Genomic DNA, 57,313 nt, shown 5'->3' with positions numbered 1-57,313 from the left:
ATGACCAGGACACGGTCGGCGACCGCCAGAAGGCCGGGCTTGTGCGTCACCACGATGACCGAGCGAGCGGCCTGCTTGAGAAGCCGGATCGCGTCCACGAGCGCCTGGTCGCCCTCCCCGTCGAGGTTGGAGTTCGGCTCGTCGAGTACGATCACGGCCGGATCGCCATAGACGGCGCGCGCCAGACCGACGCGCTGCCGCTGGCCGCCCGACAGCGCGACCCCGTCCTCCCCAACGGCGGTCTGATACCCGGCTGGAAGCCGCTGGATCAGGCCATGCGCGCAGGCCATCTCGGCCGCCGCCACCACCTTGGCGTCGTCCAGCGGGCCGAAACGGGCAATGTTCTGGGCGACCGTGCCGGCGAAGAGCTCGATATCCTGGGGTAAGTAACCCAACGCCAAGCCGATCTGGTCGGGATCGAAGTGATCCAGTCTGTTGCCGTCATAGCGGATGGTGCCGCCGGTGGCCGGCCATGCGCCCACCAGCGCCCGGGCGAGGGACGACTTGCCCGACCCCGTAGGTCCCACGATGGCGACCACCTCGCCCGGCGTAACCTTGAAGGAGACGCCCGCGACCATAGGCTGCCGCCCGCCGGGCGCGCAGACATAAAGGCTCTCGACCGCCACCTCGCCGGTGGGAGACGGCAGGCGAAGCGGCCGGGCCTGCGCCGGCGCTTGCGCGAAACCACGGGCGAGACGCTCATAGGCGCTCCTCGCGCCAACAAAGGAGCGCCACTGTGCCACGGCCTGCTCCACGGGCGCGAGCGCGCGCCCCATGATCAACGACGAAGCGAACATCACCCCGCCGGAAACTTCCTGGCGGATCACCAGCCAGGCACCTAGGCCCAGGATACACACCTGCATTACGGCGCGGAGAAACTTGGACAGGGACAAGATCAGGCCGCCAAGATCGTTCGCCTGCACTGACCGGGACAGGCTTTCGACATGCTGCGCCTCCCAGAGGCCGCGGATGGAAGGAGCCATGCCGAGGCCGCGAATGGCCTCCGCGTTGCGCAGGGTCGAGGACAGATTTGCATAAGAGGCCGCGCCGTGCATCGCAGCCTGCACGAGCAGACCCTTGGTGAGCTTCTCGTTCCACCACGCCAAGCCGAACAAGGCGACGGCCCCCGAGAGCGCCACCAGCCCCACCAGGGGGTGCAGCAGGAAGCACACGGCCAGGAAAACGGGCGCCCAGGGCACGTCCAGCAAACTGACGAGCGCCGAGCCGCTGACGAATTCGCGAACCGTGTCCACGTCGCGGACCATCTGGGCATGCTGCCCGCCGCGGTTGCGCAGCGCGCTTTGCAGCGCGGCGTCGAACGCGTCCCTCGACAGGAGAGCATCGAGCCTGAGGCCGGCTCTCACCAACACCATTGAACGAATCTTCTCCAGCGCCGCATAGGACAAGAGCAGCGCCGCCGCGATAATCGACAGCATTGTAAGGGTAGTCTCATTGCGCGAACTCAGGACGCGGTCATAGACCTGCATCATGTAGATCGGCGACACGAAAACCAGAACGTTGGCGAAAAACGAAAAGACCGCTACGCCGATGATGGCGGGGCGGATCGCCCGCATGGCCCTGTCGAGCGGAGCGGATTGCGGCTCTTCGGCTCGCATGCGCAAAGAAACTCCCGATGAAGTAATCCTCGTCAGTCGGCCCTAAAACGCTTGACGATGAGTTAAGCTAGCATGTCCGCGCAGGTTCTAATCGTAACCGCGATCTGACCGTGAGGCCCTGAAGCGAAACGTATCGAACATGGGGCGCAGCTGTCCCCCTCGGCTCGCCTCAGCTCGTCAATAATCTAGCCATTATAGGCGGCCGATTTGCGGCCTCCCCGCGCGTGAACCGGATGTTGGGGGCCGGCATGACGGCCCTGCCGCCCTCTGCCCAACTTGAGCAAAGTTACTGTTTGAAATGCCCGCGCTAATCTCGATTCGCGGTTAGCCCGATCTCCGCACCTCCAGCGGTCCCTGCGGCCGGGGCCAACGACCGTTGCGAGCGGACCGCCTTACGTAATTTACCGTATGGCAGTTTATTTGGTTTCAAAAGCGTTGATTTCGCGTTAAGTGGTGCGGCTGCGGGAAATGGGGGGGGTGATTTGTCAAATAATCTGACAGATGACATGCTCGCAGATGAAAATTTTCCGACAAACTGCACCCGCAGGCTGCTCGCTGAAAAAGACGACGGAGTCGAGAGTAACACGAAGCCAGAACCTGCAATCTTCGCCCGGGGAAAATACCAGCCGTCTCTGGATGGCATGCGCGGCGTCGCGGTGCTTGTTGTCGTTGCCGTACACGCTCGGCCCGATTACCTGCCCGGCGGGTGGATTGGCGTGGATGTATTCTTCGTCCTGAGCGGCTATCTGATCACCGGGTTGCTCGCTGCTGAGCTGGCGCAGAGCGGACGGGTGGACGTGCCCCGCTTCTATTTCAGCCGATCTCTTAGACTCGTTCCCGCCCTCTGGGCCATGCTGGCTGCCCTTCTAGCTTTCAGTCTGGTGTCCAGCGCCGCCGATCAGCCGACCCTCAAGGACACGGGCGTCGCCTTTGCGTACCTGATGAACTTCGCCCTCGCATATGGCGATTATCCAAAAAATGGGTTGGCCCACACATGGTCGCTGGCTGTCGAGCAGCAGTTTTACCTTATTTGGCCGCTGCTCCTCTCCCTCCTGATCGGCAGACGACCGACGCGCTGGATCGGCGCCGCCATTTGTTTGTGCGCCGCCTGGCGATGGTATCTCGTTGCTAGCGGCGCCCCGGCGGACCGTGTCTATTTCGGGCTCGACACCCACATCGAGCCGATCCTGATCGGGTCATGGCTGGCGCTTGTTCGCCTTCCCGTAGGATTCCGGAAGCTGCTGATTGGAGCGCCTTTCGTGCCTCTGGTGGCACTTTGCATCATGCTGTTCGCGAGCAGAAACACGTCACCCCACGCCCTCACCCTTGGAATTTCCGTTGCCGGACTGGCGACAGCCTGGCTGATTGTCGTTGTCTCAGAGCGTAACCAAACGAGTTCTGCACTGAGTTTCGGCCCCCTGGTCTGGCTGGGCAAGATCTCATACGGCTTCTATCTTTGGCACCTTCCCGTCATTCTGCTTGGGCACGGGATATTACCCAGATGGAGCAATGCGGTCTCGATCCTTGCCTGTATAGCGCTGGCAGGTCTGTCCCACCGGTATATCGAAGCTCCTTTCCTCCGCCTTAAGGCCACTCTCAGGTCATCCAACAGGCCTGCACGGCCTTGGCATGTCGAAAGTCTAGCCGCCCAGCTGCCTGGCTCTCTGCGATGAATTGTGAATCGTCGGTGCGGGTCAGCTGCTGATCCACCCTTAACATTGGGTTCTGAAGCACCATGGGGAACCACCCGCCCCTCTTTGAGCCGAGATTGCGGTGGGGTGGCGACTAACGGCCTCGTTGGGCCACGCCCGACGTGCGCTTGATTCGTCGGTGTCATAATGGAGACAAAGTGGAAGCGACATTAACGCCTGCAACTGCCACGTCCACCGCCGTCGAGTCCCGTGTCGGAACCCTGACCCCACCCAAGAAGGACAGATTCGCCACCATCCAGGCCGGCAGAGCCATGGCGGCGTTCTTGGTCGTGATGACGCATGCCGGCTCCATCCTAGGCGAGCCCCGCTATTACGCGCAGGAGCCGCTCGGAGGCTGGCTGAGGGGCTTCCGGGTGGGGGTCGATTTCTTCTTCGTGGTGAGCGGCTTCATTATCGCCTACATCCACTGGAACGACCTCGGAAATCCGGGCAGGTTGCGCTCCTATATGGCGAGCCGCTTCAGCCGCGTGTATCCGCCTTATTGGATCATCCTGATTCCCCTGTTCTTGCTCTACCTGGCCTTTCCCAATGCGGGCCAACCCAGCCAGCGCGACCCGCTGAACTTCGTCTTTTCCGTCCTCCTGATGCCATTTCCCGTGCATCCGGTGCTGGGCGTAGCCTGGACGTTGGTGCACGAAATGTTCTTTTATTCCGTGTTCGCCCTGCTGATCGTCACGCAGTTCTCACCCAAGCGAGTGTTGCTGGGTTGGGCGCTTGTGATCATCGTTCTGAACCTCAGCTTCTCTCCATTGGCGTTTCCGCTGTCCATCTTTTTCAATCCCTTCAATCTAGAGTTTATCGTCGGCGTCGGATCAGCGGTTTGGCTCATGCGCCACCGCGCTCCGGCGCCCCTGTGCATGGCGGTGGCAGGGCTAGCGACCTTCGCGGGATTCCTGTTCTTCGGGCAGTACGTCCTGGAAACGCCGCTTCTGGCCAGAACGGTGTTCGGCTTATCGACGGTAGTGTCCATTATCGGCTTCGTTGAGCTCGATCGGCAGGGCCGCGTTCAAGTGCCGGCTTGGCTGCAGCTATTGGGCGCAGCGTCATATTCGATGTATCTGGTGCACGGGATCGCTCAATCGGCGACGCTGCTGGCGCTGTTCAAATCAGGGTGGGGCTCGCTTCCCATGCTCGTTGCGGTTCCGCTCCTTGCCGCTGTGAGCGTCTTGGCCGGGGTCCTGTACCATTTGTTAGTCGAGCAGCGAATCATCCGTATCGCTCGTCGCGCACTCGCCTAGCGCTCCGATCCGCTGGCCCGATCACCAAATTGGAATCGCGTTTTCGCAGAAGCCGTCAGGCTCTGTCCGCCTGCGCGAGCTCTCTGGCCCTATTGGGGTTGGGTTCTTCCCGCTTGCCGTAATGCCCCCCGAACTCGAGCAGCAGCTTCGGATTGCGCAGCCCCAAATTGGCGAGGTACTCGAGTTCTTCACGGAATCGGGCGGCCACGACCGCATCCATGCCGTAGTCGAAACCCGAATCGATGACCTGCCTGATAGTCATTTGCACGAGGTGCTGTGGCTCTGTATTGAGATGGTCGAAGGCAAACCAGATTACTCGGCGCTGAGCTTCTACCAGCGCAGTCAGGTTATTCACCCTCTTGACGAGATCGAGCATGATCATCGTCTGCCGCTCGACAAGCTGACGCATACTATCCTCGTCCATTCAGTGACCTCTTGGTTGGTCCGCTCTCATGCTGGCCCGCGTCGAGAGAAGAGGTGCCCCAGGGTGCGACCGCCTGTCCGCCGCAAGACCGGGTCCGATACAATCCCGATTATTGCAAGAACCGTTCCGGCCGCGACGGACCAGACCAGGCTCAGAATGTTTGAAACGGGGATGATCCACGCGCAGAAGCAGCAGGCGACGAGGCAGGCCGCCGGTATGCCCAGGGTCAAGAGGGTGGGCCACTTTGCCTTGGCCGCCCACATCAGGAGCGCGGCGTCAAGGGCGACCCGGAACACCCACGCCAGAGCCGCGCCGATTAGCCCGAAATGACTGGTCAAGAACCAGAGGATGAGCAGGAAGGGCAAGACTTCAAGCAGGTGGAATTTCGCGGTCAGGTCAGGCCGGCCCCGTGCCTGAAGCAGGCTGAAGGGAACGAACGCGAGGCCGTTGATCCACGCGCCGAGCATCAATAGGGCGGCGATCGGGCCAGCGGTGTCAGCGAAGGCCGGGCTGATCCAGAGCGCGATGAACGGCTTAGCGAGGAAGATCGCCGGCCCGCAGATCACCGCATAGCTGAAGCCGAGCGTCAGTGTCGCTTTCTCGAACACGCGCTGCGCTTCAGCCGCTTCAAGGCGGGACAAGCGCGGGAACAAGGCGCGGGATAGGGCGACGGCGAAGAACTGGCTGCGCGTCACTAGGGACATCGGGATGGCGTAATAGGTGACGGCAGACACCCCGAGCGTGGACCCAATCACGAACTGGTCGATGGACTGCAATAGCGGGCTCACGAGGCTCGAAACGGTGACCCAGCCTCCGTATTTAAACAGGCCCACCAGGGCCTCGGCCTGCACCACAAACGATCCCCAGGGCCCCTCCTTCAGCACCACGAAGGCGAGGATCAGCAGGACGCCTGCCGCTCGCGCAATCACGGCGATCGGAACGACGACGTCCAGCGTCGGCGAAATCAGGATCGCTGCAACGACCGGCGCGACCTGCCCTAGGACGGCGCCGAATGTCTGGAGCGCGTTCACGGCCGTGAAACGTTCGCTTGCCTCGAGGATCCCAACCGCCACGCCGGATACGAGGGCAAGTGGCAGAAAGGCGGCCACCCAGGGCAGCGCGAACGCGATCTCGGGCTTGATGGCCTCCGGGACCGTAATGAACCAGGTCATCAGCGCCATGCCGGCCAAATAGAGGGCGACGGCGCCCGCGCAGCCGATCACTAAATTGGCCAGCAGCGAAGCGACGATGAGGCTGGTGCGATCGCTTGTTGACGATGCCTGCAGGCGAGCCAGCGCGTTAGTGGACGCGCGGCTAAGGCCGAGATCGAGAAAACCGAAATAGCCGAGCAGCAGCCACACGATGGAGAGCACGCCATAGCGCGCCTCCCCGATACGGTGAACAAAAATCGGAACCGTGAGAATGGACACCGCGATGGTGACGAGAGTCCCCGTCGCGTTCGCCAGAAAGTTGACGCTGATGCTTCTCGTCTTCATGAGGCGGGGTTCGCCCCTTGCTCACGCCCGCCCAGGAAATCGCCGGTTTCACGCGGCTGAACGAACAGCTGGGAACTGAGGTTCGCCCGGAGAACCGCTTGCGGTAGATCAGCGTACTTGGGCATGCAATGGCCTCGCCTCTCCGCCTCGCAGAAACAGCACTTCACTGCGGCCAGGCTCGAATCGCTCGCGGCTCCCATCCCGTCCAAAAGGAAAGGTTGGAACGGCTGCGGCCACTGCGTACAGCCGTGTGCGACAGGTAGGTGACGATCACGTAGAAAATGAGCCCGCAGGTAACTCCGAGAGCCATGAAGAGCATCGGCCGGGGGAAATTGGGACTTCCGGGCACCGTGGCGCTCTGGATAACCTGGGCCGTCGAAAATGCCTCGTTAGACCGCCACGCGTCATTAATTCGCGCTTCGCCAGCTCGTTTCGCAAGATTTTCGATGTAGCCGCTGGCCTGGGTCACCCGTCGCTGCAAATCCTCGAAGGTGGCCTCGTTCGCCGCCAACTGATCGAGCTGAGCCTCGATGCGCGACATTTCGTTCGACCTGAGGGACGCCGTCGCCCTGAGCCCAGCCAAATCGGCGTTCATCGCGACCAGCCGGGCGGCGGACTCCTGATAGATCTTGACGTTGAGCAACGGCGGATCGTTGGACAAAGCCTCGTCGCGCTTGGGCCCCCTTGGCGCCAGGTTCGACTCGCCGAAGATCTCCACCGGAAGCGTAATGTTCTTCCGAAGTGAGCTAAGCTGGTACTTGAGTGAGTTGAGTTCGCTCTCTGCGCGCGCGACCTGGGTGGCGTTGTCGTCTAATTCCTTGGCGGCCGCGGCGCGGGCCTGGAGCAACAACCGGCGCTGCTCCGATATCGAATAAATCCGCTTTTCCCGGCTGAACACATCGAGGGCCGCCGCAGCCGCGTGCAGGTCGTCGTTGAATCGCTTCTCTTGCTCCCTGAAGAAATCGACGTCGCCTTGGTTGCGATAAAGAGCCGTTCGGCGAGCCAGGTACTCGCTTGCAAGTTGGTTGGCAAACCTCGCGGCCATTGCGGGGTCGCCGTGCCTGAATGCGATCTTTAAAATGAACGTGTTCGGCTCGACGGTGAAAATCGAATTCGCCTTCGCTACCGCGAACGCGGCCGCAGTCACGTCGGAATCAGGCGCGAAATCTTGCGTGGCCAGGAGGCGGCCTGGGCCGACGGCAGCAACCGCCTTGCGGATCACGTCCTCACTGCCCGCGATGCTCAGCTGCGTCTTCAGGACCTGATCGTAAGTGATAACTTCGTTGCCGCCTCGCCGGTCTTCCGAACCGACGAGCGCCACCGATCCGCGCGACCCATCCAGAAGAATGAGAGTGCTGGCCTCGAAGCGCTTCGCCGGCAGGTAGGACAGCGCGGCCGCAAGCGCAATCGGAAGCGACAGGGCCAACACGCCCAATGTGTTCCAGCCGGCGCCAGCAGGCAGAATGCGTCGGATCGAAGTCATGCCTGAATTCCTTGCGTCTACGCTGAGCTCGCCCCAGCCGACATTGAACGCCGGCGAAATTATCGTTAACGTCAAGTTTGACGATTTTGCATAAGGCGAGTATAGCGAACTCTCTCGCAGCGCACAACACGCCGCGCTGGTTGTGAGTTCGATTGCGAACTGCTAATCAGACCACCCTTGGCGGGTTATGGCCCTGCATCGTTGAATAACCTTCAGGATCGCTATCTTAACGATGCCCACAAGTACGATGCCCACTTCATCGTCGCGATGGTCGAAGGTGCCTCCACCGTTGTCTCAGCACTCGGGATCTGGCCCGTCGTGATGAGATCACAGCATTCCTCCGGGACGGGTTCGCTCCGGGAGCGAGCACGCATGATTCTAGCACCCGAAACACCCAGGGCCATGATGGCGAAGCACGATGCTGCGGGGTACTCCTCTCCCTGCTCCAGCCAGTTCTCGCCCGAAGAGATGCACGCGAAGCTGCATCATGAGAATAACTTCGACTATATCCGTCTGTTCGCAGCACTACAGGTTTTGATCTTTCATTCGATCTATCACTTGGGAATCGAAAGCCCATTCTGGACGAACATCCTGAGTCCCTTTGCGGGTGTTCCGATCTTTTTTGTGACCAGCGGCTTCCTCATCACGGCGTCCTACGAGCGCAAGCCAACTCTATTGTCCTATGCGCACAATCGGGTCTTACGCATTTTCCCTGGCCTCTGGGCTTGCCTCGCGGTCACGGCCGCGGTCGTTCTATATCTCGGATACGAGGTCTGGAGCGTTGCGGGGGTGCAGTGGTTCGTACTCCAGCTTTGTGCGGTAATCTATACACCGAAATTCCTGTCTGGCTTCGGATTTGGCTCATATAACGGCAGCCTGTGGACGATTCCGGTAGAGCTCCAATTCTACGCCACGGTACCAGTTCTCTCCTATGTTGTTGCGCGCACGCGCCGCAAAGATCTGACGCTCGCCGTTGCGCTCGTATTCTTCCTGGGTCTCGCGGTCATCATCCGGGGCATCGCTCCTTCGGTCATGGGTATCTACGACACCACGGAAACCCTCGCCGGGAAGCTCCTCCGTTATTGTTTTTTTTCACATTATTATCTTTTTCTGATCGGCGCTTTATGCTGGTATCTACGGCTGGAGACGACGAAGATATTGGCTGGCGCGGCCTGGGCCTGGTTAATCGTTCTGGCCGCCACGCATGTTGTTTTCCGTGATGCGACTCCCATAGCGGTCGTCGTTAGGCAGGGGGTCCTTGCGATGTTCACCCTTGCGGTGGCTCACAGCTATGTCCGCGTCAACCTTCTTCGGGGCCAGGACATTTCGTACGGGGTCTATCTCTATCACGGTCTCATTCTGAACCTCGTCATCGAGTTCGGCGGCGGGGGCGATGCTCGTTGGCTCTATGGCGTGCTGGGAGCTTCCTTGGTCGCAGGCTGGCTATCTTGGGCGCTGGTCGAAAAAAGAATGCGGAGCCGAAAATTTCGGGAGGGCTTTCGTCATGCCTGAATTCTAGAGCGGATGTGACAGGGCTCGAACCCGCGGCCTCCGGCGTGACAGGCCGGGCAATTCGCGAGGCGGGTCAAGGCCTTTTCGCTCCTGCTTCTTCAGTCTAACAGGTCGTCAGTTTAAACCAGAGCCAGCGAGCAGCGACCAGCCGTTTACATCGCCCGGCGCAGTCAGGCGAGAGTGACACCATGGGAATGCGCGACAGGAGAATGCCAGTTGACCTCGGCCGCAACCTATAGCCGTCATCTCGCTCCCCCTCTGGCGATCCACCGCATCGTTCTACACTTGCTTATCATTGCCGAGCTTGTCTTCAGCTCACGACTTTACCTCGCATTTCTACCAAGCTTCGCACAACGATTAATTCTCGCATTAATCTTGCTCACTTCAGCTGGTTATACGGCACTGGCCCTGGCCCGAGGGTATTTTGCGGCGGCGTTTGTTCAGTTGGTCTGCCTTGCCTTGATTATCACGCAGATGCTGGTGTTTGAAGGCAATACAAGTCTGCCTGTTGAATGGAATGGCATAGGTCAATACCTAACGATTTCGCTTTTTGTTCCCATATTTATGCTCTGCAATTATGGCCTTGCTGACAGATTCATGGATGTGTTCGGTCGCTACACGACCATCTATGCGTTGCTGTACGTCCCCTTTGTTCTGCTTCACAATTTCAACCTAATACCGATGCAAATCGTGCAGCCGATTCTGTCCAACGACGTCGAGCGCGGTGATCGCCTTTTCGCGCATTCAGGCGCATTGCTGTACGCTTGGTTTCTGATCCTAGGACGTTTGCGGTTCGGATTCACGTTCGGACGAGCGATCATCGTTCCGATGTGCCTGCTCGCCTTGTTACTGACAGTCTCACGTGTCTACCTCACATGTGCGGGTGTAATCACGGTCTTTTTTTTAGCTCGAGTTCCCTATTCGTTGACGCGCGTCATCTGCCTGCTCGCCTTGGGCACCGCTTCCGCCGTGCTCCTGTATGGCGCACTTGATCCAACCTGGAATCCTTTTGCGGGATATTTAGACTCAGACACATCTGGCCGCGGGCGCATGCTTGAATATCAAGTTGCGCAGGTGTTGGTTCAGAGGAGTCCGATCTTTGGGTACGGGCTTCCCTCTTCGGGTGATCAGGCCGGCTTCGTCACTGGCCTGACATTTTTCGCGGGCAACGACCTTGGAGCGTTCGGCGTGTATATGGACCTTGGAATAATTGGGCTAGTCCTCTATTTTGCCGCAAGCGTCTTGGCGACACAGCGTTTGGAATTGCCAAGTGAGCCGTTCCGATCTGCGCTCTTCTATGCCGGCTGCACCCTGGCGCTTGATGGATGTTTATCGCCGATGTTGTTTATTCCCGGCGGCACAATCATCTTCGCTGTGATCCTGGGTGTATGGCTTGCACAAAAAGCTCAAAGTTGAGCGGGCGTGTCTGGCTACCGGGATCCTCTTCGGTACGGAGTACTGATCACTTCCTCAGGGGCTGACTGCTGTCCTGGACCCTCGTTAAGGAAGGAACGCGAGGTAGGAAAGTCGCGCGATACGCAATATAGGCATCCATCTGCTCACACCTCGTCGCTCAAAGGCCTCTTTATTCGATACGCAGTAGCAATGATCTCGCACGGTCCATTTGGTTGGTAGGTGCGTTAACGCCATACGATCAGCTTGGTGAACGTGAATGAATCCGATGCAACCTTCCTCCTTGGTGGCTAGAGTAATTCCGCCGCAGATTCACCTGACGCTTGTAGCGATTCTCCTATTTGCCGAAATCGTGTACAGCTCACGCCTGCACATGCTTTTCCCTTATCTTAACTCTCAGCCGCTTGTTCTTGGTCTTATCTTCGCAATCAGCGGAATTTACGCAGCTTTAACCTGGATAGATGGGTTCGCGTCGCAGATAATTTCGTTTTTGATCGCGACCTCAGTTGTCGCCGGAGCGGTATACAATTCAGAGCAAGTTACCAATCTTCCTAACAAATTGAGTACAGCCTTTCAATTTGCTCCTCTCTTCACATTTGGAGTCTTTTTCGCACTTGAACGAGTCGCTCTCGCCGAGGCAACGATGAGGATGGTTGTGATCTCAACAACGATATATGTGTGTAGCTACTTGATTGTCGTGTTATTGTTTATGAGCGAATTGATGCCGGCCTTATATTTGAGACCTATCCTCCTCACAGATGTTGAGCGTGGAGATCGGATTTTCGTCTATGCTGGCGCGGCGGCATTTGCCTGGTATTATTGGTTCGGCCGCGCGCTGCAGGAGCGCACTCTTTGGTCCATGATTCTTGCGACGTTCTGCGGAGTGGCGATTTTGCTGACTCTTTCGCGCTTGTTCATATCATGCGTTGTACTGATGACCGCCCTTTTTGTGTTGCGGTTCTCGACTTCAGCAATCCGTAAGATTGCACTCATGATACTTGGATCTTCAACACTTCTTTATACCTTTGGCTTTATTGATGTTAGCTTCAATCCGTTCTCCGCCTTTTCCGCCGATTCGTCGGGCGGCGCCCGTGCCATTGAATATGATTTAGCAAGGCACCTCCTGTTTAACAGCCCGCTACTAGGCATCGGTGTTCATCAGTCGAGTTACGAACTGGGATTTGTCACTGGCAACTACTTCTTTGCGTCTGCTGACCTCGGACCTTTGGGAGTTTGGTTAGATTTCGGAGCTCTAGGGCTGTGTCTTTTCTTCGCTGCATCGTATGTGAGCTGCCAGCCAATCATGTCGATACCGCAACGCTTCGGCTGGCCGTTGTTCCTTACAGGAAGCATGTTGACCGCTTATGGCTGCATCGCACCGAATCTGTTTTCGCAAGGTGGCGCCTTGTATTTTGCGATGATATTTGGCTTTTCCGCCGCAAGAACAGGCACCAAATAATCCAGCGCCACGGCCGGTTTTCGGATTGCAACGGCATGAGGCCGCCATGGCTCAGTCGAGGGCATCGAACAAAACACGCCTAGCGCTAACACGCGACCGATATCGACAATTCGAGACATCAAGCTAACGCAAACCTATGCCGGCACTGCGATAACTGCGCGCAGAGCAACAGGGGCTGCTGATGAACCTCGGCATCAATATCAACGGTTCGGATTGGAACCTCTACCCAACCCAGGATGAAATTGACTATTTCGCCGCGAAAGGCTTCCACAGCATTCGTGTCCCGTTCGAATGGAGCCTCGTGCAGTCGTCCGAATTTGGGGACCTTAATCCCTATCCTGTCGATAAGCTGGAGGAGATAGTCCGCTACGCCGCCCATGCGGGGATCAATGTAATTCTCGATCTTCACAGCTACGGGTATGGTCCCGGCGATCATAGCTACGACCATGGCCCTGGTGGACTAATAGGCGCTGAAACGTCGGTGCCTGCATTTGCGGATCTTTGGGGCAAGCTCGCCAGCGTCTTCGCAAACGACGGTAATGTCGTGTTCGGGCTTATGAACGAGCCTCAGGTGAGCTCGTCTTCTACTTGGCTAGCGGCAGTCAACGCCGCAATAGCGGCAATCCGGGAGGCAGGCGCAAGTCAGCCGGTCTTGGTACCGGGGCTTAACTGGGACAGCGCAGCGACGTGGACAGTCACGGATAACGCGAGTGTGCTCGGCGCTCCGGGCGCCATAGTCGACCCGGCCCACAATTTCGCGTTCGAGGTGCATCAATACCTTGACGCCGATATGTCAGGGCAGTCTGCCTCCGTTGTATCATCGACTATCGGCGTGGAGCGTCTCGAAGCGGTCACGCACTGGGCGGAGACGACCGGCGCCAAGCTCTTTCTTGGCGAGTTCGGCGTAGCCAACGACACCACTTCGCTTCAGGCGCTCGACGGCATGCTGGGCTTTATGCAGGCCCACCCGAGCGTTTGGCTTGGCGGCACATATTGGGCCGCGGGCGAGAGCTGGCATGACTACATGTACTCGGTGGAACCGGCACTGGGCATCATCGACGCGGCCCAGATGGATGTCCTGGAGGCGCACACCGGCGCAACGCTCACCCGCGCCGTTCTCGACAACGGCGATGTCCAATACACAACCTATGTCCCGGGCCGCATGCAACCGACTATCATCGACATCCTCGATGCCGGAGGCGCGTTGAAGTCGCGCGCCTTGTTCGACATCGACGGGCACTTGTCGAAGACTCTCGACGTCGCTGTAGACGGATTCTACTCGTTGACGGGCTATGCGGCTTCCGGCCACGCCGACAGCAGCAAGGTCTATGACAGCGGCCAGCATCTCCTGAGCTCGACCACGGTCGCGGACTCGGGCATCCGGGAGACGCAGCTGTTCCATTCCGGGGATTATTCGCCCTACCAGATTGACACTTACGGGGCGGACGGCGTTCTCGCCAACCGCCTCGTCACCGAATCTGACGGTGGGCACATCGATTACCTCTATAGCGACGGAAAAATCTCTTGCGTCCAAAAATTTGACGCCGGTTGGCAGCTCACCTCGCAGGCGGAGTATTGCGCCAATGGCGCGCTCAGCCGATTCACCACCACGGACGACCACGGCAACCATGCGGTCCAACAGTTCGACTCCATCGGCTCGATGGTCGTGAACCTCACGGTCTACACCCCCGATTGGTTAAACGTGGTTTCGAGCACGACCTACGAGGCCAATGGTATGGCGCGTTGCGTCAGTTTCGAGAGGATCGACCCCTCCTCCGAATGGCGGGCGTCCACCATCGACACGATCCAGGCGGATGGAGCCATCTTCGAGCGCGCCACCCTGAACCCGAATGGCACGGTGGCGTCACTCGACCACGTCAACCCCGACCAGACGCACACCGTCAGCGTGCTCTCGGCGGACGGGACGACGCTTCAATCCTGGGAGACCTATGATGCTGACTGGCACCTGGAGAGCCGCGTCTCCTTCACGCCCGCCGGCCAAGTCAGCTCGGTGCAGCATGACACATCCAGCGGAGGCCATTACGTCGCGTCCTACACAGCCGGCGCGGGGCAGCCCGCGAGCATCGACGCCTATGACGCCGCCTGGCAGTGGCAGAGCCGCACGAGTTTCGACTTCGCGGGGCACGTGGCGACTGATAGCTTGACGCAAGATGGCGGACACGCCGTCATCAGCTACGGCGCGGATGGCGATGTATTGTCCCAGGAGCTGTATTCGAGCGCCTGGCAGCTGCAGAGCAGGGTCAGCTATGAGAATGGCCACGTCGCCTCCATTCAGATCGACACCTCCGCCGGCGCTCATGTTGTAGCCACGTTCGATCAAGCGGGAGCCGCGGCCAGCAACATCCAGCTGTTCGACGCCGAGTGGGCCATGTTGGATAGCTTCCACTTCGACACGCTGGCCAACGCCTACCGCGCGGACGGGCCTGAGGGCATCGGCGGCCCTATCACCCTCGCCCCAGAGCTGGGGGCCGCCGTAACCGGACTGGCGGCTACCCCCTTCCCCGCCGCGGCCCACGACTATCACGGAGAACTCGACTTCCTGGCTCAGACGCTTCACACCGCTCAAGACGCTCTCGCGCACTGGCACTGAAGGGCAGCCCTCGCCTAATCGCGCGCGCGGATCGGCTACGCTAGGGCGGTGTGGCGGGGGCCTCACGTCAGGCGTGTCGACTGGCCCGGTTTGCATCTGCAGGCGCGTTATGGGCCGCGCTAGGCTGCGCCTCACCGCCGATTGAGCGGAACTGCGTTGGAGAGATCACTCGCCCGGCATAGAGGTGCCACCCAATGACGGCCCAACAGAGAACGCGGAACCTGTTCCAATCCCCAGCCCAGACGGTGCGGCCCAACTGCCGCGCCACATCAGCAGCCACGAAAGGCAGGGCACAACGTGAATATTTTCTACAAAATCGAATCCTATTTCGCAGCATGTAAAATTCAGCAAGCAATGATTGCTTTCCGATGTCTTCGGTGCCGATCGATGCCCCAACCCGGTGCCGCACGATCGAATTTTGTGCAAACCCCAGTTTGAACCTCCCTTTTGCCCGAAATGCCCACTCGACTTCCTCCCAAAACAAAAAATAACTTTCCTCCATTAAACCTACTGCATCGATCATCTCGCGAGAGACCAACATGGAAGCTCCGCTGACATAGCTGAGTTGTCGCTCCACATTCGCACGATCACAGGGGGACGAAGAGAGGGATCCCATGCCGATGGCGAAGCTACGGCCCTTGAGGGGGCTGTAACAGCCTCCCGCCAGATTTTGGACGCGATCGGGACGGTCATAATAGACAAGCTTGGAACCGCACATGCCGATGCGGGAATCCTCGTCGAACCGCGCCTGCAAGTGTGCGAGCGCATCCGGGGCGACCTCTGTGTCGTTATTTAGAACCCAGAAATATGCGAATGGGCCAGCCCATGCATAGCGGATTCCGCAATTGTTGCCGTGCGCATAGCCAAGATTGACGTTAAGCCCAAGGAGATGGATCTCATGCAGCTCGGGCGTCGGCAAGGCGTCGGGAGCCAGCAACTCGGGACCTGCCTCGATGAACCGCACCTCAGGACGGCCGTTTTGACGCCGCTCCGCATTCAAGACACACAGCCGCTCCCGGCCCCAGCGTTGCAGAACAGGTATCGAGTCATCCGGCGAAAAGTTGTCGACAACGATGATGCTGACCGGCCCGATAAGCTGCAGGCAAGACTCGATGCAGCTAATCGTATCCGTCACACCTTTATAGTTCAGAATGACGATGGCTGTTGCTTTCAGGGTAGAATCATGCAGATTTTCGACTTTCATGTCGAGCGCGCCTCGGATAGTACTACACAGAATGCGATGAATGATAGGAACTTGAACGTGAGTCGGATCGTCCTCATGTCAAAGGTCTGGCGATCAGGCACGGGCTGGTACGCACAGAGCTTAGCCAATGCGATTGCGCAAATCGGTCATGACATAACGTTTATATCTCCTCGAGCTTTGCCGGAAGAGCGTGAGCCCGCGGGACCGCACCTTATCAGGGTGTTCGTGCCGCGCGAACTCGTCTCGGAGGGATCGCGATTTCGAAAAGGGCTGGCGTCGCTTTGGCGCATCTTCGTTGGATCAGTCGCTGTGGCAAGGCGATGGCCTAGGACGACAAGCTATATCTTCACGATCCCGGAGCCGCTCCCGTTCACGCTCCCGTTGTTTCTGTATATCAGGGCCATGCGTGGCAGGCTGATATTCGTCGTTCATGACGTAGAACCTCATGCGTGGCGGTTTCGCGGTGGCCTTCGCCGACTGGAGGCAGGCGCTCATGCGCTGTCCTACCGCCTGGCGACGCATTTGGTCGTGCTTACCTCAGCCGCTAAGGCCCGCGCCGTAGCCCAGCACAATATAGACCCTGCCAAGATCACGGTTATCCCGCATGGAGCTTTTCCTTTAGCTGTGCAGACTCCAATGCCAGGGTCTCGCGTGCTCCTCTCCTTTGGTACAGTTCGGCGGAACAAGAATATCCTTGAGACAATCCGAGGCGTTCATCTCGCGCGTCGACGCGGGACGGACGTCAGGTTGCTAGTCGCCGGAGAGCCGCATCCGCACGAGCCCGACTACTGGCAGATTTGCAAAGAAGCCGCGGCCCTCGACCAGGACGCGATCCTTTTCGCAGACGGTTTCATTCCGGATGCGGAAGTCCCTCAGCTTCTCGCGCGTGTTGATGCGCTGGTGCTCGCCTATGCCGATTTTTCCTCCCAGAGCGGCGTCGCCGTTCTCGCGGGAGTTAACAATCGGCCCGTCATTGCGACCACGGCTGGAGGTCTGCAGGACCTGTTCGATCAAGGATTGGCCGGTGAACTGGTGGCGACCCCTGTGACCGCCGAGGCAATCGCGGACGCAATCGTCCGTTTCTACGAGGTTCCGGTGGAGACCTGGCAGGATCGGGCCGATGTAGCCGCCCAGTTGCTGCGTCGTGCATTGTCATGGGATAAGATCGGGGCCAGCTTCATCGCGCTGAGCGAACGATAACAAGTCAGTCGTTTATTGAGCCTGCTGACCGTTGAAGGGTGTGGCACCGGGAAGGCGATGGGTTAAGGCCGCCATCCCCGGTTGATCGATCGGCGGATCTGGCCATGGCTCATTCAGCGATATGGGGTCCAAGCGGAACAGGTAGTCCCTGGGCCACCAACCACCTGCTCCCCACCAGGCCCACCCCAGCCAGACATCCTGGTTCATCTCTAGGTAGGTGAGGAAAGCATCAACGGCCGCGACGCCGTCAGCGCTCCCTGGGCCAGCGAACTCGCCGCAGAATCCCTTTTTTCCGTGCTTGCGGGCCCAGGTAGTGAAATTGCGCAGGCCTTCGCCCCAGCCCTTCACCACTTCGGGTTTTTGACCAGCGCTGTATCGGTCAAAGTATTGGTGAACGTCGAACGCAAGATTGTCAGCCGGATCAGACACATTGAGCATCAGATCTAGGTTGTCATGACCCGGACGCCACGCTTCTGCGTTCCAGTCGTTGCCGTTCACAAGGATCAGATTGCTGGACCCCGTCGCGCGGATCGCGGCGATGGTCTCATTGTAAGACTTTACGAGGATTGCGGTCGATTGGTCATGCGGTTCGTTCATAAGTCCGAATAGCACATCTTTCCTATTTCCCCACCTCTCTGCGATTGCTTTCCACAAACCCGCAAGATGCCCGATCGTAACTCGCGTCCCGCTCTCGCCGATGATGTAAGTTATTCCGGCTTCAGTCCGACGGCTGTAATTGTGCAGGTCAAGAATGGTCCAAGCTTGAGCCGCGCTGATCTGCTCGATCATTCGCTCGATGCCGTCGACCATATCGGATGCCAAAGGGCCGCCGAGCTGTGGCTGAAGCAGTTCCCAACTGATGCATAGCCTCGCACAGTTCATACGCTTTTCGCGGAGATAATAGCGGACGACCTCCTTCCTGGGCCACTGGTCCCCGGGGTAGAATTCTTTGCCGGACAGATTGACGCCCCGCAAAAAAGGGGTCTTCTGCGACGGCCCGGACGAGGCCGTACGCCGCGTTAGGGCGAGGCCTCCCACGGCAAGGGCGCCGAGCAAGGGGCGGCGGGCGATCAATCGGCTCATATTACCTCGTGAGAGTTAAGGGCGGGCAGGCCCGCATGAGGCGCACTCGGTTAGCAGAGACCTCGAATCCTGACTTGGTTCCCGAGCGCCTGCATAAGACGCGATTGACTTGGAAAGCCGCCCTTTATCATTAAGCACTTGCCCAAGCCCTAGATGCGGTCCTCTAGGTTAGCTCAGTAGGCGCTCTGCGAGCGCAGCACCTCCCGTCCCGTGCGCAGCAGGATGCGCAGGTCGAGCCACAGGCTCCAGTTGTCGATGTACCAGAGGTCGTAGCGCACGCGGGCTTCCATGCTCTCGACGGTGGGGGTCTCGCCGCGCGAGCCGTTGACCTGCGCCCAGCCGGTCAGGCCGGGCTTCACGTGCCAGCGCTTGGCGTAGTTGGCGATCATCGCGTCGTAGAGATTGTCGTGGGCGACGGCGTGCGGCCGCGGGCCGACCAGCGACATGTCGCCACGCAGCACGTTGAAGAGTTGCGGCAGCTCGTCGAGGCTGGTGCGGCGGATGAAGGCCCCCACGCGGGTGATGCGCGGATCGCCGCGCTGGGCCTGGCGGATCACCGCCCCATCCTCCAGGACGAGCATGCTGCGGAACTTCAGGATGCTGAACTTCGCCCCGTTGAAGCCCTGCCGATGCTGCCGAAAGAGCACCGGACCGGGGCCTTCGAGCCGGATGGCGAGCGCGACCAGCAGCAGCAGGGGGCTGAGCACGAGCAGCCCGCCGGCGGCCACGAAGCAATCGAGGCAGCGCTTCTGGCGCTGCTCCCATTCGCTCAGCGGCGGCCGCTGCACCTCGAAGGCGACGGTGTGCCCGAGGACGGTCGAGGGACGCGCCAGCATGGCGGCCGCGGTCCCGACGGGGGTGAGCTTCACCGGCAACGGCAGGGCGCGCAGCACATGCCAGTGGTGGTTGAACGCCGCCAAGACGTCCCAGCTGGCGAAGACGAAAACCTCCTCGATCGGGTGGCCGCGCAGCTCCGCGGCGAAGGCCTTGAGGTCTTCGGAGAGCTTTGCGTCGTCTGCCCCGGTCTGAATGTGACGGCGCTCGACGGGATCGTAGCCCAGGCTCCTCAGCTTCCGGGTCGCCTCATCCTGGGTGGCTTCCCCTATCGTCAGCAGGGCGACGCGGCGCAGCCGAAAGGCATCACGCTCTAGCGCCCGTTCGGCGCCGATCCGCCATGCGAGGCGGTTGGCCACGAGCAGGCCATAGCCGCCGAACATGAAGCAGAACACGGCCCCGCGCGACAGCGAGGCGCCGAACTTCAGGGCGAAGCCGACGACGATGAGCAGGCAGCAGACCCCGCCCCAGATCACCGTCAGGCTGGCGAGCTGCTTGTAGAAGCGCATCAGACTGCGGGGCTCGTAGAGGCCGCGGCTGTGCATGGCGGTGCCGAACAGAGCCGCGGTGGCGAGCGCAATGGCGAGATAGGGGGCCGAAGCGACGCCCTGGCCCAAGACGGAGAGATGATAGCCTTCCGCGCCGGCGTAGGCGGCGGCCAAGATCAGCATCGAGTCGAGGGTGGCGACGACCGCCCCAATCGACTGAAACCGCAGAGGCGCCACCCAGTGACGAGCGCCTTCGATGCCGCTGGATGCTACCGCCTGTTTCGCTGCCGCGTCCATGACTGCCCCCCCGGCGTCTCCACTCAGCCGGGAATTAACACAACCTTATCTAAATTTGTAGTGGCCGTCTTATCGCACGCGACCCGGTTTTTGAGTCAGGCTTAATCAGCGCCTCGCGCACCCAGCACATTCTTTCTGCGAAACCCAGTTGTTCTACATAGCTTGCCTTGGCTTTTGCCATTCAAACACCTTCAGGACGTTCCTCTGGGTCCTTCCGAGGGTACTTACCTATGCCGGCATTGGCATCCCTTGCCAGCCTCGACCGTGATTAGCTCTTGGATGCGACAGTGTGCCTCAGTCGCGAAGGACTGGCCGCCCCGAGCCTGACCTGGGACAGCTGGTAGCTATTGACCGCACCGCCCTTGCGCGCTCCGTCGAGAGTTCGAACCGCCCTGCGGCGTGAGCTCGGCGTATCCAACGCCGCACGGTGCAGTCCCAGAGGTGATACAAAAATATCAGGGCAGCGACAATTAAGCAGTGCGCATTCCATCGGGCGAGCGCAGGAAGCAAGAATCAGACACGCTCCGGGCGACCTCATCGGAAGTTGCACATGGCATTAACCTTGGTGGTTGCAAGCGTCGCCGGAGCGTTAGTCGGCGGTGCCACAGGGGCTCTGCTCTCTGGCCTCACATGGTCCATCACCAGCGTCCTTATCGGCAGCAATATGCTGGCCGTCGCAGCGGCGGCGATGCTACACCTCCAAGCTTGTCACCGCTTGTCGGCGAGCCTCCTCCGGGCTGGCTGAAATGCGGGTGCACCCGTAGCGGCCGATTATCGCGAGCTCAAAAGCCGTTGCTAAGAAGCTGATCTTCTCGGGATAAGGCTGTTGGGCCTAATCGGCCAAAAGCGCGGGGCCTTGCCTCCCTGCAGGCGCAGCAAGAACATGGTCTCGTGGTTGCCCGTGAAGGACGCGATCGGATCAGCGCCGCCCCGGCCTTCTGGCGCTTGATCAGGGCGTCTGAACGGACTGCGGCCCTCGGTCGATGTAGTCACCGAGCGCCACCACGAAGTGCTGCCGGACAGGGCGCATCAGAAGGTCGGCGTCGATGCGGGCAAGCTGTGCCGACAGGAGGTCGGCTCGGCCGTGAATGTCTCCGATCGCATAACGCGGACGCCGTCTGGCATGCGGGCCGCGACCTTTTCCGGGGCGCGCCATCCTGCAGCACGCGGACCGCTCGGCCTCGGCTTGGCGCCTTCACCAGACCGGCGGTCAACCGGTGGACGCTGCGGCCCTGCCGCGTTGGAGCCAGCGATCGACCATTCCTCGTCCGGGCCTGGGAGCTTCAATTTCGCTCGCGCGAGCACACATCATCTTTGCGGGTGAAAATCAACAAACCGTCATCGCTTTAACGTGCGAACGGGCGCTCGGCTTACAGGAAATGGAGCCGGGAGCCCTCCAGCACCAGGCAAGTCAGCACCCCCGTGATGTAGGCGCCGGTGTCGAGATTGATGCGGTTGCTGCGCACTTCGGGTCGGCCCACGGGCGTATGGCCGTGAACGACGATGCGGCCGAAGCCGCCGCTCCAGTCGAGGAACTCGTTGCGGATCCACAGCAGGTCCTCGAGCGACTGCTCCGCCAAAGGCGCCTGGGGCCGAACGCCGGCATGGACGAAGAAATAGTCGCCGACCTCCCGGTGGGTCGGCAACGTGCGCAGGAAGGTCACGTGATCGGCCGGCACGGCCTCCTGGCAACGCCGGGTGAAGCTGATCTCCTCGTCCAGGCTGTGGAAGAGCCGAGGAGCCGCTAGACCATAGGACAGCAGCGTCTCGGCTCCCCCCATCTCGCGCCAATGCTGCAGCGTCAGATCCCCGTCGAGAAAACGCAGGAAGAGCTCCTCGTGGTTGCCCGCCAGGGCTTCCAGGCAGCCGCCTCGCCGCCTCGCCAGGATGAGCCCGATCACGTCGCGGGCGCGCGGACCGCGGTCCACATAATCGCCGAGCAGGATCTCCACGTGACTGGCGGCCGGGCGAGCGGCCAGATCAGCGTCGATGGCCGCGAACTTCTCCGCCAGCAGATCGGCGCGCCCGTGCACGTCGCCCATGGCATAGACGCGCAGGCCCGGCGGGAGCGCGGCCCCAGCGGGCGCCTGAAGCGGCTGATTGGCGGGAGCATGGTGGTGTTCCCACTGCGCCTGGGCGTAGCTTTTCGGACGGGTCTGCTGTCCCTGCCTGCCGCGCCATCGGGCCACCCAATCGCGAAACACGACGCCTCTCTAGCCTCATCGCCCATCCAGGCGGCGAGCGCGAAAACGCAATGTCGCGATCCGCTCGCCCGGGTCGCCGCATCATGGTCCGCAACGCGAGCGAGGACAACACGCGCCCGGCCCCCGGGTCATCGCGGCGGACGCCGTCAGGCTCGCTCAGGTCGAAGGCAAGGCCTGGGTTCAGATAGTGGCCTTGTCCTCCACGCAGGGCGCGCGCGCCGCCATTTCCAGCACGACGGCCAGACAAGCCAAGTTGAAGATCAGGATGTCCATGGCGATTGCTCCAGCATGTATTTCCCTGATTCAAGCGCTCCAGCGCGCAGAAGTTCCAAACCACATAGGCGCGATGCCAAAACAGAATACATGCAGTGCCTTTGGTTGACGGCGGTTCGAGGCCGCACGACCGTGCCCGCAATGTGGCCATTACTTGGCCCCTCCGCCCCAAAGTCGCTCAATTATGTTCGGGGCGCTCGGTTTTGCGGGCCGAGGCGCGACTGAGCCAGGCCCCCACCTTCGCGCCCGGGCGGCTGCCGGGGCCTTCTCCCGTTTTGAGCCGGCACGCCTCTTGAGAAGGGACGACGCGAAGCCAACGCGGAGTTCCCGTATGACCGATCTTCAAACATTTGCGTCTCACAACGACGCGCAGCCTCTCGTGCGGAAGCTCGCGGCCCCGCTAATCCTGACGGCCTGCGGCCTGATCCAGGCGGCCTGGCTCGGCTTCCTCGGCTGGGGCGTCTACACGCTGGCGATGCTCGTCTTCGGTTGAAGCCTTCGACCCTCCTCGATGGAAGCTGTCCTTGCCGGGGGGGGGGCGGGCTTCGATCCGCTCTCACGCTGCCGGGCTGGGTGAGTCGAGGCCTGAGGCGCTGCGCATCGCGCCGGCTGGCCAGGCACGCGAAACTCCTTGCCCTAAGCACGTGGTCGCGCTCGCAGGCCGGCGCTCGACCATCTTCCTGCAGCACAGGAGCTTTGTGTCAGCGCGCATTTTTGCGGCCCGGCTTTTTGGACGCTGGCGCCGGGGCAGCCGTGGGAGCTGGCGCCCGATCAAGGCGTTGCATCGCTACGCCGCGCGCCTGGAAGCCGGGTCAAGCCATGTCCCCTTGCAGCGCCCCTGCTGCGAGCCGCCGAGCGCACCGGCCCAGTTGGCCCGCTCGGCGCCGGGGCGACGCGCTTATATGGAAGGAATGGTCTGAAGAGTCCTGTTCCACGAGGAATGGGCAGTTCACAACGCGAATGCTATCCGGGCGCTCCCCGGCCCTTCAACGGAAAGCCCGCCCTTGGGAGGCGGACTTCCGAAGGTGGGTCGCCGGCTTTCGCGCCCGGACGGGCTGCTGGGGGTCACCGAACGGCGGCTGCGACCTGACCTCGCATTCGCCTGGCTTTCGCGGCAGCCGCCTCGCCGTATTTCTTGGCGTAGTACGCGCCAACCGCGCCCGTCCCGGCAGACGTGCCGATGTGCGAGAGGGCAGCGACCCCTCCACCGACCACGGTTGCGCCTGCGGCTACGCCAAACCCGATCTGTCCAACCTTGGACCGCGCGATCTTGGCCGCCTCTCTGGCCAGCGGCTCCGCAGGCTTCAGCAATGAAATGTGCTTCGAAACCTCAGCGGCCTTGTCGTAAACCTTCCCGACCGCCCTGCCCACCGGGTGGGCGACCGACATGTAAGCCTTTCCGAAGTCCTTGGCCGAGCGCTCGGGATGTGACACGACCTTGCCGACCGTTTTCGCGGCGTCGCTGACGGTGCGCCCGGGATGGGTGACGACGTTGCCGGCAGATTTGATAGCCTTGCCGAGGTTGATCTTGGGAAGGCCGAAGGCCATGGACGGGGCCGAGCTGGCGGCCATGGCGACTGTGGCGAACGCGACAGCGGCGATGAACTTGGCGTATTTCATGTTGCTCTCCTTGTGCGTTTGCTTGACGATGCACAAAGGATAGCGAGCCTGTTTCTTGCCGCTGTGGCGTTACTCACAACCACCACTTACAGCGAGACTAGCTACAGGACTAAACTTCGAGATCTAGACTTTGCGCGGCTCGAACCTCGCGCGAGCCCTGTCGACGGAGCTTTCCCATGCGCCTCCATGGTCTGATCGTCGCGACTGGCCTTTTGTCGGTGGGGTCAGCGTCGAACACCTGGGCGGAACAGTTCACGCTCAGGTGCCAGGATGACCCGTATTGGGTCATGCCCGATCCTGCTCGCAAGCCGGACCAGATAACCATCACCTACGCTGGAGCCGATACCGGTACGCTGACTGTGAATGCGCCCTACGGTGAGTTCACGCTTCACGCCACAATGGGGCGATCCAAGCAGTCAACGCCGCGCCTGAACAACGGCGTCCCCTACACGCTGGTCGGCATCAACGCCCACGGCCCAGCGCAGGTCGTGATGCCAGATAAGACGGCGATCGAGACCTGCACCAAGGCTGCTCTCAAGCCCGAGGAGTTCGCCGACAAGGACGTGGCCTCGATGGCGATGATCGGCTGCATGGCCAGGGCGAAGCGGAGTTCCGGCCCCGTGCCAGTCGACGCCCTGATCAGGGTCGCCGTGATGGAGACGGCGCCTGGGCAGCGCGAGGTGTCGGGCGTCACCTACATCCGCACCTTGGCGGAGCCGACGAGTCTGCCGGCGGGCAAGATCACACTTGAGTCTTCGCCGGACTGCGAGCTCACGCCTGGTGGCGGGTAAGGTCGAATTGATCCGCGCTGCACTGCATCTTTGTGGCGCACAGCTTTCTGGCGCACAGCGGACCGTGCGTTCTCATGCCGAGCGGCTCCCACGGAGGACTGCCCGCAAGTTCTCAGGCTGCCACATTCCGTTTCAACCGACACGAACCGGCTCAGGCGGAATGCGACGGGGGGCTCCGCATGGCGGCCCAGTTCACACCATCTGCGCCCGACCGTCCGTCGAGAGACGGCCCTTGCTAGCGGCCGACCTTGCGACGCGGCTTCTCGGGCGCAGGCGAAGGCACAGGCGGGACGGCCGGCAACTGGCTTCGCAGGGCGTCAGCCATGACGTCCGCCTGCCTGTCCAGGTTGGCCGGCCGGTGAAGACGCCGCCACGCGACGACCATGGCCGCAAACAGGATCGCGAAGGCGTTGGCGCCCAGCACCATGCACCAGAGCGCTCCGCCGACCCCGAAAGCCAGGTAGCCGACAAGCCCGCCGACAGCGCCGCCGAATATGCCCCAGATGGCCAGTCCCGCGCCCATGCGCCCTCTAGATTCGTGAGCCCCAGCAAAGATGGCGGCAGAATCTGTTCGTATTGGGTTAACCGGCGAAGGGCCGGCGAGGATCCCGAAAGGCCGAGCCAGTGAAGAGCCTGCGGACCCCGATCATCGTCTTCGTCAGTGCGTGTCCTGGCGGCGAAAGCGGGAAGCCCTGGCGCGAAGGGCGATCATGTCGCGTCGGCCGCTGCCCGTCGACGATGAGGACGAGGGATGAGCCGGCCCTTGCAGCCGGGACCTTGCAGCGGAAAAGCTGACGAGCGCCTGCGCCCGCCTTGGCCCTTGGCGCGCCAGCATTACGGGAGGAGTTCGATGCGGCTTCCGCCACTTTCCACGGCTACGGTCTGCTGGCGATCAACGATTTGCCGGAAGCAGCTTCGAAGCCGCTGATCCGATCCGCTTGTTCTCGCGTAGAAGCCCCCGTTTCGCGACGGTCGAAGGCGAAGGAAATGCCAAAGTTCAAGGTGGGCATGGTCATCACCGCCGGCGTTGTCGAGCTCATCGCCGAAATCGAAGCGCCGGACTTTCGAAGCGCCTGCCGTCAGGCGGCCGAGAGCAACGAGGACTTGCGATCAGGTTTTGACGAGGAGGCGCTGACCGTTGGCAGGAGGCGGCTCGTGAGCCTCGATGATTATTTCCGGGACGGGCCGCCCGCCACGATGCAATGAGTCAAACCCGCCGGCGGCTCAGGCTTCGTCCAAGGCGTCCGCGAAGGGCAGCCGAAGCACCCTGTTCCCGCAATCATCCAGAACATCGACCCGCCAGTCGCGTCGATTTTCGCCCTGATCGACGCCAGCTTGCCAGGCTCGCAAGGCGCGCCGGACCGCTTCGGCCCGAGCCTCCTCCAAATCGGCGCAATCGAGTCCTTCCGGGTCGGTGAAGCCCCGGCCGCCGACGAATCGGAAGAAGTAGAACGACATCGGCGTTGATTACGCGTGGTGGGAGGCGCCCGCAAAGGCCGGGTGCGTCTCGCGTTGCTTTATCCCGCATCTTATCCCTTATCCCGCATCCCTGGATGCGCCTTCGCCCGCGTCATCGCCTGCCCGCGCCGCGGCCTCGCTGGCCGCCAGTCGCTGCAGCAAAACCGTCCAATTGGGAGGACATGGTTCGCGAACGACCGTGTCGAAATCCCGATGGATCGTATCCCCCAGATGCTCCACGTCGCGCGTCAGGAAGCTGCGGCCCAGGTGCTCGCGCGCTCCGAAATTCGAGTTCCGCATCGCTCTTCTCCGTGTGTCTTAAAGCGGACAGTCAACGGAGGTTCCCGAGCTTCAAGCAGGCCAGAGCCGGCCCGGGGCAGCGTCATGCTGCGGCATCGGCGCGACATCGCTGCCTGTTTCGCTGGACGCCGCCGGGCGCCGGCGCCCGCTTCCACCGCGCCGAGCGCCCCGGGCGGAAGGCTGCCGTTGGTTACGCGTCGCCTACCCTCGTTCTACGTCTCTCCAGCCCTCGCGGAACGGCTCGCGCGCAAGCGCACTGACATTACAGTTTGGCAACCTCGCCAGGCGAATCGCCGTTCTCGAGCGTCGGAGACGGGACGCCGCCATGCAAGCCGCTATGCAAGAAGTGGACGCGTGCGCAGACGAGGCCGCGCTTTATTTCCGTTCAGTGGTGGCGGAAGCCGCAGCCGCGCTGGCGTGGGATGGCTTTGGCGCGATCTGTTTTCGGGACGTTCGCGCCGTGGCCCTGCTGCTCGACTTCGAAGGACAGGACGGGACCGCCTGCCTGGAGGCCGTGGTCATCGAGGGGCTCTTCGCCGGCGCCTCGCCAGCCCTGTGCGCCCACCGGCTCCTCACCATCTTCAGGAGCAAGCTGGCGAAGTAAAATGGGAAGCGAAGGTCGCGCAGTCCCTCCACCCGACCTTCGCCCCATCGAGAGGGCGTCCCGAAGGACTGAACGGTCCGCCAAGGTCAGAATACCGCGTTCGCCGGCGAGGGCTGTAGCAGCAAGATCACACCTCAGGATTCAAGACCACGCATTGTGACGGCGGCTCAGCTCGGGCGGACAGCATGCGCGCGCCCTCGTCCTGCGTCACGAAGCGCAGTCCGGCTTCGAGCGCGGCGTCGACGAACCGCGCCAGGTCGTCCGGGGCGCAGCCGTAAGGCGACGGCGCAGGGCTCACGTCATGCGTGAACACATGCAGCCAACTCCCCTCCTCCACCGCGCGCCGCAGCCACGCCCCGGGATCCTGGGGGCCCCGGTAGCGCTCGAGGCCAAAGGCCGACAGTTGCGCCAGATCGACCCGCCCCCGGTTCATGGCCTCTCGGATGCCGCGGCCGCTGGCGAAGCGGGCGGCGACGGCGCGCTTGGCGGCGAGCGAGACCTGTCCGAACGGATAGGCGAAGGATGCGACGCTGATCTCCCCCACGGCGTCGCGTAGAAAGGCCGCATTGCGCTCGAACTCGGCCTGGATCGCGCGAGCCGGCAGCCCTGACAGGTCCGCGTGCGTGAAGGTGTGGCAGGCGATCTCATGGCCGGCCTCGCGGACCGCCAGCAGGTCATCGCGGGTGAAGTAGTCCAGATCGCCAAGGCGACGGCCGCAGAAGCCCCCGCTCGTGAAATAGGTCGCCCTGACGCCGCGGCTCGCCAGCACGGGCCCCGCCACCGTCCAGGCGGACCGCGGCCAATCGTCGAAGGACAAGGTCGCCAGACGCGCCGGGCCGTCGAAACGGGCGATCTTGGCGGGGGAGGCCTGGACGAGGCGGACGCGCACGCCTTCAGCAAGACGAGACAGCATCGATCCCGCCGTAGCCTCTGGGAGCCGGATCGGAAGCCCCGTAGGCCGGGGCAGGCCTCAAGCCGAGCTTCTCGCGCAGGACGCCCACGTGAAAGCCGCCGCGAATGGCCGAGCGGCGCCAGGCGACCGGGTCGCCCGCCCGCAGCAGCCCCGACGCGAGCAGCCACAGCAGCTTGCAGGCCGCCGCCAAGGCGTGCGTGTTGGCGCCGTGGACGCGCGCGAAGACATGGCCATTGCGCAGGGCGCGCGTGAGCAGGTAGCGAAGCCCCAGGCGCCCTGCCGGGACGTCCTCCCGCACGATGGCGCCGACAGACAGCGCGAAGCGCGCCCCGGCCCGCTCCAGGCAGGCGAAGAAGGCCGTGTCTTCGCCGCCGGACCGACCGAAAGCAAGGTCGAAGCGAGCGCCGCATTGTTCCACGAGGCTCCGTCTGATCAGCACGTTGCCGCAATACGCGTTTCTGCCCAGCGTCAGGGGACAGCGCTCCCGGATGGAATGGAAATCGCCCCGCCTCTGCCAGTCGGCGGCTTCGGCGGGATAGCGCGCCAGGACAGGGCCGACGATCACGTCGGCGGATTCTCCTTGCCGCAACAGTGCGTCGAGCCAGCCCGCATCCGCAACCTCATCGTCATCGATAAAGGCGAGCCACTCGCCCTCGCTCGCGTCCAGGCAGGCGTTTCGCGCCAACGCGATATTGCCGGCCGGAACATGCACGTAACGGACGGGAAACGGCGCCTCGGCCCCAAACGCTTCGACAATGGGCCAGGCGGTGGGATGCAGGTTGTTGTCGGCCACCACCACCGCGATTGCGAGGCCCTCCTCCGTGTGCGCATCGAGCAGGGACCGCAGGGTCTCGCGCACGCTGCTGCGCCCGTAGGTGCACACGCAGATCGTCACGTCCGCATGCGCTCCACTTTCTCCCCCAACCATGGCCAGCCCCCGCTATGCCCGGAAATCAGTCTAACCCAGGTTGCGCATGTTAGCCGCCCTGAATTGACAGTCTCTTTCTCTCATCCCGTAAAGGGACGCGACTTTGATCGGGCGCAAAGACCAGAGCTGATCTGGGTTTCCAGGGAAGACACGCCCGGCCGGAGCAGGACGATTCGCTTCCTTCGCGGTTGCAGCTGGAGTTTGCAGCTGTCCCGCCGCGGCGAGAAGCAGCGCATCGCAGGAGGATCGCTTGAATCACGGCGGGCAGCCCCGTTGCGAATGACCACTCCTCCCCCGACTTTCGCACCCCGCCCGTTCAGCCAATCTGGCCTCATTCCGCACGCGGGACGATTTGACCGTCAGTTTGACCAGAAAGCCTGGCCGCCTGCCTATCCAGGCAGGCGGCGACCTGCAGCAGCAGATCGCGCTCCGCCGCGTCGGGGCGACGCTGCGCCTCGGCCCGCAGGGCGCCGGCCAGGTCGCCGGCCGTCACGCCGCCTCGCGGCGCCTCGTGCAGGAACCAGTTCAAGAGCGCCGCGGCCCGCGCCAGCTGCTCAGGCCGCGACAGGGAGAAGCCCGCGATCTCAACGACGCAACGCACGCAGTCCTCGACCACTCCGCTCCTCCCGCCAGCCATCACCCCGACGCGGCCCGCGCCGCCCGCCGCCTTAACGCGACAAGCCATCGCGGTGAACGCATTATTAACATTGTCAGATAATTGTTCGATCCATCCGCCTCGGAGAGAATGCCGCCATGTGGGTCACAGCCGTGCATCTCGCCTGCGCCACCGCCTTCCTCCTCCTGGCGCGCAAGGCTCCGAAGGCGCCGGCCGAGCGCACCACCATGCGCGCTCGCGGACGCTGAGCACGGGACGACGGCAGGCTGCGTCGCCAGGACGCCCACCCGAGCCATTCACGGCCGCGGGCATTTTCTTTAAAGAGATCTGGTGTAGACAGATCCCATCGTCCGGCGTTCGGCCCCGACGTCGCCCGCCAACGGGGCCGGTGAGACGCGCCGGGGCCGGTGGGCCGCGCCGGACCGGCGCAACTGCAACCGGCGACCTGGCCACTGGAATGATCGGGCGGCTGAAACGGATCGACTCGCGGAGCCTTCAATCCCATGTCCTTGCTCTTCAGCACGCCCGCACGCGGGGCAATGCTCCGGCGCGCGGCGCTGAGCCTCCTCACCGTCGCCTGGCTCGTCCCCGCTTCGGCGCGAGCCGCCGACGAGTACAGGATCCAGCCGGGCGACGGCCTCGAGATGGCGGTCGCCGGCTTCCCCGACCTGCGCCAGCGCGTGACGGTCAACGTCGACGGCGTGATCGCCGTGCCGGTGTTCGGCTCCTTCACGATCGCCGGCAAGACTCTGGCCGAGGCCTTGGCGCTGGTCCGGGACGCCGTTCCCAGCAAGGCCATCCACATGCGCACCCCCGACGGCCGCGACAACCTCTTCGCGGTCGAGGCGGGCGAGGTCAGCCTCGCGCTCGTCGACTACCGGCCGATCTATCTCAGAGGCGACGTCGCCAAGCCCGGCGAGCAGGCCTTCAGGCCGGGGCTGACCGTCCGTCAAGCTGTCTCCCTCGCGGGCGGCTACGACCTTGTCCGCTTCAGGGTCACCAACCCCTTTCTCGACGCGGCCGACCTGCGCAGCCAATACGAGAGCCTGTGGACCGACTACGCCCGCCAGCAACTTAGGGCGGCCCGGCTGCAGGCGGAACTCGACGGGCGCGACCTGATCGACACGAAGTCGCTGTTCCGGCCGCCGCTGCCGACCCCCGTGCTGGATCAGCTGACCGATCTCGAGCTCCAGCAGCTCAAGATCAACCAGCAGAACAACCGGGCCGAGACGGAGTATCTGCGCAAGGCGGCCGCCCAGGCCGAAACCTATGTCGGGCAGCTGAGCGAGCTGCAGCGCCAGCTCGCGGCGGGAACGGCCGCCCAGGCCGAAAACCTGAAGCGCATCCAGGCCGCCTTCGACAAGGGCCTCGCCGCCATCAACCGCATGACCGACGAGCAGCGCGCGCTGCTGGCGCAGTCCGACCGCACCCTCACCGTGGCCTCGGAGCTCACCAAGGCGCAAAAGAGCCTGCAGGAGGCCAGCCGGGACATCGACCGCACCGCCGACAAGCGCCGGACGCAGCTGCTCGCCGACCTGCAGGACGCCAAGGCGCGGATGGCCGCCCTGACCAGCTCCATCCAGGGCGTCAGCGACAAGCTGCTCTATGTCGGGTCGCTGCGCTCGCAGCTGGTGCGCGGCACCGGCAACCGCGTTCAGCTGCTGGTGTTCCGCAAGGGGCCCGACGGCAAGACGCAGCAGATCGCCGCCAATGAGGACGCGAGCCTCGTCCCGGGCGACGTGGTGGAGGTGGCGCTGCGCACCGAGGACGACTACGTGGCCGGCCCGAAACCGCGATAGGAGCGCGGCGCGCCCTTCTTGCCGCGCCTTTTCCCGTGCTGGCTCTTTCCCTTTGCGGCGCCCTCCCCTGCCCCGCTCGTCGCGCCCCTAGCGGCGCCGCGCCGAGGCGAGCCGCTCCAGCATTCGGCGGCACTCCGCCTCGTCGGCGAGCACCGCCGCGCGCGGGATCGCCTCGGCGCCGCGCCGCAGCTCCTGGTAGCGGTCGGGCGTCATGCCGGCCATCGCGGCGATGAGCGTCTCCTCCAGCGGCTCCTTGAGCATCAGGCCCGCCTGGCGCGCCTGCAGCCACGCCGCCGTCTCGACCCCGTCGAGGGCAATGGACGGGACGCCGTGCAGCCCACCCTCGTAGAGCCGATTGGGCAGCAGCCACGTGGAGTTGAGGCCCGCCTCGAAGAAGTCGATGGCCCAGGTGAAGTGGACCTGCCCATAGATCGCGGCGAGGTCCTCGGGGCTCTGGTAGCGCCCGTGAAAGCGCAGCCCGGGCGTCGCCGACACGATGTCGTCGAAGGGGCCGAGCTCCGTGTTCGCCCGCACCCCGCGGATGTCGATCTCCACCTGCCCCGGCAGGGCCAGCGCCAGCCGGCGCAGGGCCTCCAGGCTGCGGCGGCAGCGGATGACCCCAAACCAGCCGATGCGCCAGGGCGGCGCCGTGGCCGGACCGGGCACAAGCTTTACCTCCTGCGCGGCGGCGCCGAAGACCTTGTTCTCCACCAGGATCGTCGTCGGGTGGCGGGGCTGCCAGCGCGCGAGGTACTCGCGCTCGAAGGCCGGCGAGCTCACGACGATGCTGTCGACCCGGCTCAGCAGCGCGCGCTCGACGAGGCGCATGGCCGCGCCGCGCGGTCCCGGGGCCAGCATGGAGCGGTGCACATCCAGGAGTTCGTAGACGAGCCGCGCCCCCGGCGCATGGCGCGCGCGCGCCTGCGCCGCCAGCGGCAGCATCTCCAGCTGGCGCGCCATGAAGACGTCGTGGCCCGCCAGGGCTCCCGCCCAGGACCGGTGATCGAGGAGCCTGCGGGCGACCGCCATGGCCCGATGCCCCAACCTTCCGTCGAGCGTCTGGCCCAGGTCGACGGTCTTCAGCCCGGCGACCTCCGACGGCGCCGCCGGGGTGCGCCGGAACCCGAAGAGGGTGATGGAGGCGCCCGCCGCCCGAAACATCGCCACGCGCTTGCGGACGGCCGCGTCGGCCAGGTCGTGAACGAAATACGCAACCTTCATGTGTCATCCAACGTCATCGTCTGCCGGGGAACGCCCGACCGCCATGGTCAGGCTTTCCCCGGCCGTGTCACCCCTACGAGGTCCATCCCGGTCGGCCGACGACAATGTCTCTTACGCGCTCCTCCCAGGCATGGGCCAGATCACGTTCATGAAAATTCCCAACGCCGTTAAGTCGGTGCTCGCCCTCGCCGGCTCGAACGGCTTCCGAATCGGCGCGCAGCTCGTCCTGCTTCCCGTTCTGGCCAGGCTGCTCGGCCCCGAGCCCTACGGCCTGGTGGCGCTCGCCATGCCTTTCGTGCTCGTCACGAATCTGGTGGCCGACGCGGGGCTTGGCGGCGCCCTGGTTCGCGAGAAGGAGCTCGACGCCACGACCGAGTCGACGATCTTCTGGCTAACCCTCGCCCTCTCCCTCGCGCTCGCGGGCGGCCTTGCGCTCCTGAGCGCGCCCTTCGCCTGGCTCGCCTCCGAGCCGCAGCTTGCGCCCCTCATCGTGGCGCTCGCGCCCGTGGTGGTGATGAGCGCGCTCGTCACCGTGCCCAACGCGCGCCTGCACAGCGCCGGACGGTTCACGGCCTTCGCGGCCGGGGACGTCGGCTCGACCGCGGCAGGGGCCCTGGTGGCCGTGGGCGGCGCCTATGCGGGATGGGGCGCGTGGGCGCTTGTCGGCCAGCAGCTTTGCGCCTGGACCGTGAAGCTGGCCATCGTCTCGTGGCAGGCGGGCTTCACGCCACGGCTGCGCTTCGACGCCGCCCGCTGCCGGCCACACCTCGCCTTCGGCGTCCACTCGCTGGGCAGCCGCATCGCCGACTTTCTCGCCCGCAACCTCGACAACCTCATCGTCGGTCGCGCCCTGGGCGTCGGCCCGCTCGGCGTCTACTCGATGGCCTACCAGATCATCCGCCTGCCCGAGATGCTCGTCGGAGGCCCGCTGTTCATGGTGATCTTTCCCGCCATCGCCCGGACCGGGAGCCGCGCCGAGAGGGTCAGGCTCTACGGGGTCGCGCTGTCGGGCGTCTCGCTGGCCGTCGCCCCGCTCGCGGCCGGACTCGCGATGACCGCCGACCTTCTGGTGGAGGCCGTGCTCGGGCCGAAATGGGTCGCGGTCGGCGCGCCGCTCGCGATGCTCGCGCCTGTGAGCTTCGTGCTGTGCGTCTTCGCCGTCACGTCCGCCGTCCTGCTCGGAATAGGCCGGGCGGACCTGCAGTTCCGCAACGCCCTGGGTCTGGCCGGGGCTACCCTGGCCGGCGTCGGCGCGGGGGTCTGGTTCGGGCTGACAGGGACGGCGGCCGGGCTGCTCAGCGCCACGCTGCTCGTCGGCGTCCCCCTCCTCGCGTCGTCGGCCCGAGCCGTCGGCATGCGGCCCGGCGCGATGCTGGCCGCCCTGCGGCAATCCGTCGGCTGCGCCATCGTGATGGCGGGCGCCGTGGCCCTGACGCGTCAGGTCGAGCTCGCGCCTCTGCCGCAGTTGATTGCCTGCGTCTTGGCCGGTGGGGCGGCCTACGCCTGCGCCGTCGCGCTGTCGGGATGGCGCGACCTCGCCAACCAGATCCGCAGCCTGCAGGCCGCGCCCACGCAGCCCAAGGGCGCCTGACCCGGTGCGGCGGTCAGCCTCACTCGCGGATGATCTGGCTGGCGAAGCCGCAAGCCCAGGCGAGGTGCATGACCATGGCGGCGATCCCCATGCCGGCCACGGTTCCGTCGCCGGTGCGCAGGGCGGTCGCAAGCCCCCAGGACAAGCACAATCCCGCATAGAAGGCCACGGGCGCCAGGAAGATGGGATGCAGCAGCACGCCAAGCGCCAGGCCGAGCACAACGGTCAGGGACACCACCAGCGGCGCGAGCTGGCGGATCTTCAAGGGCGTGCGGTGCTTGGTCGCGGTGCGCGCCCGGCCCGCGCCGTGGTTGAAGTACTGGCGGGCCAATCCCTTCAGGTCCGCGCGGGGGAAATAATGGATCGCGAGGTCGGCCGCGAGCCAGATGCGCCGTCCGCTGCGGGTCAGCCGGTGATCGAATTCGGCGTCCTCGTTGTGCGTGAAGCTCTCGTCGTAGCCGCCAAGATCCAGGAACGCTTGGCGCAGGAAGGCGGCGTGGTGGCCATGCTCCACGAAACCGCTCTCGCCGGCGCGGCGGTGGGCGGACCCGCCGTTGCCGAGCAGGCTGTTCTGCGCGGCCGCAGCGGCGCGCTGGAACCAGGTGCGCCCTTGCGTCAGCATAGGCACCACCACGGAAGCCGCGCCCGTTTCCTCCAGGGCGGCGACGCAACGGCGCAGGAAGCCGGGCGGATAGGCGGCATGGCAGTCGGCGCGAACCAGGACCTTCGAGCGCGGGGCGGCGATGCGCGCGCCCAAATTCACGGCGGCGGACTGGAGCCGCTTCGGGTTGTGGACCAGCCTGATCCGGGGCTCCTCGCGCGCCAGCCGGTCCACCACCTCGGCCGTGCGGTCCGTGCTGCCCCCATCCATGACAAGCAGTTCGAAGTCCAGGTCGCCGACACCCGACAGGAGCGTGCGGACGGCCGTCTCGATGTAGCGTTCCTCATTCAGGGCAGGCATGACGATTGTGACGGGGGAATTAAAAAGCGTCATGGGATCGTCCGGACTTCCAAGAAAATGGACCGCGATTTACGGCCAAGCCGTTAAACCATGATGGGCCTCGGAAGGTTGCTTTCTGGCCCGAACTGAACGATGTTGCAAAGCGAAAGATGGAACGAGGCTAATGATGCTGGAAAGACCCGGGCGCGTTCCGCAATACGCCGAGAGCGCCCTCTCCAGCGAAGGCACGCTGTTTGAACTCAGCGCGATTCTTGATTTCTTCCAGCGCAACGCTTCCGTTATAGCGGTATGCGCGCTGGCCTTCGCGTTCCTGGGATTTGGCGTGGCCGCGACCACCCCGCCCAAGTTCTCGTCCACCGCGCGGATCCTCATCGACAGCAAGCGCGTCCAGGTCGCCAGCCAGCAGGCGCAGCCCGCCTCGGATCCCGCCACCGCCGGCTCGGCCGCGGAGAGCCAAGTCGAACTGATCGCATCCAACAGCGTCATCCTGTCGGCGATTCGCAAGCTCGATCTCGTCCACGATCCCGAATTCGTCCGGCCGCCATCGTCCCTTCTCAACAAGATCAAAGGGGGAATCTCGGACGGCATCGCCAGCGTCAGCCGGCTGATCCTGCCGAGCGCGCCGCCCGGCGAGCCGGACGTCGAGCGCGACATCATGGAGTCGATCGCCGGCAACCTGTTCGTGCGCCGCGTCGGCATCACCTTCGTGATCGAGATCACCTACTCGGCCTTCACGCCCGCGAAGGCGGCCCAGGTGGTGAACGCCATCGCCGAGGCCTACATCACCGACGAGCTCGAGTCGAAATACGCGGCCACGAAGCGCGCCAGCATCTGGCTGCAGGACCGCATCAACGAACTGCGGGAGCAGAGCTCGACCGCGGACCGGCTCGTCCAGGACTACAAGTCCCAGCACAACATCGTCGACACGAACCGCGGCTCGATGATCGAGCAGCAGATCTCGGAATTGAACAGCCAGCTGATCCTCGCCCGCACTCAGACGGCCGAAGCCAAGGCGCGGCTCGACCGGATCGTCCAGGTCCTCAGCAGCGACGTGCCGGACGCGACGGTGACCGACGCCCTGCGCAGCGAGGTGGTCAGCAAGCTGCGCGGCCAGTTGCTGGAGCTGCGCCGCCGCGAGGCCGAGTGGTCGCGCCGCTACGGCGCCCAGCAACAGGCGGTCGTCAGCCTGCGCGAAGAGATCGGCCAGGTGCAGAAGTCGCTCCGCGACGAGCTGCAGCGCATCTCGGAGACTTTCAAGAGCGACTTCGATATCGCCAAGGCGCGCCAGGATTCGCTCGAGAAGTCGATGAGCGACCTCGTCCAGAACAACGGCGAGGTCCGCCAGGCCCAGATCCGGCTGCGCGAACTCGAAAGCGCCGCGCAGGTCTACCACAACCTCTACGAGACCTTCCTGCAGCGCTACACTGAAGCTTCGCAGCAGCAGACCTTCCCGATCCCCGAGGCCCGCCTCATCACGCCGGGCTTGCCCCCCCAGCGCAAGAGTTCGCCCATGACCACGCTCTACATGGCGATGGCGGGGGTGCTCGGAGGACTGCTCGGCGTCGGCGTCGGCCTCGTCCGCATGATGCGCGACCACTCCTTCCACACGCCGGCGGAACTGGAGAGCGCGACCAACCTCGGATGCCTCTCCTCCGTGCCGCTGGTGCACAAGGCGCCGGCCTACCGGCAGGTCCCGAACGCGGAGCACCAGAGCGGCAAGATCGTGGCCTTCAAGGCCGGCATTCTGCGCCACGCGTTCGACGACCCGTTCTCGTCTTTCGCCGAGAGCATCCGCGCCATCAAGGTCAACCTCGACATGGAGAGGGTGCCGGGCAAGTGCATGGTCGTCGGCGTGGTCTCCTCCATCCCCGGCGAAGGCAAGACCATGGTGGCCAGCAACCTCGCCCAGATCGTCGGTCAGTCGGGCCATCGCTGCCTTTTGATCGATTGCGACCTGCGCCGGCCGGCCCTGAGCCATGCCCTCACGCGGCACGCGAAGCAGGGCCTGCTCGAGGCGCTCGCCGGCCAGCCTGTCCGGGACCTGCTCCATGTCGGGGGCTGGAGCCGCTACGCCTTCCTGCCCTGCGCCAACTCGGCGCGCCTCGGCAGCACGGACAACGTCGTGAGCTCGCCGTCCATGAAGCTGCTGCTGGAGAACCTCCAGGACGCGTTCGACGTCATCATCCTCGACCTGCCGCCCCTGATCCCGGTCGTGGACTCCCGCGCCATCGCGCCTCTCGTCGACAAGTTCCTGGTCGTGGTCGAGTGGGGTCAGACGGATCGGACGATCCTGTCGGAGGCGCTGGGGCTGCTCTCCGACAAGGCCCAAGGCAAGATCGCCGGAACCGTGCTCAACAAGGTCGATGTCCGCGCCGCCAAGCGCTACTCGACGGCCTACGCCAAGTATTATCACTCGGCCTATCACTCCCATTACGTGCGCGGCGCCTGATCAGGCGCCGGTCGCCCCCGGAGCATCGATGTCCAAAACGCGCCCTTCCCGTGTCGCCCTGGCCGCGGCCGCGACGGCCCTGTGGGCCGGCCTCGCGGGCCCGGCGCCCGCGCAGCAACCCTCTCCCGCCCCGGCCATCGCCGCCCCGGATGGCAAGGTCGCCGTCCTCCCGACCCGGCCGAAACGGGTGGAGGGCGCGCCCGGCGAGCGGGTTGAGCTCGTCTTCGCCTTCGACGTCGAGCAGGCGCCGGGGCGCGATCTGGCGCTCTTCGTGCACTTCATCGGCGAGGACGGGGCCATGGCGCGCTTCCAGGCCGACCACCGTCCCGCGCCCGGAACGGCGATGTGGCGCGGCGGCGTCGAGGACCGGCGCGTCCTCACCTTGCCGGTCGACATGAAGCCGGGCGACTACCGCATCCGGGTGGGCCTGTTCGATCCCCGGCTCCAGGGCTATGACGCGCGCCTCGACCTCAAGCCCCGCGAGGGCGTCGGCGTGGGCGAGGAGACGAAGGCCTACGACGTCGGCGTGCTGCACGTGAAGCCGCCGCCCGACGCCCCCGAACGCCCCGCGTCCACCAACGCCGCCAACAACGCCCCGCGCGGCGGAAGCACGACCGCCGACCCGCTGGATGGCGCCGCCTACAACGACGACCACGCCAGGCAGCTCGGCTTCACGAGCCTCACCTTCCACGACGAGTTCAACGGCGCCAGCCTCTCGACCAAGGCCTGGGCCAACACCTTCGCCTGGGGCGACCGGACGCTCGCCGGCAACGGCGAGCGGCAATGCTATCTTGAGCGCAACGTGAGCGTGTCGGGAGGCCTGCTGCGGCTTGCGGCCAAGCGCGAGACCGTCACCTGCCCCAAGCATGAGCGGGTCATGGACGTGACGTCCGGCATGGTGGCCACGCTCAACAGCTTCGGCCAGCTCTACGGGTATTTCGCCGCCCGCATCAAGGCGCCGTCCGGCAAGGGCCTGTGGCCGGCCTTCTGGCTCCTGCCCGTCGACGGACGCTGGCCGCCGGAAATCGACATCCTTGAGGCGCCGAAGTCGCCGCCGACCAGCTTCTTCACGACCTACCACTTCAACGACGAGAAGGGCGAGCACAAGTCGGAGGGCAAGGAGGTCGCGGCGGCCGACCTCTCCAAGGACTTCCACGTCTACGCCGTCGGCTGGGAGCCCGGGGTCATCCGCTGGTACCTGGACGGGGCTCAGGTCTTCGAGACGCGGCGCCTGGTCATGGACAAGCCGGCCTACATGATCCTTAATCTCGCGGTCGGCGGATACTGGCCCGGCGACCCCGACGCCAGCACGCCCTTTCCGTCCGAGATGCTCGTCGACTGGGTGCGCGTCTACAGCAAGTGAGGCTCACGGCCGACGCGACAAAGACGCTCCGTGCATGGGACTGGCAGACAGCGCCTCGCCGATGTCAGGATCGGCCGCGCGCTTGAGCAGCAGGCCCGCATGGGTGCAGATGTAGAAGATCAGCACCGGCCCCCAGCCGTAGATGCTGGGGATGTCCACCTCGATGAAGAGCCGGGGCAGGGAGTAGACCATGAAGGCGGCGAAGAAGGCGGTATGGGGCGCGAGATCGCGCGCCAGCCACTTGATGATGCCCCGCCAGGCCGCCAGCACCATGACGGTGATCAGGGCCATGCCGACATAGCCCAGCTCGACGCCGGCGTTGATGAAGATGTTGTGGAAATGGAAGCCCGTGCGGGAGCCGATGTTCATCTGCCGCCAGAGCCCCTCGGCCTCCACCGAGCCCTGCTTCCAGAAGTTGTAGTAGCCCGTCCCGAAGACCGGCCGCATCTCGATGTACTGCCAGCCTCGCGCCCACAGGAAGGAGCGCCCGGTCAGGCTCGAATCCTTGCCGAGCAGTTCGAGCACCTGGTCGGTGTAGAGCACGCCCGCGAGCGCCACGGCGAGCCCGGCCATGAGGCCGATGGCGATGATCAGCGAACGGGCCAGCACCGACAGCCGGAAGATGAACACGAGCCCGAGCAGGACCCCCGCCGCCATGAAGCCCGCGACCAGGGTGCCGAGCGACCGGGCCGCCAGGATGATGTAGACGGCGACGACCGCCGTGGCGGCCGCCGCGAGGCGCGGCGGCAAGGGCTGGCGCCGATCGCAGAGGGTGGCGAGGGACGCGAGCAATCCGATGGTGGCGTAATAGGCCAGGAAATTCTTGGAATTGAAGATGCCGACGAGCGAGACCACGCCGCGCTCGTCGACGCCGTAGATCCCGCTGGTGGCGCTCATGACGAGGGCCGGCAGGGATCCCGCCGCGATGGCCGCGACCAGGCGCCGGGGCTCGACCGTCTGGGCGAGCACGGCGCCTGCGTAGCAGGTGAAGAAATACTGCAGGCCTTCGTAGAAGGTGAAGCCCGAATCGGTGGACCAGAGCGAGGACGCCAGGATCCAGCCGGTGAACAGCCAGGGCGCGGTCGTGGCGAAGAAGGGCTCCAGGGGATTGGTGCGCGACAGCGCCAGCAAGGCGAGGGTGCCGCCCACGAAGCCCGCCGCGGCGACATTGCCCATATGCGGCACGAAGATCAGGCAGGTGATCGAGCCCAGCAGGCAAACCGTCTCCAGCGACGGCATCCACCGGGGCCGCGCCCGCCTGCGGGCCATCGCATAGCTCATCGCCTTCGGGCGCTCCTCGACCAGACCTCCGGTAGACCCAAGCGCGGCCAGCGAGTCAACCCGCCACCCATATGCAGGTGCCCGGCTCGTCTCATGGGCAGTCGCGGCCCGCTGCCGCGACCCAGTCCCGCACGACCTCCTCGGGATAGCCGCGGTGGTAATGCGCCGTCCACGGATAGGCGGGCTCGCCGCTGCCGTCCCGGCGGGGGAGCGCCGAGACGGGCCCGCGCAACTCGGCGGGAGCGCCCACCGCCACCATGCCTTCGGGCACGTCTTTGGTGACGAGGGCGCGGCACCCGACTAGGCAGCCTCGTCCCAGCACGACGCCAGGCAGCACGGCGCAGCCCGCCGCCAGCACGGCGAAGTCGTGGATCGTCACGCCGAGCCGCAAGTGGCTCGGCGGATGCGGATCGTCGGTGAGAAGCACGGAGGAGAAAATCCACACGAAGGAGCCGACGACCGAGTTCTTGGTCACGAAGACGTTGGTGTGGATGCGGACGTGGTCGCCGAGCACGCAGTCGCCGTCCAGGATCGACTGCGACCCAAGCTGCAGGCGCGCGCCCGCCACGACGTTTTCGCGGATCGTCACCGCGTGGCCGGTCGTCAGGCCCCCGCCGAAGTCGCTGCCCTGGTAGATGCGGCTGTGCGAGCGGACGAGCGAGCCGGGCCCGATCACCAGGCGCGGCTGCTTGGCGAGGGACGTCGCCACCCCGAGCTCGCAATGGCTGCCCACCTCGGCTCCCTCGCCGACGACGACGTCGTCGTTGATGATGGTGAACGGCCCGACCGACGCGCTGTCGGCGACCTGCGCCCTGCTGCTGACCACGGCCGTGGGGTGAATGCCGCCCAAGGGAGCTACCTCATGTCGTTGGCGCGAATCCCGATGATCATCGGGCCACGTGCAGGCCACCGCAACTCGCCGCGGCCAGGGACCCGCCACCGGACGCGGCTCGTGAAACGCAAGCTTAGGACTTATCCTGCCCACATGGCGCGAGGAAGCGGGAAACGGACGCGAGATGCTGCATTCGATTAAGAAGACACTTGGCGGCGTGGCCGAGGCGGCCTGGGCCCGGCGGGGCAAGACGGTGCGCCCGACCGCCCAGCTGGAGGCGCAGCACGCCTTCACGTCGCGCCTTCTCGCGGAGCTCGGCACGGGCGGCGCGGACGTGGCGGCCGTGGTCTTCTCCAAGGACCGGGCCATGCAGCTGCACGCCTTCCTGACCTCCTATTGCGAGCAGGTGCGGTCGCCGCCGGCCCTGACGGTGCTCTACAGGGCGAGCACGGCCGCGCACCAGGCCGCCTACGACGAGCTGTGCGCCGCGGCCGGGGAACTCCCGGCCGAGATCGCCTTCCTGCCGGAGACGGACTTCCGCAGCCAGCTGATCGAGTTCGTCGCGCGAGCCGAGGCCGCAAAGGTCGTCATGTTCGTCGACGACATGGTGTTCAAGGAGCCGCTCGACGGAGCGGCCTTGCGCGCCATCGACTCGGCCTCCCACATCCTGTCGCTGTCGCGAGGCCGGGACCTGACCTACAGCACCGTCCTCCAGCGGCCGATCACCGTGCCGCCGCTGCGCCCGGTCGGGGATGGGCTCCTGGAGTTCAGCTGGGAGGGGGCGGAGTTCAGCGACTGGACCTTCCCGCTCGGCCTCTCCGGCTTCATGTACGGGCGCCTCGAGCTGCTGGCCATGCTGCGGGCCCTGCCCTTCCGGGCGCCCAACTCGCTGGAGGCCGCGATGCAGCAGCTGGTCCCCTTGTTCGAGGCGCGCCCGGGCCTGTGCTTCGACAAGGCGACCTGCGCCTGCATCCACGCCAACATGGTGCAGACGGAGCTCAGCAATCCCACGCTCGGCACCTTCTCGGTCGAGCAGCTCCTCGACCTGTGGCGGCAGGGCATGGCCATCGACGTGCGCGCCCTGTATGGCCTCGACCTGGCCGTCGCGGAGCAGGCGACCTACTCCTTCCTGCCCCGCGGCCGGCCGGCGCCGGGCGCGGCTCACGCCACCCCCGCTGATTGAGGGCGATCAGGCCCGTACAGAAAGGCCGGCGCGCCGCAGCGGTCGCGCGCCAGATCGCCAGATGGCGGACAGGATGGATTGCCGACATGACCATGGACGTGGCCGTCATCATCGCGGCGCGGAACGCCGCGCCGACCATCGAGAAGGCTGTGGCCTCCGCGCTCGCCCAAGAGCCCGCGCGCGAGGTTCACGTCGTCGACGACGCCTCCACGGACGAGACGCTGGCGGCGGCGAGACGCGCGGACGACGGCACCGGCCGCCTGCGCCTCCACAGGCTCGACGTGAACCGCGGCCCAAGCGGCGCGCGCAACCTCGCGCTGGCCCAGAGCGCCTGCGCCTATGTCTGCGTCCTGGACGCCGACGACTACCTGCTTCCGGGCCGGCTGGAGCGGCTCCTGCCCTTCGCCGCCGAAGGCGTCCTCGCGGCGGACGACCTGATCATCGTTCCCCCCGGCGCCCCCGCCACGGCGGCGGCGCGGCTGGCCGAAAGCCAGGCGCGCGTCCTCGAGACCCTGGACCTGGCGGGGTTCGTGCGCGGCAATGTCGCCGAGCCCGGCCAGGAACGCCGCGAGCTCGGCTATCTCAAGCCGCTCATGAGCCGCGCCTTCCTGGACAAGCACGGCCTGCGCTACCGCGAGGACATGCGGCTCGGCGAGGACTTCGCCCTCTACGCCGGCGCGCTCGAAAAAGGGGCGCGGCTTCGCCTGGTCAGCGCCTGCGGCTACGTCGCCGTGGTCCATCCCACGTCTTTGAGCCATGTCCACGGGGCCGAGGACCTTGCGGCCGTGCTTCGCTACGACGACGAGGTCCTGTCGGCGCCGCTCGACCCGGGCGCCAAGGCGGCCTTCGAGCGGCACCGCCGCCAGACGCTCCGCAACCTGAGCCATCGGCGCGCCCTGGACGCGCGCCGGCGCGGCGACTGGGCCCATGTCGCGCGCGAAGTCTTCAGGTCAGCGGACGTCTTCGCCTATGTCCTTCGTGAAACCCTGCGGGCCAAGCTCGGGCCGGCCAGGCCGCCCGCCCCGGCGCAACCCCGTCTGCTGATCGGAACGGTTGAGGCAGCCGCGAAGGGCTGAACGCGCTATGGGCTCGGGTGGATGCCGGCCTCAGGAGCGTCGACCCAAACCGATCTCCCGCCGGAACAGGAACACCATCAGCACCAGATAGGCCGCGTAGTTGGCGGCGAAGGCATAGCTGGCGCCGCGGAGGCCGAAGGCGGAGGTCATCACCACCACCAGCACGACATAGCTGGCGTTGAACAGGATGTCGGTGATCACGAAGAGCCGCACCATGGCCTTGGCCACCATGATGGTGGACAACAGCCAGCTCGCGATCTTCAGCACGTCGCCCACGAGCTGGAACGCGAACAGCTCGCTGGCGGCCGCGAAATCGACCGAGTACAGCGAATGCACGATGACGTCGCGGAGGGCATAGATCAGCCAGGCCGACGCGACCGCCAGGGGCAGCAGCATCGCCGTCCCGCGCAGGATCTCGGCGCGCAGGCCGAGCTTGTCCGCCACGGCTGACAGCCTCGGGACGTAGTAGGTGCCGAGCGGAATCGTGATCACCTGCAGGTAGATCTCCGACACGCGGTAAACCGCCTGCCAGTAGCCGGCCTCCGCCGGCGACAACGTGCTGGAGATCCACCACCGCACGATCAGGAGCGCGACGGGCGAGACGGCGCCGCCGACCAAGGCCATGAGCGAAAAGCCCGAAAGCCTGCCAAGCCACTCCGTGTGGAAAGGCCCGGCCAGGTCGTCCCAGGCCAGCCACCGCCGTTGCACGACGAAGACGAAGCTCAGCAGGAAACCCACCATCGGGCTCAGCACTGTGGCGAGGAGTGCGCCGTAAACGCCCCAATGCAACACCAGGGCGACGGTGAGGCCGGCGGACACAACGTTGCCCACGAGCCCGAGCACCGTGAGCCGCCCGATGTGCATCAGGCCATTCAGCACGGCGCTGATCACGCCGTTGACGCCCCCCAGAAACAAGGTGAGGGCGAAGATCGCGAACAGGGGCGCGTAGCCGCCGTCGAGCAGCAGGGCCGCGGACAAGGGGCGCGCGAACAGGAGAACCAGGAGACCGACCACGGCCGAACAGCAGGCTGTCAGCCACAGCGACGTCGAGGTCACGGCCCGACGGCTGGCCAGGTCGTCGCGGAACTCCGCGACAAACTTGACGATGCCTGGCCCGATGCCGGCTCCGGCCGCCGTCGACGCCAGCGTCACGAAGTTCTGCAGCTGACCGATGAGGGCCAGACCGGCCGGCCCGGCGTAGACCGAGACGACCTTGGTGGTGACGACGCCCGTCAGCACGCGCAGCACGGTTAGCGCGCCGGACATGCCAATCGCCCGGATCATGTAGGACCGCCACAGGCGTCCTGCGAAATGACGAACCGCGGGCCCCGCCGTCCTCCAGTTCGTGACCGGCGCGCGCCCTGCGTCGCGAATGTCCTTCAAGCGCGCCTCCCCGTGCGATGGAGGGGTGCATAGCGGATCACGGTCGATCCGTCATGTCGGCTCGGGGGTGCAAGCGACATGTTGCCCAGCTCAGGGCGCTAAGCCGACGCTGAAGCTCATCAGACGCGCCCTGGAAAGGATAGATTCTGAATTGCGTTGCATCAGAGCCCTCCTCCGATAGAACAGCCCTTGACGTGGATTGGAGCCTGGCATGCGCAGCGACGAGATGTTCGATGTCGTGATTCTCGGCAGCGGAATCGCCTGCACCTTGACCCTGCAAGCCCTGCTCGGCCGCCTGCGCCAGGGCTCCGCCCAGAGACGGACCCTGCGCATCGGCGTGGTGGAGAAGAACCCGCAATTCTGGCGCGGGCTGCCCTATGGAAGCCGCTCCTCCGTCAATTCGCTGATCATCACCACGCTCGGCGAATTCGTTCCTCCCGAGGAGCGTGACGAGTTCGTGGATTGGCTCGAACGAGAGCACCCCCAATGGTCCCGCCGGATGGCGATGCTCGGCGGCCCGGCCGCCCGCGCCTGGCTCGAGCACAACGCGCAGGCCATCTCGGCGCGCGACTGGGACGAGATGTACATCCCTCGCGTGCTCTACGGCGAATTCGCCGAGGCGAAACTCGCGTCCATGGTCACCGACTGCGAAAGCCAGGGCCTGGCGCGCGTCGAGCTCATCAACGGCGAGGCCCTGGCGGTCCGGAAGGGATCCCGCTGCTTCGAGGTGGAGCTCGACCGCGCGGGCGCGGGCCGCTCGCAACTCGCCAGCGCGCTCATCCTGCTGGCGGTCGGCAGCCCACCCTACTCTCGGCTCGCAGGGTCGGAGGCGTTTGAATCGTCCGGCGGCGTCTACGTCAACAACGCCTACGAGCCCAGTCTGGACGCGAACTTCGCCCGTGTTCGGGCGACCATGTCGGGGATCGCGGCCGGCGAGCGCAACCTCCTCGTGGTCGGCTCCAACGCCACCTCCCTGGAGCTCCTGTATCTCCTGGAGCGGAGCAAGGCGTGGTCCGAATTCGATTCCGTCGTCGTGCTCTCGACGGGCGGCTCGCTGCCCCACCGGATGAGCCGGGACCGCTTCCAGGCGCCGCCCTTCCCACGGCTCGAGGCGCTCGCCGGCTCCGCCAGCGCCACCGCCGATGACGTGATCGCCGCCGCCGAGCAGGACGTCGCGGAGATCGGCGCCGAGATGCGGCTCGGTGACACCTTCCACCACCTCGGGCAGGTGATCGGGACGCTGCTGGAGTCGTTGGACGACGCCGAACAGCGGCGTTTCCATCACGTTCACGGCATGCGGTTCACGCGACTGATCCGGCGCGCCGGCGCCGAATACCGCGACGCGGCCGAGGACCTGATCACGCGCGGCATCGTGCGGCTCACCGCAGGCGAGTTGGTGCGCCTTGGCGCCACCGGGGGCGGCCGGGCCGAACTGGTCTACCGCCCTGGACGTGAGCGTGGCGAGACCACGCATCCGCTGTCCTTCGCGGCGGTCATCAACTGCGCCGGCTTCGAGGGCGTGAGCGCGCAATCGAGCCACCCCTTGCTGGCCGACCTCGTTCGCAGCGGGCTGGCGCAGGTCAATCCGACCGGCCGAGGCGTCATGGTCGGCCCCACATACGAGGCCAGCTCCAACCTCTTCGTGTGCGGTCCGCTGCTGGGCGGCGTCTTCAACGAAGCGGCCCGGTACTGGCACGTCGAGAACGTGCGCCGGATCCACGCCATCGCCCAACCGCTGGCGGGCGCCATGGCCGAACGCCTCCTCGAGGCGCACGCGCCGGCGCCAGAGCCGGCCTGAAGGCCGGGGGCGACCTCCGCATCCTCCAACGTCAGGCCAAACCCGCAATGGACGTCAGCATCGTCATCGCCACCTACAATCGGTCGAAAGCGCTCGCCGCCTGCCTGGATTCGGTTGCAGCGGCGGTCCGGCATGCGCCCGAGGTGAAAGTCGAGCTGATCGTGGTCTGCAACGCCAGCCCCAACGACACCCCCGCCGTGGCGAGAAGCTGGGCGGCGCAAGCGGCCTTCCCCGTCAGGGTGCTCGACGAGCCGGTGCAGGGCGGGTGCCGCGCCAGAAACCGCGGCATGCGCGAGGCGCTTGGCCATGTGGTGGCGATCACCGACGACGACTGCCGGCTCGCGCCCGATTACATTGAGGCGGTTGCGCAGGCGCACGCGGCCGACGCCGTCCCCACCCTGCGGGGCGGCCGGCTGGAGCTCGGCGATCCCGACGACCTTCCGATGACGGTGAAAACGGATCCCGAGCCGTCCGACTTCGCCCTGCCGACCTTTCCGGGCGGCTTTCTCCACGGCTGCAACTTCACCATCCCGAAGCCGGTTATCGAGCGGGTCGGATATTTCGACACGCGCTTCGGGCCCGGCACCCCGGTGGGCGCGGCAGAGGACACCGACTATCTGTTCCGCGCCTGGAAGCTCGGCGTCCCGGTTCGATACGACCCCACCCTGGTGATCTACCATCATCACGGCCGCAACACCGCCGACGAGGTGGCCAGGCTCAATCGCGTGTACAACCAGTCCGACGGCGCGTTCTACGCCAAGCATGTGCTGACGTCGCCGGCCTTGCTCAAGAACATTTACTGGGACATGCGCAACGCGTTGCGGGAGCCGTTCGGGGGCCATAAGTTCAATCCGGCCCTGGGCTTCAGCCACGCCACCCGCATCCGTCAGAATCTCGCCGGCGCGCTCCTGTTCGCCAAGTCGCCTCCGGACGGCAGCCCGAAGCGCTGAATGGCCATTGGGCCGCGCGGCGCGTCACTCGAGGCCGGGCCGCGACGCGCAGACCGTGGCCCGCACGGGCCCTCAGGGCGCCTCGCGCTCGGGGACGCACAGGGCGTTCAGGGCTGCGGCCGACTGGGGCGCCGCGAGCGGCTGCGACGTGACCATGCAACGTTCCGAGTTGCGCCGCAGGATCCAACGGCTCAGGTCCCGGTCCAAGCGCATGACGATGCGGCGCAGCCAGTGCTTGGCGCCGGCCTGGTCCCTCGTCGACACCTCGACCAGGGAGGAGACCGCCTTCAGGTAAAGGCCCAGGCGAGACCAGCCCGAAAAGGCCCGGGCGCGACGGATCTCGCACCGCGCGTTCTGGCGCCGGACCAGACCCTCGCGGACCGAGGAGGCGTTGCTCCCATGAAGGCGATAGACGGCGACCTGGCGATCGACGAAGCCGAGCTGCCCCTTCGAGAGCGCGCTCAGATAGAAGTCCCGATCCTCGACGATGACGTCCTCCGGATAGGGGCCATAGCCGTCCGGATCCTCGTAGACGCGCCGGTCGGCCAGCAGCACGGGCCCGGGCACGCTCCAGCGCCAGACGAGCTCGGTCTCGATGCCGTGCGGGTCGGCGAGCGCGCGCTTGTCGGCCCCGTAAAGATCGGCCAAGCCGCTGGCCAGGGCCGGCTTGCCCGCATTGTCGACCACCGAGCAGTCGCCGAACACGACCCGCCACCGCGGATGATCCTGAAGCGCGCGCACGCGCGCCTCGATGCCTCCGGGCACAAGCATGTCGTCGCTCGCCAGGAGGCAGATGTATTGGCCTCTCGCGAGCGAGACCAGCCGGTTCAGGGTCTTCAGCAGCCCCTGGTTGTCTTGCCGGAGCAGAAGAAAGGCTGAAAAGGCGCCGGGGTTGCGCCGCCGCCACTCCTGCGCCGCCTCGAACGTCCCATCCCGCGAACCGTCATCGATCATGACCACTTCGAGGTCGGGATAGGTTTCGGTCGCGATGCTGGACAGGCAATCGGCGACAAACGGCGCATGATTGTAGCTAGGGACAATGACGGTCACGCGGCCGGGAGCGACATAGCGCTCCCACTTCGCCTCAGGATCACGCCCCTCAAATCCCATCGCCGACGCCCCTCGTCCCCAGTTCTTCTTAACACCGGTGGCAGCAGACACAAAGTGCGCCCGGCGGACGGGGCCCTCGCCCAATGCCCGAAAGCCATGTGGCAGTCATCATCGACGAGAACCCTGAGTGACGACTTGCCACGTCCGCTCCAATTTGATCGGCTTTCAACCGGCCAGGCGGCTTTGCCTGCGGTTCATCATCGGACTTTTCGGACGAGCTGATGTGCGGCTCCGCCGGCGTCGAGGCCAAGGGCGTCCACGAAGCCCGTGTTGAGGACGCACCGCGACAGTTGCAGGCCGGCCAGGAGCTCAGACCAGATCGACGCGGCGACGTCCAGGTTGGGTCGGCTTTTCAACACGGCCCACATCGAGGGACGCGGCCCGCGTGCATAGGCCGCGATGGTGGGCCAGCTCTTCGGGGGATCCGCGGTGACCACCGCCCGCTCATCGAAGAGCTTCTTGTAGGGCCAGAAGCACCAGCCGATGTCGTGCCTTTCGAGCAGGCCCCGAAACTGCGCGACCCACTGGCTGGTGTTCTCGCCCGACTCGCCCATCCAGAGCGGCAGTCCGGTCTCCTCCCGGAACTTGAGCGGCTCCGAGATCCAATTTTCTCCGACATCGGGCGTCCAGTACAGATGGAAGGTCAAGGCGACGTTCGGGTCGCGAAGCCCGCGCAAGGCGGCTCGGTCCGTCATGAACAGGATGCGATTGGCGTCGTGCCGCCGCACGGCCTGCGCGAGGCGCCCGTAGAGGGCTGTGAGCCGCGATTGCAGGTCGGGGACGTCGTAGCTCAGGAAATTGGCGACGGGCTCGTTCAGAAGGTCGAAGCCCAGGATCGCGGGCTCGCCCGCGTAGCGCTCCGCCATGCGCTCCCAGAAGAGCTGCGCGCGAGCCTGGCTGCGCTCGCTCTTCAACAGGAAGGGGTAGGCGAAGCTGTTGTCGATGTTGGTGCCGGTCTGGCCGCCCGGAGCGCAGTGAAGGTCGGGAACGACGAAGATCCCCTCGGCGCGGCACCAGGCGATGAGCCGGTCGAGCAAGGCGAAGCCGGGACCGTCGACCGGCCCTTGCGCCGCGTCGACAAGAAACAAGCGGTGATCGAGCGGCACACGCACCAGATTGAAGCCGAGCCTGGCGATCAGGGCGATGTCCTCTCGGGCCACGAAGACGTCGCGGTAGGCGTCCCAGAAGGCTTTGGCGTCGTCCGGCCCGAGCAACTCCGCCGCCACCTGCTCGATGTCGCGCGGGCTGTTGGCGTTTTCGTTGAAGCCGAAGAAATACCCCTCCGGCACCAGCCAGTTGCCCAGGTTGATGCCCTTCAGCTTCAACGGGGACCCGTCCGCGCCGACGAATGCGGGCCCGCTGACGCGGGCGGAGTCCTGCGCCCGTCCGGGACCCGGGTTCGCCAGGGTAAGGGCGAGTCCTCCCACGGCGCCCAGGATCTCGCGACGCGTCAGCATCGTGTCACCCGCCCTGTGCAGTGCGGGACCGGGCCTGGGCGCCCGACAGCGTGGCATAGGGCAAGAAGTCTGCGAGGCCTGCGTCTTCGCAGACGATCTCGCGGGCGAACCGACAGGAGCGCGCCAGCGCCTCCAGCTCCGCGGCCGAGCACGCCTCCAGCTCGCCCGGCGCGGGCGCATTCAGCCGCCCGGCTTGCCCGTCGTGGGGGGCCCGCACGAGCTCCAGCCTTTCGGCGGATCGTTCCTCCTTCGGGCCGGTGCTGCCCCCGAACCGGCGCGCCAGCCCCTCCCGCGCAGCCTGCGCCAGAAGCTTGAGGGAGCCCGGGGCGCCCGCCGCGATGCGCAGGCAGGCGGCCGGGTTTCGGGCCTTGATGGCTTGCACAAGCTCGGTGAAGGCCAGGATCTGCTTGAGCATGCCGATCCGGTCGGCGGAAGCCTGGCGGGCAGCCTCGGTCTGGCCCGCGGCGACGACCTCGTCGAATTCGCGCGCTTGCGCCAGGAGGGCTTTCACGTCCTCGGAGCGCAGGCGGTGGGAGGTCGAGCCGCCCCGCCTGCGGTAGAAATAGAGGGGAGCAGGGATGAAGCGCAGGTGCGCCCCGGCGGCGAGCAGGCGCGCGACCAGATCGTAGTCCTCGCCGATCCGCAGGCGCTCATCGTAGCGGACACCTGCGTCACCTCCGACCAGGCTGCTCCTGCGAAGCAGCGGCTTGAGGTAGCCCAGCGCCGGATCCCCGGTCAGCATGGGATTGTTCTCGATGTAGCGTGCGAGATCGATATCCGCGGGAGCCAGCCACGGGCCGCCCGACATGACGAGCGAGGGCGGCTCCGCCCCGCCCTCCCAGAAGGCGAGCATGTTGTCCAGGACGATGTCCGCCCCCGAGCGCTGCGCTTCCCCGAGGAGCAGCTCCAGCCGGCGCGGATGCATGGCGTCGTCGCCGTCCAGAACCGCGACCCATGCTCCCCGCGCCTGCGCGAGGGCCCTGTTGCGCGCCGCCCCGGGTCCGTCCCCGGTTCCCTGGATGAGCCGCACCCGGCGATCTGCGCGAACATGGGCCCCGATCCTGTCTGCGGTGGCGTCGCGCGATGCGTCGTCGACCACGAGGATCTCCAGCGCGGCGACGGTCTGCCCACGGGCCGACAAGAGCGCCTCGTCGATATAGGCCGCGACATCGCGGCAAGCCACGAGGACCGAGACCAGCGGATCCGCCTCGACGGAGGTTTCAGACAAGGGCTCACCCGCGGTTCGCGCCGTCCTCGGATTAAGCTTGAAACAAGCCTCTCCCATCGGCACGGCAAAAGCATGCTTCGTCCTCTTACCTGCACACGGGCCAGCCTGCTAGGCTGGCCCCATCGGCGGCGGCGTTGAGCCGCCTGCGTGCAAGACGCTGGTGCGAGCAGGACAACAGGTTGAAGGCCGCCATCCATCCAAGACATCCGGTCGCGTGGGTCGGCCTGGCTCTCCTCGGGCTCGTGGCCATCGAGGCGGCTGTCGCCTTGCTCGCGCCCACCGGGGTCGACGACCGGCGCAACTTCCTCGAATTCGGCTACCGCCAGAACGAGCCGCCGACGCGGGTGGTCCTCGACGAGAAGATGCGGCTCTACGGCCACGACGAGCCGTCGGTGATTCAGGTCGGAGACAGCTCCGGCCTGCACGGGGTCCAGCCTCCCCTGGTCGAGGCCGAATTCCCGGGCATGCGCTACTTGAACGCGAGCGCGTTCGGGAACCAGGGATTTTATGGCTATCTTGGCGTCGCCCGGCGCCTTCTGGACAACAATCCAGGCGTCCGCTTCCTCGTGCTTCACTTCACGCCCCGGGTTTCGCCGGTGAAGGAGTACGTGGAAGCCAAGGACCTGCTCGACCAGGATATCTGGCGCGAGTACAACAGCCGCTTCCACGCGCTGTTCCGGCTGCCCACGCTGGGCTGGCGTCGCCAGGTCACGGATCTCGCCTATTACGGCCATGCATCCTGGCCGGGCGGACGGCCCTATGACGACCTGAAGCGCTATCCGGAAGCGAAGGCCATGGTCGCCGAGAGCGGCGGCTGGACGCGCGAACACGACCAGGAAGGCGACGTGTCGGGCGGGCTTGCCTCGTGGTTGCGCACCATCGTCCCGGGGACGAGCGGGGTCAGCGACCGTGCGCTCATGGAACAGGTGGGCGAGCGCAATCCCCGCACGGACTATGAGTTCGACTGGCGGCATCTGGTCCGAAGGCCTCTGGCCTACCGGGTGTTCGACGCCTACCGGGAACTCGCTGAAACCCACGAGGCCCATCTCGTCATCATCGGGGCGCCGGTCGCGGACGTGTACGCCCAGGGAGCGGTCGGCGAGCGCCTGCAACAGCTCAATCAATCACTCTTGGACTACGGCGCCCTCCACCCGGAGGTCACAGTGGCCACGGCCCCCATCTGGCCGGAAAATCGGTTCTCGGCTCTGGAGCACGTGGCCACGCCCTACGTGCGGGAGAATTCGCTGCGGGTCGCCGCCATCCTTCGCGAGGCGGCGTCGCGGTTCGGCACGCCTCCGGCGGCGCCCGGCCATCCCCGGACAACCGTGCCGAGGATCGAGATGGACGCCCACACGCCGTCTTACGGCCTGGCCCCTGCGGCCTCCGGCCCTGACGGGGCTTATCGCGCCATCCGGGCTGGGCGCGACGAGGCGCTCCTGTTCGCGCGCGCAGATCGTGCGGCCCGTGACATTTCGGTCGAACTCGCGCGCGATGTTCCCGACGACCTGCGCGCGGCAACGACCCTTTCGGTGTTCGGCGAGCCCTGCGAACGCTTGCCCGACGACCTCGTGGACGGCCGCCCCCGCCTGAACTGGCGCATCCCGGCCGCGGCCGCCCGCTACGGCGGCTGGCTCGAAATCCTGGTCTCCACGCGGGGGAAGGCGCAGTGGCCGGGTCCGCAACTCTCGCCCAGCGCCAGGGGTCCGGAACTCAAGATGCTGCGCGCCACCTTCCGCGAAGACGCGGCGCATCAGAACGCGAAGTAGATGAATTCGCTCGCCTGGCGGCGCGCGAAAAACACGATGGCGTAGAACAGCACCAGGGCGAGGAACGCCTTGGCGGCTGTGGGAAGGCGGGGGAACACGTCGGTGAACTCCCCTCCCCGCCTCCAGGCCACGTAGTCCATCACCAGCATCGGCGTCCAGACCAGCACAAGGAGCCACAAGGATCCGAGGAAGGCCTGACGCAGGGCTGACTCGGACGCCAATTGGCCCATGTGCAGGATCGACCTGAAGATCGGGCCGACCTGGTCCGCCGTGGTCCTGAAAAAGATCCAGCCGACGCAGACCAGATGGAAGAACAGGATCTGCGCGGCGACCTTGCCCCACCGCCCGGCGCGGCTCAGGAACCGGTCGAGTGGAAACACGCGGTAGAGCACCAGCAGGCAGCCGTGCCAGAACCCCCAGACGAGGAACATGGTGCCCGCCCCGTGCCACAGCCCTCCGAGCACCATCGTCAGCATCAGGTTGCGGTAGGTGGACCAAGCCCCGCCCCGGTTGCCCCCGAGGGGGATGTAGAGGTAGTCGCGCAGCCAGGTCGAGAGGGAGATGTGCCAGCGTCCCCAGAAGTCCGAGGGTCCCGTCGCGAAATAGGGCGTGGCGAAATTGCGCATCAACTCCACGTTGAGCAGGCGGGCCGATCCGCGCGCGATGCTGGAGTAGCCGGCGAAGTCACAATAGATCTGAACGGCGAAGGCATAGGCGAAGATCAGGCCCATCCCCGGCGCGACGCCCTGCCCTCCAGGGCTGGCGGCCTTCGAGACGGCGTCCACGAGCAAGGCGGCGTTGTCGGCCACCACGAGCTTCTGGAACAGTCCGAACAGGATCAGAAACAGCGCCGAGCCGACCTGGTCCGCCGAGGGCAGGCTGCGGTCCTTGGCCAGTTGCGGGAGAAGGTCGCGCGCCCGCATGATGGGCCCGGCGACGAGATGCGGAAAGAAGGTCACGAACGAAAGATAATCGACCACCGACCGGTAGGGCTTGAACTCTCTTCGGCAGATGTCGATCGTGTAGCTCATCGACTGAAAGGTATAAAAAGATATCGCCGGCGGAAGCCCCACCGCAACGACGGGGATCGACAGGCCATAATGCGCCAGGACGACCGAGGCTTTGCTGGTCAGCCATGGCGCGTACTTAAAATAACCTAGCAAGCCGAGATTGGCGACGATGCTCGCGGCGGTAAGGGTCTTGCGCCTGCGCTCGTCGTTGGTCGCGTGCACCTTCTGGCCGACCACGTAGTCGAGCAGCGCCGTCGCGAAGAGCGGCCCGAGATACCAGAGCGCAGACGAGGCGTAAAAATAAAGGCTCGCCGCCGCGATGAACGCATTGGCGAAAGGCGTGCGTCTCAGCGCAATCCAACCCGCGATGACGAAGGGCAGGAACACGAAAACATAAGTCAACGAAGTGAATTGCATGAAGGATTTCGCCGCGACCGCGCCGGATTCGACTAGACCATAGGAAGGCCCCCGTCGAGGCCCACGAGATTTAAACCACGTCTAAGCCTCGCTCTGTTCAGTAGCGCAGCTACTCGTTAAGGTTCCTTCGTCGTGCCGAGGAGCCCCGAATGATCCACTCCACAGCGGAGGTCCAGACCCTCTACGTGGACCCCACCGCTTCAGTCGGGGCCTTCACCCTGATCGGCCCGGACGCACAGATCGGCGCGGGCGCGGTCGTGGGCAGCCACTGCTTGGTCGATCGCGCGGTCCGGGTCGGCTCCCGGGCGACGGTGGGCGACGGGACACGGTTGCTCGGTCCGTTGGCCCTGGCCGACAGCGTCCGGATCGGTCCCAATGTGACGTTCGCGGCGCCGGATTCGGCCAGCCCGAAGGCGTCGCCGAGCGGCCCCACGCTGGTCGAAGCAGGCGCCGTCATCGAGGCCGGCGCGGTCATCCTCGCCGGGGTGACCATCGGCGCCAGCGCCCATGTCGCCGCCGGCGCGGTCGTGACGCACTCGGTCCCGGCCTTCGCCGTCGTCTCCGGCAATCCGGCGCGGATCACGGGCTACGTCGACACCGTCCGGGAGGCGGCCCCGGCGACAAGCGCGGGGGCGACGGCCACGTCGGTCCGCGGCGTCACGCTCCATCAGCTGCCCCTGATCAACGACATCCGCGGCAGCCTCAGCGTCGGCGAGTTCGGGCGCACCCTGCCCTTCGCCGTCAAGCGCTACTTCGTCGTCTTCGGGGTGCCGAGCGTCGAAACGCGGGGCGAGCACGCCCATCGGCAATGCCAGGAACTTCTCGTCTGCGTCACGGGCAGCTGCTCCGTCGTGGCCGACGACGGCCGCGCCCGACAGGAATTCCGCCTGGACCGGCCGGATCTGGGCATCTACCTGCCGCCGATGGTCTGGCGCGTACACTACAAGTACACTCCGGATGCGGTTCTCGTCGCATTCGCCTCCGAATACTATGATCCAGCGGACTACATCCGGAGCTACCAGGAATTTCTGCGCGAGGTGCAGCTCGGATGATCCCGTTTCTTGAACTGAAGCCGGCCTACGCCGAGCTGAAGGACGACATCGACGCAGCCGTCGCGCGGGTCCTCGGGTCAGGCTGGTATATCGGCGGGCCGGAGGTGGAGGCGTTCGAAGACCAGTTCGCCCGCCACTGCGACGCGGCCCATTGCATTGGCGTCGCGAACGGGCTCGACGCCTTGCACCTCAGCCTGCGCGCCCTGGGCGTCGGCGAAGGGGACGAGGTCATCGTTCCATCGAACACGTTCATCGCGACATGGCTGGCCGTCACGCATGCCGGGGCGAAGCCGGTTCCAGTCGAGCCGCGGGAAGACACCTTCAACCTGGATCCCGACCGCGTCGAGGACGCGATCACGCCGCGCACCCGCGCCATCATCCCGGTTCACCTTTATGGGCAGCCCGCCGACCTTGACGCCATCAACGCCGTCGCGCGCAACCATGGGCTTCGCGTCCTCGAGGACGCGGCCCAGGCGCATGGAGCCCGTTACAAGAACCGCCGGGTCGGCGCCCACTCCGACCTCGTCTCGTGGAGCTTCTACCCGGGCAAGAACCTTGGCGCGATGGGGGACGCCGGCGCGATCACCACGGATGATGAGCGCCTGGCCTCGGAACTGCGACGCCTGCGCAACTACGGCTCGGGGCAGCGCTACATCAACGACGTCATCGGCTTTAACAGCCGCCTGGATCCCGTGCAGGCTGCCATCCTGGGCGCGAAGCTCCCGCATCTGGATGCTTGGAATGAACGCCGTCGAGAGATCGCGTCGGTCTATCAGGAACGGCTGCGCGACACCGGACTGATCCTGCCCTCGTCGGCGGGGTTCGCGGATCCGGTGTGGCACCTCTATGTGGTGCGCCACCCCAGGCGCGATCTTCTGATGCGCGCCCTTGAGGCGCGCGGCATCGGCAGCTTGATCCACTACCCCGTTCCCCCGCATCGGCAGCGCGCTTATGGCTCCTACGCGACTGCCGCACTGCCCATCGCGGAGCGGATGGCGGATCAGGTTCTGAGTCTCCCCATGGGCCCACACCTCAGCGTGGAAGACGCCCACAATGTGGCTGACGTGATGAAGGAGATCATCGCCTCGGGTGTCCTTGATGGCTGACGCCGAGGACGTCGCGGCCACAACTCACGTGTCCTTCACAGCGCCAGCGGCCGTCATCTCCAGTTCCGTTGAGGGGGGCGAACCAGCTCGCCAATTGCGGCGCGCTCCAATTCGCATCGAGGACCTCCAGCAATGATGATTGTGAAAAGATCTGATCTCCCGGACGTCCTCTTGATCAGCTCCGCCCGGTACGGCGACGACCGCGGCTGGTTCGCCGAGACTTTTCGCCGCGATTCCCTCGCGGCCGCGGGCGTGACGGACGATTTCGTCCAGGACAATCAGTCCTTCTCCGTCCATCCCGGCACCGTGCGCGGGCTGCATTTCCAGCTCGCGCCCTTCGCCCAGGCCAAGCTCGTGCGCGTGCTGGCCGGGGCCATCCTGGACGTGGCGGTCGACCTGCGGCGCTCCTCGCCGACCTTCGGACGCCACGTGGCCGTGCGGCTCGACGCGGATGCAGGCGAGCAGCTCTATATTCCGGCCGGCTTCGCCCACGGCTTCTGCAC

The 57,313-nt window shown here is 65.1% G+C and carries 47 protein-coding genes and 1 tRNA gene (1 of these 48 cut by a window edge); 23 read left to right on the top strand and 25 right to left on the bottom strand.

The genetic code is table 11. From position 1 onward, the window contains the following. Nucleotides 1-1,616 carry the 5' portion of a type I secretion system permease/ATPase gene (locus tag SLNSH_RS20635; protein WP_106339507.1) on the bottom strand. It extends 118 nt beyond the left edge of the window, so the window shows 1,616 of its 1,734 coding nt (coding positions 1-1,616); its start codon is at nucleotides 1,614-1,616; its stop codon lies off the left edge, out of view. A gap of 506 nt (nucleotides 1,617-2,122) precedes the next feature. Between SLNSH_RS20635 and SLNSH_RS20630 the strand changes: the two genes are divergently transcribed. Beyond that, nucleotides 2,123-3,289, top strand: coding sequence for an acyltransferase family protein (locus SLNSH_RS20630; RefSeq protein ID WP_106339505.1), 1,167 nt, complete (start codon nucleotides 2,123-2,125; stop codon nucleotides 3,287-3,289). Between the two features lie 176 nt (nucleotides 3,290-3,465). After that, nucleotides 3,466-4,566 (top strand): acyltransferase family protein, encoded by a 1,101-nt coding sequence (locus SLNSH_RS20625; RefSeq protein ID WP_146140335.1) that lies wholly within the window; start codon nucleotides 3,466-3,468, stop codon nucleotides 4,564-4,566. Nucleotides 4,567-4,621: 55 nt separating this feature from the next. Here the strand turns inward: SLNSH_RS20625 and SLNSH_RS20620 are convergent, their stop codons facing one another. The 3 genes from SLNSH_RS20620 to SLNSH_RS20610 all read right to left on the bottom strand — a co-directional run bounded on the left by SLNSH_RS20620 (nucleotide 4,622) and on the right by SLNSH_RS20610 (nucleotide 7,969). Then, nucleotides 4,622-4,975 (bottom strand): hypothetical protein, encoded by a 354-nt coding sequence (locus SLNSH_RS20620; RefSeq protein ID WP_146140334.1) that lies wholly within the window; start codon nucleotides 4,973-4,975, stop codon nucleotides 4,622-4,624. 41 nt (nucleotides 4,976-5,016) lie between these two features. Then, the gene (locus SLNSH_RS20615; RefSeq protein ID WP_106339499.1) at nucleotides 5,017-6,486 is read right to left on the bottom strand and encodes a flippase; all 1,470 of its coding nucleotides are present in this window, start codon (nucleotides 6,484-6,486) and stop codon (nucleotides 5,017-5,019) included. A 163-nt stretch (nucleotides 6,487-6,649) separates the two neighbouring features. Beyond that, a complete protein-coding gene (locus SLNSH_RS20610; RefSeq protein ID WP_106339497.1) occupies nucleotides 6,650-7,969 on the bottom strand; it encodes a GumC domain-containing protein in 1,320 nt (439 codons plus the stop codon). A gap of 177 nt (nucleotides 7,970-8,146) precedes the next feature. Between SLNSH_RS20610 and SLNSH_RS20605 the strand changes: the two genes are divergently transcribed. After that, entirely contained in the window at nucleotides 8,147-9,481 is a 1,335-nt protein-coding gene (locus SLNSH_RS20605) for an acyltransferase family protein (protein ID WP_146140333.1), read from the top strand. A gap of 12 nt (nucleotides 9,482-9,493) precedes the next feature. Here SLNSH_RS20605 and SLNSH_RS25005 read toward each other — a convergent pair. After that, a tRNA-Asp gene (locus tag SLNSH_RS25005) sits at nucleotides 9,494-9,575 on the bottom strand. A 122-nt stretch (nucleotides 9,576-9,697) separates the two neighbouring features. On the opposite strand from SLNSH_RS25005, the gene SLNSH_RS20600 reads away from it, so the two are divergent. The 3 genes from SLNSH_RS20600 (at nucleotide 9,698) to SLNSH_RS20590 (ending at nucleotide 14,964) form a co-directional block, all read left to right on the top strand. Continuing rightward, a complete protein-coding gene (locus SLNSH_RS20600; protein WP_106339493.1) occupies nucleotides 9,698-10,897 on the top strand; it encodes an O-antigen ligase family protein in 1,200 nt (399 codons plus the stop codon). A gap of 256 nt (nucleotides 10,898-11,153) precedes the next feature. Next, nucleotides 11,154-12,353, top strand: coding sequence for an O-antigen ligase family protein (locus SLNSH_RS20595; RefSeq protein ID WP_106339491.1), 1,200 nt, complete (start codon nucleotides 11,154-11,156; stop codon nucleotides 12,351-12,353). A gap of 181 nt (nucleotides 12,354-12,534) precedes the next feature. Beyond that, entirely contained in the window at nucleotides 12,535-14,964 is a 2,430-nt protein-coding gene (locus SLNSH_RS20590) for a glycoside hydrolase family 5 protein (protein ID WP_106339489.1), read from the top strand. 67 nt (nucleotides 14,965-15,031) lie between these two features. Here SLNSH_RS20590 and SLNSH_RS20585 read toward each other — a convergent pair whose 3' ends face one another. Beyond that, nucleotides 15,032-16,168: a glycosyltransferase gene (locus SLNSH_RS20585; protein ID WP_106339517.1), complete on the bottom strand. Its 1,137-nt coding sequence runs from the start codon at nucleotides 16,166-16,168 to the stop codon at nucleotides 15,032-15,034. Here SLNSH_RS20585 and SLNSH_RS25670 point away from each other — a divergent pair. Further along, the gene (locus tag SLNSH_RS25670; RefSeq protein ID WP_158266841.1) at nucleotides 16,148-17,368 is read left to right on the top strand and encodes a glycosyltransferase; all 1,221 of its coding nucleotides are present in this window, start codon (nucleotides 16,148-16,150) and stop codon (nucleotides 17,366-17,368) included. The genes SLNSH_RS20585 and SLNSH_RS25670 overlap by 21 nt on opposite strands. A gap of 12 nt (nucleotides 17,369-17,380) precedes the next feature. On the opposite strand, the gene SLNSH_RS20575 is transcribed toward SLNSH_RS25670, so the two are convergent. The 4 genes from SLNSH_RS20575 to SLNSH_RS20565 all read right to left on the bottom strand — a co-directional run bounded on the left by SLNSH_RS20575 (nucleotide 17,381) and on the right by SLNSH_RS20565 (nucleotide 22,274). Next, nucleotides 17,381-18,451, bottom strand: coding sequence for a glycoside hydrolase family 5 protein (locus SLNSH_RS20575; protein WP_106339485.1), 1,071 nt, complete (start codon nucleotides 18,449-18,451; stop codon nucleotides 17,381-17,383). Nucleotides 18,452-18,624: 173 nt separating this feature from the next. Next, nucleotides 18,625-20,070, bottom strand: coding sequence for an undecaprenyl-phosphate glucose phosphotransferase (locus tag SLNSH_RS20570; RefSeq protein ID WP_106339483.1), 1,446 nt, complete (start codon nucleotides 20,068-20,070; stop codon nucleotides 18,625-18,627). A gap of 949 nt (nucleotides 20,071-21,019) precedes the next feature. Then, nucleotides 21,020-21,226 carry a metallophosphoesterase gene (locus SLNSH_RS25665; protein ID WP_342587870.1) on the bottom strand — a complete coding sequence of 69 codons (207 nt, stop codon included), beginning with the start codon at nucleotides 21,224-21,226 and terminating at the stop codon, nucleotides 21,020-21,022. Nucleotides 21,227-21,440: 214 nt separating this feature from the next. Next, a complete protein-coding gene (locus tag SLNSH_RS20565) occupies nucleotides 21,441-22,274 on the bottom strand; it encodes a metallophosphoesterase (RefSeq protein WP_245422429.1) in 834 nt (277 codons plus the stop codon). Between the two features lie 604 nt (nucleotides 22,275-22,878). Here SLNSH_RS20565 and SLNSH_RS24995 point away from each other — a divergent pair. Beyond that, complete coding sequence (locus tag SLNSH_RS24995) at nucleotides 22,879-23,040, top strand: hypothetical protein (protein ID WP_158266840.1); 162 nt, start codon at nucleotides 22,879-22,881, stop codon at nucleotides 23,038-23,040. A gap of 572 nt (nucleotides 23,041-23,612) precedes the next feature. Here SLNSH_RS24995 and SLNSH_RS20560 read toward each other — a convergent pair. After that, nucleotides 23,613-24,167, bottom strand: coding sequence for a hypothetical protein (locus SLNSH_RS20560; RefSeq protein ID WP_146140332.1), 555 nt, complete (start codon nucleotides 24,165-24,167; stop codon nucleotides 23,613-23,615). Between the two features lie 176 nt (nucleotides 24,168-24,343). On the opposite strand from SLNSH_RS20560, the gene SLNSH_RS20555 reads away from it, so the two are divergent. After that, nucleotides 24,344-24,958, top strand: a complete 615-nt coding sequence (locus SLNSH_RS20555; protein ID WP_106339479.1) for a hypothetical protein — start codon at nucleotides 24,344-24,346, stop codon at nucleotides 24,956-24,958. Nucleotides 24,959-25,193: 235 nt separating this feature from the next. Here the strand turns inward: SLNSH_RS20555 and SLNSH_RS20550 are convergent, their stop codons facing one another. Then, a complete protein-coding gene (locus SLNSH_RS20550; protein WP_106339477.1) occupies nucleotides 25,194-25,481 on the bottom strand; it encodes a hypothetical protein in 288 nt (95 codons plus the stop codon). Between the two features lie 290 nt (nucleotides 25,482-25,771). Between SLNSH_RS20550 and SLNSH_RS24685 the strand changes: the two genes are divergently transcribed. Continuing rightward, nucleotides 25,772-26,164: a hypothetical protein gene (locus SLNSH_RS24685; RefSeq protein WP_146140330.1), complete on the top strand. Its 393-nt coding sequence runs from the start codon at nucleotides 25,772-25,774 to the stop codon at nucleotides 26,162-26,164. 18 nt (nucleotides 26,165-26,182) lie between these two features. Here SLNSH_RS24685 and SLNSH_RS20540 read toward each other — a convergent pair whose 3' ends face one another. Continuing rightward, nucleotides 26,183-26,416 carry a DUF6894 family protein gene (locus SLNSH_RS20540; protein ID WP_106339473.1) on the bottom strand — a complete coding sequence of 78 codons (234 nt, stop codon included), beginning with the start codon at nucleotides 26,414-26,416 and terminating at the stop codon, nucleotides 26,183-26,185. Between the two features lie 625 nt (nucleotides 26,417-27,041). Between SLNSH_RS20540 and SLNSH_RS20530 the strand changes: the two genes are divergently transcribed. Continuing rightward, nucleotides 27,042-27,320: a hypothetical protein gene (locus tag SLNSH_RS20530; protein WP_146140329.1), complete on the top strand. Its 279-nt coding sequence runs from the start codon at nucleotides 27,042-27,044 to the stop codon at nucleotides 27,318-27,320. A 127-nt stretch (nucleotides 27,321-27,447) separates the two neighbouring features. On the opposite strand, the gene SLNSH_RS20525 is transcribed toward SLNSH_RS20530, so the two are convergent. The 3 genes from SLNSH_RS20525 to SLNSH_RS20515 form a co-directional block, all read right to left on the bottom strand. Next, complete coding sequence (locus SLNSH_RS20525) at nucleotides 27,448-28,233, bottom strand: polysaccharide deacetylase family protein (RefSeq protein WP_106339467.1); 786 nt, start codon at nucleotides 28,231-28,233, stop codon at nucleotides 27,448-27,450. Continuing rightward, on the bottom strand, nucleotides 28,214-29,161 hold the full coding sequence (locus SLNSH_RS20520) for a glycosyltransferase family 2 protein (protein WP_106339465.1): 948 nt from the start codon (nucleotides 29,159-29,161) through the stop codon (nucleotides 28,214-28,216). Before SLNSH_RS20520 ends, SLNSH_RS20525 begins: the two co-directional genes overlap by 20 nt. Before the next feature lie 331 nt (nucleotides 29,162-29,492). Then, complete coding sequence (locus SLNSH_RS20515) at nucleotides 29,493-29,762, bottom strand: hypothetical protein (RefSeq protein ID WP_146140328.1); 270 nt, start codon at nucleotides 29,760-29,762, stop codon at nucleotides 29,493-29,495. Between the two features lie 518 nt (nucleotides 29,763-30,280). Here SLNSH_RS20515 and SLNSH_RS20510 point away from each other — a divergent pair. Next, the gene (locus SLNSH_RS20510; protein WP_106339460.1) at nucleotides 30,281-31,576 is read left to right on the top strand and encodes a polysaccharide biosynthesis/export family protein; all 1,296 of its coding nucleotides are present in this window, start codon (nucleotides 30,281-30,283) and stop codon (nucleotides 31,574-31,576) included. Between the two features lie 87 nt (nucleotides 31,577-31,663). On the opposite strand, the gene SLNSH_RS20505 is transcribed toward SLNSH_RS20510, so the two are convergent. Beyond that, a complete protein-coding gene (locus tag SLNSH_RS20505; protein WP_106339458.1) occupies nucleotides 31,664-32,797 on the bottom strand; it encodes a glycosyltransferase in 1,134 nt (377 codons plus the stop codon). A 148-nt stretch (nucleotides 32,798-32,945) separates the two neighbouring features. Here SLNSH_RS20505 and SLNSH_RS20500 point away from each other — a divergent pair, with 148 nt between their 5' ends. Continuing rightward, nucleotides 32,946-34,388, top strand: a complete 1,443-nt coding sequence (locus SLNSH_RS20500) for a lipopolysaccharide biosynthesis protein (protein ID WP_158266839.1) — start codon at nucleotides 32,946-32,948, stop codon at nucleotides 34,386-34,388. A gap of 19 nt (nucleotides 34,389-34,407) precedes the next feature. On the opposite strand, the gene SLNSH_RS20495 is transcribed toward SLNSH_RS20500, so the two are convergent. Continuing rightward, nucleotides 34,408-35,382, bottom strand: coding sequence for a glycosyltransferase family 2 protein (locus SLNSH_RS20495; protein ID WP_106339454.1), 975 nt, complete (start codon nucleotides 35,380-35,382; stop codon nucleotides 34,408-34,410). Nucleotides 35,383-35,515: 133 nt separating this feature from the next. On the opposite strand from SLNSH_RS20495, the gene SLNSH_RS20490 reads away from it, so the two are divergent. Together SLNSH_RS20490 and SLNSH_RS20485 are read left to right on the top strand one after the other, a co-directional pair. Then, nucleotides 35,516-37,798, top strand: coding sequence for a Wzz/FepE/Etk N-terminal domain-containing protein (locus SLNSH_RS20490; RefSeq protein WP_158266838.1), 2,283 nt, complete (start codon nucleotides 35,516-35,518; stop codon nucleotides 37,796-37,798). Between the two features lie 28 nt (nucleotides 37,799-37,826). Continuing rightward, nucleotides 37,827-39,161, top strand: coding sequence for a glycoside hydrolase family 16 protein (locus SLNSH_RS20485; RefSeq protein WP_146140327.1), 1,335 nt, complete (start codon nucleotides 37,827-37,829; stop codon nucleotides 39,159-39,161). A 3-nt stretch (nucleotides 39,162-39,164) separates the two neighbouring features. On the opposite strand, the gene SLNSH_RS20480 is transcribed toward SLNSH_RS20485, so the two are convergent. Continuing rightward, on the bottom strand, nucleotides 39,165-40,442 hold the full coding sequence (locus tag SLNSH_RS20480; protein WP_106339450.1) for an O-antigen ligase family protein: 1,278 nt from the start codon (nucleotides 40,440-40,442) through the stop codon (nucleotides 39,165-39,167). Between the two features lie 91 nt (nucleotides 40,443-40,533). Beyond that, nucleotides 40,534-41,292 carry an acyltransferase gene (locus tag SLNSH_RS20475; protein WP_210202551.1) on the bottom strand — a complete coding sequence of 253 codons (759 nt, stop codon included), beginning with the start codon at nucleotides 41,290-41,292 and terminating at the stop codon, nucleotides 40,534-40,536. Nucleotides 41,293-41,458: 166 nt separating this feature from the next. Between SLNSH_RS20475 and SLNSH_RS20470 the strand changes: the two genes are divergently transcribed. Beyond that, complete coding sequence (locus SLNSH_RS20470) at nucleotides 41,459-42,457, top strand: hypothetical protein (RefSeq protein WP_210202550.1); 999 nt, start codon at nucleotides 41,459-41,461, stop codon at nucleotides 42,455-42,457. A gap of 86 nt (nucleotides 42,458-42,543) precedes the next feature. Then, nucleotides 42,544-43,533, top strand: a complete 990-nt coding sequence (locus SLNSH_RS20465) for a glycosyltransferase family 2 protein (protein ID WP_106339444.1) — start codon at nucleotides 42,544-42,546, stop codon at nucleotides 43,531-43,533. Between the two features lie 30 nt (nucleotides 43,534-43,563). Here SLNSH_RS20465 and SLNSH_RS20460 read toward each other — a convergent pair whose 3' ends face one another. Further along, a complete protein-coding gene (locus SLNSH_RS20460) occupies nucleotides 43,564-44,916 on the bottom strand; it encodes an O-antigen translocase (RefSeq protein WP_106339441.1) in 1,353 nt (450 codons plus the stop codon). A gap of 211 nt (nucleotides 44,917-45,127) precedes the next feature. On the opposite strand from SLNSH_RS20460, the gene SLNSH_RS20455 reads away from it, so the two are divergent. After that, nucleotides 45,128-46,714 carry an FAD/NAD(P)-binding protein gene (locus SLNSH_RS20455; protein ID WP_106339439.1) on the top strand — a complete coding sequence of 529 codons (1,587 nt, stop codon included), beginning with the start codon at nucleotides 45,128-45,130 and terminating at the stop codon, nucleotides 46,712-46,714. Between the two features lie 47 nt (nucleotides 46,715-46,761). Beyond that, nucleotides 46,762-47,664, top strand: coding sequence for a glycosyltransferase family 2 protein (locus tag SLNSH_RS20450; RefSeq protein WP_106339437.1), 903 nt, complete (start codon nucleotides 46,762-46,764; stop codon nucleotides 47,662-47,664). Between the two features lie 72 nt (nucleotides 47,665-47,736). Here SLNSH_RS20450 and SLNSH_RS20445 read toward each other — a convergent pair whose 3' ends face one another. The 3 genes from SLNSH_RS20445 to SLNSH_RS20435 form a co-directional block, all read right to left on the bottom strand. Further along, a complete protein-coding gene (locus tag SLNSH_RS20445; RefSeq protein ID WP_106339435.1) occupies nucleotides 47,737-48,774 on the bottom strand; it encodes a glycosyltransferase in 1,038 nt (345 codons plus the stop codon). 197 nt (nucleotides 48,775-48,971) lie between these two features. Beyond that, nucleotides 48,972-50,231 carry a glycoside hydrolase family 5 protein gene (locus tag SLNSH_RS20440; protein WP_158266837.1) on the bottom strand — a complete coding sequence of 420 codons (1,260 nt, stop codon included), beginning with the start codon at nucleotides 50,229-50,231 and terminating at the stop codon, nucleotides 48,972-48,974. 4 nt (nucleotides 50,232-50,235) lie between these two features. Next, nucleotides 50,236-51,459 carry a glycosyltransferase family 2 protein gene (locus tag SLNSH_RS20435; RefSeq protein WP_158266836.1) on the bottom strand — a complete coding sequence of 408 codons (1,224 nt, stop codon included), beginning with the start codon at nucleotides 51,457-51,459 and terminating at the stop codon, nucleotides 50,236-50,238. Nucleotides 51,460-51,638: 179 nt separating this feature from the next. Here SLNSH_RS20435 and SLNSH_RS20430 point away from each other — a divergent pair, with 179 nt between their 5' ends. Continuing rightward, complete coding sequence (locus tag SLNSH_RS20430) at nucleotides 51,639-53,225, top strand: hypothetical protein (protein WP_106339429.1); 1,587 nt, start codon at nucleotides 51,639-51,641, stop codon at nucleotides 53,223-53,225. Here the strand turns inward: SLNSH_RS20430 and SLNSH_RS20425 are convergent. Then, nucleotides 53,210-54,652 carry an MBOAT family O-acyltransferase gene (locus SLNSH_RS20425; RefSeq protein WP_106339427.1) on the bottom strand — a complete coding sequence of 481 codons (1,443 nt, stop codon included), beginning with the start codon at nucleotides 54,650-54,652 and terminating at the stop codon, nucleotides 53,210-53,212. The genes SLNSH_RS20430 and SLNSH_RS20425 overlap by 16 nt on opposite strands. Before the next feature lie 149 nt (nucleotides 54,653-54,801). Here SLNSH_RS20425 and SLNSH_RS25755 point away from each other — a divergent pair, with 149 nt between their 5' ends. From SLNSH_RS25755 to SLNSH_RS20410, 3 genes are all read left to right on the top strand, one after another. Next, complete coding sequence (locus tag SLNSH_RS25755) at nucleotides 54,802-55,704, top strand: WxcM-like domain-containing protein (protein WP_106339425.1); 903 nt, start codon at nucleotides 54,802-54,804, stop codon at nucleotides 55,702-55,704. Next, nucleotides 55,701-56,810: a DegT/DnrJ/EryC1/StrS family aminotransferase gene (locus SLNSH_RS20415; protein WP_106339423.1), complete on the top strand. Its 1,110-nt coding sequence runs from the start codon at nucleotides 55,701-55,703 to the stop codon at nucleotides 56,808-56,810. The genes SLNSH_RS25755 and SLNSH_RS20415 overlap by 4 nt, the downstream gene beginning before the upstream one ends. A 135-nt stretch (nucleotides 56,811-56,945) precedes the next feature. After that, on the top strand, nucleotides 56,946-57,313 hold a 368-nt coding region (locus SLNSH_RS20410; RefSeq protein ID WP_146140326.1), incomplete at its 3' end, for a dTDP-4-dehydrorhamnose 3,5-epimerase family protein.

The organism is Alsobacter soli (assembly GCF_003004785.1).
Taxonomy (GTDB): domain Bacteria; phylum Pseudomonadota; class Alphaproteobacteria; order Rhizobiales; family Beijerinckiaceae; genus Alsobacter; species Alsobacter soli.
Note: the sequence above shows the minus strand (reverse complement) of the source record. Positions and strands in the feature narration are given on the sequence as shown.

Bases quoted from the DNA above. Each gene is read 5' to 3' on its own strand.
- SLNSH_RS20590 (WP_106339489.1), top strand. From the start codon at position 12,535: ATGAACCTCGGCATCAATATCAACGGTTCGGATTGGAACCTCTACCCA.
- SLNSH_RS20470 (WP_210202550.1), top strand. From the start codon at position 41,459: ATGCTGCATTCGATTAAGAAGACACTTGGCGGCGTGGCCGAGGCGGCC.
- SLNSH_RS20440 (WP_158266837.1), bottom strand. From the start codon at position 50,231: ATGCTGACGCGTCGCGAGATCCTGGGCGCCGTGGGAGGACTCGCCCTT.
- SLNSH_RS20455 (WP_106339439.1), top strand. From the start codon at position 45,128: ATGCGCAGCGACGAGATGTTCGATGTCGTGATTCTCGGCAGCGGAATC.
- SLNSH_RS20445 (WP_106339435.1), bottom strand. From the start codon at position 48,774: ATGGGATTTGAGGGGCGTGATCCTGAGGCGAAGTGGGAGCGCTATGTC.
- SLNSH_RS20560 (WP_146140332.1), bottom strand. From the start codon at position 24,167: ATGAAATACGCCAAGTTCATCGCCGCTGTCGCGTTCGCCACAGTCGCC.
- SLNSH_RS20595 (WP_106339491.1), top strand. From the start codon at position 11,154: ATGAATCCGATGCAACCTTCCTCCTTGGTGGCTAGAGTAATTCCGCCG.
- SLNSH_RS20480 (WP_106339450.1), bottom strand. From the start codon at position 40,442: ATGAGCTATGCGATGGCCCGCAGGCGGGCGCGGCCCCGGTGGATGCCG.
- SLNSH_RS20495 (WP_106339454.1), bottom strand. From the start codon at position 35,382: ATGACGCTTTTTAATTCCCCCGTCACAATCGTCATGCCTGCCCTGAAT.
- SLNSH_RS20500 (WP_158266839.1), top strand. From the start codon at position 32,946: ATGAAAATTCCCAACGCCGTTAAGTCGGTGCTCGCCCTCGCCGGCTCG.
- SLNSH_RS20525 (WP_106339467.1), bottom strand. From the start codon at position 28,233: ATGCTGTCTCGTCTTGCTGAAGGCGTGCGCGTCCGCCTCGTCCAGGCC.
- SLNSH_RS20555 (WP_106339479.1), top strand. From the start codon at position 24,344: ATGCGCCTCCATGGTCTGATCGTCGCGACTGGCCTTTTGTCGGTGGGG.
- SLNSH_RS20490 (WP_158266838.1), top strand. From the start codon at position 35,516: ATGCTGGAAAGACCCGGGCGCGTTCCGCAATACGCCGAGAGCGCCCTC.
- SLNSH_RS20465 (WP_106339444.1), top strand. From the start codon at position 42,544: ATGACCATGGACGTGGCCGTCATCATCGCGGCGCGGAACGCCGCGCCG.
- SLNSH_RS20620 (WP_146140334.1), bottom strand. From the start codon at position 4,975: ATGCGTCAGCTTGTCGAGCGGCAGACGATGATCATGCTCGATCTCGTC.
- SLNSH_RS20630 (WP_106339505.1), top strand. From the start codon at position 2,123: ATGCTCGCAGATGAAAATTTTCCGACAAACTGCACCCGCAGGCTGCTC.
- SLNSH_RS25665 (WP_342587870.1), bottom strand. From the start codon at position 21,226: ATGGCGCGCCCCGGAAAAGGTCGCGGCCCGCATGCCAGACGGCGTCCG.
- SLNSH_RS20540 (WP_106339473.1), bottom strand. From the start codon at position 26,416: ATGTCGTTCTACTTCTTCCGATTCGTCGGCGGCCGGGGCTTCACCGAC.
- SLNSH_RS20450 (WP_106339437.1), top strand. From the start codon at position 46,762: ATGGACGTCAGCATCGTCATCGCCACCTACAATCGGTCGAAAGCGCTC.
- SLNSH_RS20550 (WP_106339477.1), bottom strand. From the start codon at position 25,481: ATGGGCGCGGGACTGGCCATCTGGGGCATATTCGGCGGCGCTGTCGGC.
- SLNSH_RS20570 (WP_106339483.1), bottom strand. From the start codon at position 20,070: ATGGACGCGGCAGCGAAACAGGCGGTAGCATCCAGCGGCATCGAAGGC.
- SLNSH_RS20505 (WP_106339458.1), bottom strand. From the start codon at position 32,797: ATGAAGGTTGCGTATTTCGTTCACGACCTGGCCGACGCGGCCGTCCGC.
- SLNSH_RS25670 (WP_158266841.1), top strand. From the start codon at position 16,148: ATGCAGATTTTCGACTTTCATGTCGAGCGCGCCTCGGATAGTACTACA.
- SLNSH_RS24995 (WP_158266840.1), top strand. From the start codon at position 22,879: ATGACCGATCTTCAAACATTTGCGTCTCACAACGACGCGCAGCCTCTC.
- SLNSH_RS20415 (WP_106339423.1), top strand. From the start codon at position 55,701: ATGATCCCGTTTCTTGAACTGAAGCCGGCCTACGCCGAGCTGAAGGAC.
- SLNSH_RS20575 (WP_106339485.1), bottom strand. From the start codon at position 18,451: ATGAGCCGATTGATCGCCCGCCGCCCCTTGCTCGGCGCCCTTGCCGTG.
- SLNSH_RS20530 (WP_146140329.1), top strand. From the start codon at position 27,042: ATGCAAGCCGCTATGCAAGAAGTGGACGCGTGCGCAGACGAGGCCGCG.
- SLNSH_RS20520 (WP_106339465.1), bottom strand. From the start codon at position 29,161: ATGGTTGGGGGAGAAAGTGGAGCGCATGCGGACGTGACGATCTGCGTG.
- SLNSH_RS20615 (WP_106339499.1), bottom strand. From the start codon at position 6,486: ATGAAGACGAGAAGCATCAGCGTCAACTTTCTGGCGAACGCGACGGGG.
- SLNSH_RS20585 (WP_106339517.1), bottom strand. From the start codon at position 16,168: ATGAAAGTCGAAAATCTGCATGATTCTACCCTGAAAGCAACAGCCATC.
- SLNSH_RS20610 (WP_106339497.1), bottom strand. From the start codon at position 7,969: ATGACTTCGATCCGACGCATTCTGCCTGCTGGCGCCGGCTGGAACACA.
- SLNSH_RS20425 (WP_106339427.1), bottom strand. From the start codon at position 54,652: ATGCAATTCACTTCGTTGACTTATGTTTTCGTGTTCCTGCCCTTCGTC.
- SLNSH_RS20485 (WP_146140327.1), top strand. From the start codon at position 37,827: ATGTCCAAAACGCGCCCTTCCCGTGTCGCCCTGGCCGCGGCCGCGACG.
- SLNSH_RS25755 (WP_106339425.1), top strand. From the start codon at position 54,802: ATGATCCACTCCACAGCGGAGGTCCAGACCCTCTACGTGGACCCCACC.
- SLNSH_RS20510 (WP_106339460.1), top strand. From the start codon at position 30,281: ATGTCCTTGCTCTTCAGCACGCCCGCACGCGGGGCAATGCTCCGGCGC.